Below are 40390 nucleotides of genomic sequence, written 5' to 3'. Positions count from 1 at the left end.
GGGCGAGGGTGGCTTCGGCCTCATTCAGCGTCGCCACAGCTGCAGCGCCATGCAGGCGCTGGGTGTGATCGGTGGCGATGGCGAGGCGCTGACCGCGTTGCAGATCGCGCAGCCGGGCTTCTGCATCGGCCAGAACCGCGCGCAGATGGGCAATCTCGGCGTCATAGGTGGCCAGGGCGCGGGCAGTGGTGGTGGCTTCGGCCTCCAGCTGCGCAATCGCCCCTGCGGCCTCGGTGGCCAGATCATCGCGGCCTTTCGCCAAAGCGTCCAAAGCGCGGGTTTCGAGATCGGCCAGTTGCGCGCTGATGCGGGCAGCGGCTTTGCGCTCGCGCTCGGCATAGGCCATCACCATCGCCACAGCGCGGCGGGCGGTTTCCACACCACCGGCGCAATCGCGCAACTGTTGGCGCAGGATCGGCAGCGCCAGCGTATTGGTCAAAGCGTCGGCCGCATCGGCGTTGCGACCGCGCAGCAGGGTGACAAACAGTTTGAACATTTCAATCTCCCTTGTTATGAACGGTGTTCATGAACTCTGTATGACATGGGTGTGAACGTCGTTCAAGATAATAATGAACACCGTTCACGAAATAATCGAGGGCGAAATGCGCAACAATCGCGAAGAACAGCGTGAGGATCTGAAAAAGCGCCTGATCGACGCCGCCGAGGCCCGAATCGCAGCAGGTGGCCTGAACGGGCTGAAGGCGCGCGATGTGACGGCGGATGCGGGCTGCGCTTTGGGTGCGCTTTATACCGCGTTCGAGGATCTGGATCGCCTGATCCTGCATGTCAATTCGCGCACCCTTGCACGGCTGGGCGCGGCATTGCAGGCAGCCGTGCCGGTGGGGCAGGGGCCGAAAGAAGTCATGGCGGCCCTTGCGCAGGCCTATGTCAGCTTTGCCTTGCAGAACTTCCGGCTCTGGGCCGCGCTGTTCACCCACCGCCTGCCCGAGGGCATCGAGGCCCCGGACTGGCACCGCGCCGAACATGCTGTGCTGATCGCCAATATCATCGCGCCTTTGGCAGAACTGCGTCCGGACCTGCCGCCGCAGGCGCTGCAGCAACGCGCCCGCACCGTATTTGCCGCCGTGCATGGTGTGGTGATGCTGGCGCTGACGGCGCGATTTGTCGCCACGCCGCGTGATCAACTGCCCGGCGAGGTCGCAGCCTTGGTCGAAGCTATGACGCGGGGCCTAGCGGATTAAGGCGGCTCAGGCCCCGCGTTGCAAAATATGCCGCGCGGTGCGCAAAGCCAGCGCCGCCACCGTCAGCGAAGGGTTCGCAGCACCCGAGGTTGGCAGCACCGAGGCATCGACGATGAACAGGTTCTCCAGATCATGGCTGCGGCAGAACGGGTTGACCACGCTTGTGCGCGGGTCTGCGCCCATCCGCGCGGTGCCACATTGGTGGCTGGGGGTGCGCTTCTCAAAGGTCTTGGTCAGCACCAGCGGCCAGCCAGCCTTTTTCAGCACACGCTTCAGCTTCGCGTTCAGCGCCACATGTGCCTGCCAATTCGAGCGTTCCCATTTCAGCACGATCTGACCATCGCGCAAGCTCACCCGGCTGTTCGGGTTCGGCAGATCTTCCGACATCGTCATCAGATGCACTGAATGATCCGCCAGCCAACGTGAGACGGGCAGGGGCAGGCCAGATTCCGCCGCCATGATCTCGCCAGTGATGCGGCCCAGCATCTGCACATTGCCCAACGGTTCGCCATTCGGGCCACCCGTCAGATACCAGTCGTTCATCTGGATGGTCTTCTCATAGACCGAGCGGTTGCGCCGGAACGGGCTGACCCCCAGCACCGCCGTGATGTTGTGGTTCATGAAGTTGCGGCCCACCTGATCCGAGCTGTTTGCAAGCCCACCCGGATGATCGCCGTCCGCCGAGGCCAACAGCAAACAGGCGGATTTCACCGCACCCGCGCACAGACACACAAGCGGCGCCGAAATCCGTATCGTGCCGCCGTCCTGCTCATAGTCGACCGCCGTGATACGGCCAGCCTCGGCGATCAGCCGCGTCACCTTCGCCTTGGTGATCAGCGTCACATTCGGATGTTTCAAGGCTGCGGCAAGTCCGATGGTTTCGGCGTCGCTTTTGCCGCCACGGGTGTTGGGGAAGCCATCAAAGGTCAGTGCCCCGCCTTTCAGCCACAGATCGATATCCACACCCAATGGCAAGGCGCCCGGATGCAAGCCCTGCGCTTTCAAACGGTTACACAGATCGACCATGTCCGGCTCGTGCGGTACCGGCGGAAAAGGGTAGGGGCCGGAATGGTGCGGCTCGGTCGGGTCTTCACCCAAAGCACCGCGCACCTGATACATCTCTTCGGCGGCCTGATAATCCGGCTCAAATTCATCATAGGGCATCGGCCAGCCGGGGGCCGTGCCGCCCATATGCTTCAGGGGCCGGAAATCCTCAGCGCGATAGCGCATCAGCACCGCGCCATAGAATTTCGAATTGCCGCCGGGGTGATAGTAGTTGTTCGGCGTGAATGTGCCGCCATCGGCATCATACCACGTCTCTTTCGGGCTGAAATGCCCCGAGCCAAACACCGCCCAAGGATCGCGGGCCTCCGGGCAATCGGCCAACCAGTCGCCGCGTTCAAGGATCACGATCTGCTTGCCCGAGGGCGCCAAAGCCGCAGCCAAAGTCGCCCCGCCCATGCCAGAGCCAATGATGAGGATATCCGGGGAAGTCATGCGGATGCTTGCCTTTGTTGCGGGATCTGGGGCCAATGCCCGATCCACCGGGACGGCAGGCACTCGATCCGCCCGTATTCTGGCACGGCAGTAAGACAACGGCCCCACCGCAAACCGCCTCCTCGCGGCGAATGTGGCAGAGCCGCCGGGCCGCGTCATCCCAATTCGCAGATGGCGGCGAGGAAAAGCCATGGATTTTCGCTGTGGAAGGCGATTGTTACCGCAAACACACAGGGAAAATGTGCAAGAATGGCGTAACTGCAGCAGTATCCAGATCTTAGATCAAGTTGTGGTGCCGTGCCGGCTCCGTTGCGCAAATCCTGTGATGGATTCGTCTTGTCAAACCAGCGTGATAGCTGGAAGGTCATGAACAGACCGAACACACCGACTTACAAGACGCTGAACTGGCCCGCGTTTAACAAAACGCTCAAGCGTCGCGGGTCGCGGGGCATCTGGTTCGATCCTGACATGGTTTGGGCGGCGCACCTCACCGGCAAGCGTGGGCGACAGCCCAAACATCTGCCGCGTATCGTAGAGGTGATCGAGCTCGACAGCCTGACCTGCGCTTGCGGCGGCTGTTTGCATTGCATCGGCGAAGACATCTCGGAACGGCTGGACATCCGCTTCCATGCCGTCGGCGATCTCGTCGGGGTAGCCGAAGGAGATACTGTTGATCGGCACGCCGCGAATATTGCCGCTGAACTGGCGATGCGTGCCGATCCGCGCCAGCGCACGGGCCATTGATACATGGGATTGTTGGCGCGATCGCCCGCGATGATCAGGCCATCAAGATGGCTGATGATCGGTGCGGTGGATACGAAGGGATCGCTGCCCTCGTGCATCCACACGTCGAGATGCAGATCGGCGGTGATCATGACCATCATGATGGCACCGCGATCGAGTGAATCCTGCCGAAGCGCGCGACAGGCACCGCACGAAGCTTTGGGGGATCAAACATTGCCATCGCGGCCTTTGATACCTGTCCATTCTGATCTTGGCTGCGCCAGTTCAGCTCATCCTTGGCTTGCACGCGGACGCCCTGCGGGTCGAGGGCCGTGCTGGCGCGGTTGCCGCGCTTTCAGTCTTGGTGAACCTGATCAACATCGGTGCGAATTGGTTGGGGGTCGTTATCCTTGACCTCGGGATTGCAGGCTCCGCCTTGGGAACGGCGGCGGCGCAGGTGCTTGAACATGGCAATCGTGGCGATTTTGGCGCGCTCTCGCTTCGCAACCTCGGCAAGCCAGCTACGTGCCTCGGTTTCTGTGATCTGATTTCTGACGGCGTGTTCCATGACGATATCACTCTCGGCGCTAAGCTTTCGAGCTAAGATAACCGCAATGCGCGGGTCGGTGGTGCGCAAAGAGAGCTTGATGTCGACGATTTTTGTGGATTGTCGGCTTATGCGACGGCGCCAATGGAACACTTGGCCGCGTCGGAAGAGGTGGGGTTGGCCGTTCATCTAATATCCGTTCCCAGTTGTACGGACAGACAAATCAGCTGTGCAGGATGGAACATCCTTATGCCACATAGACGAAGCCAAATTTTGGCTTTGTCTATTATTTCAACGACTTGCGTTGAAACTGGCTCCGGCGGTAGGGATCGAACCTACGACCAATTGATTAACAGTCAACTGCTCTACCGCTGAGCTACGCCGGAACACGAGGGGTCTATAGCAAGGGTGTTTGGGGGCGGCCAGGGGGGGCGCGCATAAAAATGCATTGCGGCTCAGATCATTTTGAATTCGGCCTCGGGGCCGGGGGCCTCGGTAGAGGTCACGACATTTCTGTCATGCAGATCAATGAGATGCGCAAGAATGTTGCGGGCGGCTGCGGGCAGCAGGGCGGGTGGGGTGTCGGTGTAAAGCTGCGTGGCAAGCTCGATAGGGCGGGCAGGGCCAGCCGTCAAAGCCGCACAAATGGCGGTTTCGCGGGCGCGGCGATGTGCCGTCAGTTCGGCCAGACGGGTTGCCGGATCGGCAATCCTCTCGCCGTGGCCGGGCAGGAACTGCCGCCATGCACGCGCAGATAACCTTGCCAATGACGCCATATAGGCCGCCATATCGCCATCGGGTGGCGAGATCAGCGTGCTCGCCCAGCCCATCACATGATCGCCGCTGAACAGGTCTTCCCCTAGCGCAAAGCTAAGATGCCCGCCCATATGGCCCGGCGTGTGAATCACCTCGATCTGCAAGCCCGCCAGCGCCAGCACCGCACCGTCGGCCAGCAGAACATCCGGTGCAAAGCCCGCATCAACGCCCTCGCCACCGCCTTGCAGCCCGCCCGCAGCCAGCCGCTGCATCACCGCAGAACGCCCGGCGGTAGCCCTGCCAAAGCCATAGACCTGCGCGCCGGTTGCGGCCTTCAGATCGGCCACCAGCGCGGAATGATCCAGATGCGGATGCGTCACCAGAATGGCGCGCAACGGCGCGTCCTGCACCGCCGCAAGCACGGCTGCCAGATGAGCGGGCAGGGCAGGGCCGGGATCAATCACCACCGCGCCCTCGGGCCCATGTAGCACATAGGTGTTGGTGCCGGTTCCGGTCATCGGGCTGGGGTTATCTGCCCGGATCCGCCAAACCCCTGTTGCAACTTGCATCCCGGCCTTCCCATCCTGCCTCAGCCCGGCTAATCTTGCCGCTATGCAGCGCCACCTCAAGCCCCTTCTGCCCCGCAGCCTGTTCGGGCGCGCAGCGCTTATTCTGGTGCTGCCGGTGGTGGTGGTGCAGCTGATCGTCTCGATTGCCTTCATCCAGCGGCATTTTGACGGCGTCACCCGGCAGATGACCGGCGGCGTCAGCATTGAAATCCGCTATATCCGCGCCCGCATTGATGCGGTCGAGACGCAGGCCCAAGCGCAAGCTTTGGCCTATGATCTGACCCGCGGCCTAGATCTTGGTCTGCAATTTCCGCTGGACGCGGCCGAGGTGCCGAAAGCTGACAGCCGCGCATGGTTCGATTATGCCGGGCGTGCCGTCACCCTGACGCTGCATGAGCGGCTGTCCGGCGTGCGTGCGGTGGATCTGACCAGCAATCCCTTGGCGGTGCAGGTCTATCTCGATACCAACAAGGGCCCGATCCGCTTTGAGGTAAAACGCTCGCGCATTTCGGCCAGCAACCCGCACCAATTGCTGGTCTGGATGGTGTTCACCTCGGCCTTGATGACCTTCATCGCCTATATTTTCCTGCGCAACCAACTCAGCCCGATCACCCGGCTGGCCCGTGCGTCAGAGGCGTTCGGCAAGGGTCAGACCATCGCCTATACCCCGCGTGGAGCCACCGAAGTCCGCGCGGCGGGCAATGCGTTTCTGAACATGCGCGCGCGGATCGAGCGTCAGATCGAAAGTCGCACGCAGATGCTGTCCGGCGTCAGCCATGATCTGCGCACGCCGCTGACCCGGCTGAAACTTGGCCTGTCGTTTCTGCCCGAGGACGACGACACCCGCGCGCTGCAACAGGATGTCGCGGATATGGAGCGGCTGGTCGATGAATTCCTGTCCTTCGCCCGTGGCGATGCAATGGAAGAGCCCGAGCCTGTCGAGCCCACCGCCTTGCTGCAACATGTGGTCGATAACGCGGGCCGCATGGGCCAGCCCGTCACGCTCGGCCCGCACAGTTTACCCCCCGGTGACCCGCAGGATTTCGCCAAACTGCGCCCGCAAGCCATCACCCGCGCGCTGGAGAATCTGATCGGCAATGCGGTGCGCCATGCCAGCCGTGTCGAGGTCAGCCTGCAAGTTTCTGACCGATCCTTGCGCTTTGTCGTCGAGGATGATGGCCCCGGCATCGCCCAAGACCGCCGCGATGAGGCGTTAGAGCCGTTCAAGCGGCTGGATCCGGCACGCAACCCGAACAAGGGCGGTGGGGTAGGGCTTGGCCTGTCGATCGCCTCAGACATCGCCCGCAGCCACGGCGGCGCTTTGCGCTTGGGGGAAAGTGAGCGGCTGGGGGGACTGCGGGCAGAGATTACCGTGGCGCGGTAAGTTCGCACGACGGTCTTTGGTTTTGCCAGATTTGGCAGCAGACAAATCTGGCCGCGCCTGCCTGCCGCTTGGCAGGCGCGATTCCGCGCCAGCCCAGTCAGGCGCGGCCAGATTACCTACGCGACGGTTTGCGGGATACCTCACCTTGCTCAACGGCTTTCAGCCTTATGAGCAACTCACCGAGAAACGCTCCACTGGAGCGTTTCTATTCGGTTCGATCGCAGCGCCAGTCCCTAGTCTTCCGTGCCCGCTGTTCATGCGCCCCCGTTGAAACTTGGCCACCGCCACCTTAACTCAGGCAGGCTGAAACTTTCGCATTCACCAAATTTTCAGCACATACCCCCTAAACCCAAACGCAACCCTTCGCCGATTGCTTCAATGCGCCCGCCCGCCCTTGCACCCCCCGGCGCGCGCCACTAAGACTCTGGAAAGCATACGGCGATAAAACAAGTTCCACGGACCCAACAGGCAGGTTTCCATGCGCGATCCAGTTGACCACTACATGAACACACTCGTCCCGATGGTGGTCGAACAGACCAGCCGCGGTGAACGCGCTTACGATATTTTCAGCCGTATGCTGAAAGAGCGCATCATTTTCCTCGCAGGCCCGGTGCATGACGGCATGTCGTCGCTGATCTGCGCCCAGCTTTTGTTCCTTGAGGCCGAGAATCCCTCGAAGGAAATCGCGATGTATATCAACAGCCCCGGCGGCGTTGTGACCTCCGGTTTGTCGATCTACGACACCATGCAATACATCCGCCCCAAGGTCTCCACCTTGGTGATCGGGCAGGCGGCCTCGATGGGCTCGCTGTTGCTGCAAGCCGGTGAAAAGGGCATGCGCTTCTCGCTGCCGAACAGCCGCGTCATGGTGCACCAGCCCTCGGGCGGCTACCAAGGTCAGGCGACTGACATCATGATTCACGCGCGTGAGACCGAAAAGCTCAAGCGCCGCCTGAACGAGATCTACGTCAAGCACACCGGCAACGACTATGAAACGGTTGAGGCAGCGCTGGAGCGCGACAACTTCAGGTCCGCCGAAGATGCCAAGGCCTGGGGCCTGATTGACGAAATTCTCGAAAGCCGTGGCAAGGTTGACGAAGTGAAATAACATGATCGCCCCCGGCTGTTGCTGGGGGCACTTTCGGCCCGTCCATGCAGGGCAGGGACACTTTCGGCCCCTCCACGCAGGGCGGGGACACTTTCGGATTGTGGAGGTTTGGGCCTTGGCCTACACTTCCTTCAAACGCCCCCCACGGGCGCAGGGCTAGAGGATACCCATGGCGAACAATTCCGGCAGCGACAGCAAGAACACCCTCTACTGTTCCTTCTGCGGCAAAAGCCAGCACGAGGTTCGCAAGCTGATCGCCGGCCCGACCGTTTTCATCTGTGATGAATGTGTCGAGCTGTGTATGGACATCATCCGCGAGGAAACCAAGACCACGGGGCTGAAAACCACCGATGGCGTGCCAACGCCGCGTGATATCTGCAAGGTTCTCGATGATTATGTCATCGGTCAGGTCCACGCCAAACGCGTGCTCTCGGTCGCGGTGCACAACCACTACAAGCGCCTGAACCACGCCAGCAAGACCGACATTGAACTGTCGAAATCCAACATCCTGCTGATCGGCCCAACCGGGTGCGGCAAGACCTTGTTGGCGCAAACCTTGGCGCGGATTCTCGACGTGCCGTTCACCATGGCAGATGCGACGACCCTGACCGAAGCAGGCTATGTCGGTGAAGATGTTGAGAACATCATCCTGAAACTGCTGCAAGCTTCGGAATACAACGTCGAGCGCGCGCAGCGTGGCATCGTTTATATCGACGAAGTCGACAAGATCACCCGCAAGTCCGACAACCCCTCAATCACCCGTGATGTCTCGGGCGAGGGCGTGCAGCAGGCTTTGCTCAAGATCATGGAAGGCACCGTGGCTTCGGTTCCGCCGCAAGGCGGGCGCAAGCATCCGCAGCAGGAATTCCTGCAAGTCGATACCACCAACATCCTGTTCATCTGTGGCGGGGCGTTTTCGGGGCTGGAGAAGATCATCGCACAACGCGGCAAAGGCTCGGCCATCGGCTTTGGCGCTGCGGTGAAAGACCCGGAAGATCGTGGCGCAGGCGAATTGTTCCAAGAACTTGAACCCGAGGATCTGCTGAAATTCGGTCTGATCCCGGAATTCGTCGGCCGTCTGCCAGTGATTGCCACCCTGACCGATCTCGACGAATCTGCGCTGATCACCATCCTGACCGAGCCGAAAAACGCTCTGGTCAAGCAGTACCAGCGCCTGTTCGACATTGAAGGCACCAAACTAACCTTCACGCCGGATGCGCTGACCGCCATCGCCAAACGCGCCATCAAACGCAAAACTGGCGCGCGGGGCTTGCGTTCGATCATGGAAAGCATCTTGCTGAACACCATGTTTGAGCTGCCGGGCATGGATGATGTCGAAGAAGTCGTGGTCAACGAAGAAGCCGTCAACAACGGTGCCGCGCCTTTGCTGGTGCATACCGAGACCAAGAAAAAAGAACCCGCAACCGCCAGCTAAGGCGTTTGCACATCGTGATAAAAGGCGGGCCGAAAGCCCGCCTTTTTCATTGCGCGCCTGCACGGATCCAGCGGTATTTCGCGCCAGACCGCGCAGCCCCCTAGACCTTTCCGCCCCTTTCGGCCATATCACGATGGAACCCCTGCGGAGGCTTTATATGTATTTCCTCAAGCGACTTCTGACCTGGTGGAACAGCCAGACTTTGGGCACCCAGATCTACACCGCCCGCAAGGGTCAAAAGGTGGGCGAGGATGAGCAGGGCAATATCTATTACCAAACCGCCGACACCAAGCGCCGCTGGGTGATCTACAACGGCGAATCCGAGGCAAGCCGGGTGTCGCCCGATTGGCACGGCTGGCTGCATTTCACCTGGAATGATCCGCCGACCAAAACCCCCTTGAAGCACAAGGCATGGGAGCAACCGCATCAGGAAAACCTGACCGGCACGCCCGCCGCCTATGCACCGCCCGGCTCGATCCGCGCCAGCGCCCCGGCGCTGCGCAGCGATTACGAGGCATGGCAGCCCAAATAATGGCCGAGACCTACAATGTCTGAAAATCGCGCAGAAATCTTGGCAGGGGCCGCCGTGCTTGCCGCCGCCATCGGCTTTTTGATCTATGCCACGGGCGGTGGCCAGATGTCGGCAACCGCGGGCAGCTATCCGCTGAAAGCCTCGTTCCGCTCGGTGGACGGCATCACCCCCGGCTCTGATGTGCGGCTTGCCGGCGTCAAGGTCGGCAGCATCACCTCGTTGACGCTGAATCCCGAGACGTTTTTTGCCGATGCCACCATCGCCATCGACAGCAAAATCCAACTGCCCACCGATTCTGCGATTCTGATCTCGTCCGAAGGCTTGCTTGGCGGCAATTTTGTCGAGTTGATGCCGGGCGGCGCGCTGGATGTGCTGGCCCCCGGTGACGAGATTGAAGACACTCAAGGTTCGGTCAGCCTGATCTCACTCCTGATGAAATTCGTCTCGTCGGGCGGATCATCCTCTGACACGCCCGCTGATCCGGCCGCAACCACGCCCGATCCGGCAAATCCATGAAACGTCTGGCGATCTGTCTCAGCCTTCTGGCCAGCATGGTAAGCGCACAGGACGTCGCCGATGCCCCCGGTGCCAAGCTGCGCCTGCTCGACAAGCTGACCGGCAAGGTCACCGATCTTGATCTGTCGAACGGTCAATCGCAAAGCGTCGGCCGCCTCACCGTTCAGTTGGACGGCTGCCGTTACTATCCAGACAGCCCCGCCGCCGAGGCTTTCGCGCATCTGACCATTCTGGATGCGCTGATCCCCGACCCGGTGTTCAACGGCTGGATGACCGCCTCCAGTCCGGCGCTTTCCGCACTGGACAATGCGCGCTATGACGTCTGGGTGCTGCGCTGCGATGTGCCCGATGTGGTGCTGCCCGATGTCGAAGACCCGCCCGAGGATACCCCCGGCGAAGGTCAGGAACCCGAAACCACCGACGGAGACAACGGCTGATAGCCTGCGGGTGCAAAGCGCGCTTGGCCTTGCACCGCTGCCGCCAGACGGCGTTGATACTCTGCACGCGGAATTTCCACCGCGCCTAATGAGGCCAGATGCGGCGTCAGAAACTGCGTGTCAAACAGCTGAAACCCGCCCGCCCGCAGCCGATGCACGAGATAGGCGAGGGCGGTTTTTGAGGCATTGGTCTGGCGTGAGAACATGCTTTCGCCAAAGAACCCGGCCCCCAGCGTCACCCCATACACCCCGCCAATCAGTGCGTCGCCCTGCCAGACCTCCAGACTATGCGCAAACCCCATCTGGTGCAGCGCGGTATAAAGCCCAGTAATCTCGGCATTGATCCACGTCTCAGGCCGATCCGCGCAGCCTGCCACCACCTCTGCGAAAGCTTCATTCACGCTGACGCGGTAGTCAGCGGTCAGAATATGCTTGGCCAGAGACCGCGAGATATGAAACCCGTCGAGCGGAAAAACCCCGCGCCGTTTCGGGTCGACCCAGTGAATTTCCGGGTCATTCCGGCCTTCCGCCATCGGAAAAATCCCCAAGGCATAGGCGCGCAGCAGGATTTCAGGGGTCAGGCTTTGGGGCATTGGTGGGGAGGGGCTTTGCGGCTAAAGTGTTAAAAATCCGTTAACGGGCCATAGTCAAGCTATTGACAAAAAACAATAAAAAATGGTCCCGAGTTGGGACCATAAGAAAGGGCGCCCGAAAGCGCCCCTCACTCTCATTGCCCGAAGGTCGTCTCCAGCCATTTCTCCAGCCAGTGAATACCATATTCCCCGTTCTGAATATCCGGCTCGGCCAGCAGCATATCAAACAGCGGCACCGTGGTCTCGATCCCGTCGATGATCAACTCCCCCAGCGCCCGCTTCAACCGAGCAAGCGCTTCAGGCCGATCCCGGCCATGCACGATCAGCTTCCCGATCAGGCTGTCATAATACGGCGGGATCGAATAGCCGCCATACAGCGCCGAATCCATCCGCACGCCCAAACCACCGGGGGCATGGAACACCTTGACCTTGCCGGGACGCGGCGCGAAATCGGGCAACCGCTCGGCATTAATCCGCACTTCGATGGCGTGGCCGTTGATCTCCAGCTCATCCTGCGTGAAGGACATATCCATCCCCGACGCCACCCGGATCTGCTCGCGCACCAGATCCACCCCGAAGATCGCTTCCGTCACAGGATGTTCCACCTGAAGTCGGGTGTTCATCTCGATGAAGAAGAACTCGCCATCCTCATACAGAAACTCAATCGTCCCGGCGCCAATATAGTTGATCTTGGCGACCGCATCGGCACAGACCTTACCGATCCGCGCCCGCATTTCCGGGGTGATGCAGGGGCCGGGGGCCTCCTCGAACACCTTTTGGTGGCGACGCTGCAAGCTACAATCCCGCTCGCCCAAATGCACGGCGCGACCCTTGCCGTCCCCGAACACCTGAATTTCAATGTGGCGCGGCTTTTGCAGGTATTTCTCGATATAGACTTCATCGTTGCCAAACGCCGCTTTCGATTCCGACCGCGCGGTGCGGAAGGCGATCTCAAGCTCTTCGGCGTTCTTGGCAACCTTCATGCCGCGACCACCACCACCGGCAGTCGCCTTGATGATCACCGGAAAGCCGATGCCAGCCGCCACACCAATCGCGGTCTCAAAATCCGCCACACCACCATCCGAGCCCGGCACCACCGGAATTCCCAGATCTTTTGCGGTGATCTTGGCGGTGATTTTGTCGCCCATGATGCGGATATGCTCGGCTTTCGGGCCGATGAAGGTGATGCCGTGATCCTCCAGCGCTTGCGCAAAGCTGGCGTTTTCGGACAAGAAGCCATAGCCCGGATGCACCGCCTGCGCGCCGGTGATCTCGCAGGCCGAGATGATCGCGGCTTTCGACAGATAGCTATCGGTGGACGAGGCTGGGCCGATACAAACCGACTCGTCCGCCATCCGGACATGCATCGCATCGGCGTCCGCGGTGGAATGCACGGCGACCGATTTGATCCCCATCTCCTGGCAGGCGCGGATCACGCGGAGGGCGATCTCACCCCGGTTGGCGATCAGGATTTTTTCAAACATCGGCTTACTCGATGATCATCAGCGGTGCGCCGTATTCGACGGAGTTGCCATCGGCGACGAGAATGCGTTTCACGGTGCCAGCCTTTTGCGCCGGGATGTGGTTCATGGTTTTCATCGCTTCGATGATCAGCACGGTCTGACCTTCGGTCACCACCGACCCAACGCTGACGAAGGCCGCAGCACCCGGTTCCGCCGAGAGATAGGCGGTGCCCACCATCGGCGAGGTCAACGCGCCGGGATGCTGTGCCGGATCTTCGATGGCGGCAGGCGCTGCGGCCGCCGAAGCAGCGCCAGCGGCAGGGGCAGGCGCATACTGCATCGCCGGTGCGCTTGCGGCCATTTGTACGATGTTGGATTGCTTGACCACGCGCACTTCAAGGCTGTCATCCTCGCCGTATTCGCGCTTCACCGAAAGCTCGGTCAGGTCATTCTTGTTCAAAAGCTCTGCAAGAGCCGAGATAAACGCAACGTCTGCGTCGGAAGATTGTTTGCTCATGCCGTCCTCTTTTGGCGTCATTGCTGCGCGCTGGATGGGCCATATCCGCGCCTTGATCGCACACATATACATAAGCCAGCGCCTAGAAAAAAGGCCCAAGATCGGTTGCGACCGGGTAGAGTCAAAAAAACTGGCCTCACATAAAATTTACCATTTGATAAAAAAATAAAGCTGTGCCAGCCTCAATAAAACAACATAGCCAAGGGAGGCCCCGCCTTGTCCAATAGCCCGTTGACCCCCGGTGTGGTGGCAGAGCGCTTGTCGCCCGCCGCCTATGCCGAGAACTTTTCCGACGTGCAGCCGGTGTTTGATCGGCACGAGGCGCGGGTGGCGGCGGATCGCTGTTACTTCTGCCATGATGCGCCCTGCATGACGGCGTGCCCGACCTCAATCGACATTCCTTTGTTCATTCGACAGATCGCCACCGGCACCCCGGATGCGGCGGCCAAGACGATCTTTGCGCAGAATATTCTGGGCGGCATGTGCGCGCGGGTCTGCCCGACCGAGCAGCTGTGCGAAGAGGTCTGCGTGCGCGAAGTGGCCGAGGGCAAGCCGGTGGAAATCGGGCGGTTGCAGCGCTTTGCCACTGATACGCTGATGGGCAAAGGCGTGCATCCGTTCACGCGGGCAGGCCTGACGGGCAAAAAGGTGGCCGTGGTCGGGGCAGGGCCTGCGGGTCTGGCCTGCGCGCATCGTTTGGCGCTGAAGGGGCATGAGGTCACGGTGTTTGAGCGCCATGCCAAGCCCGGTGGGCTGAATGAGTACGGCATCGCCACCTATAAAACGCCGGAGAATTTCGCCGCGCGTGAGGTCGAATGGCTGCTGAAAATCGGCGGAATCACGGTGAAAACCGGGGTGGAACTGGGCCGCGACATCACTTTGGCCAGGTTGGAGCAGGATTACGACGCGGTGTTTCTGGGCATCGGTCTGGCCGGGGTGAATGCCTTGCGAGCGGCGGGTGAAGACTTGAATGGTGTGCGTAATGCCGTTGATTTCATTGCCGAACTTCGGCAGTCTGACAAGCCCTCGGTCGCGGTGGGCCGCGACGTGGTCGTGATCGGCGGCGGCATGACGGCGGTGGATGCGGCGGTGCAATCCAAGCTCTTGGGTGCCAATTCGGTGACGATGGTCTATCGGCGCGGTAAGGATAAAATGAGCGCCTCGGAATATGAGCAAGACCACGCGACGCAAAGCGGGGTGCGGATTATCTATGGCGCGGCTCCGGTCAAAGTGCTGGGTTCGGCTGCGGTCGAAGGCGTCGAGTTTGCCTACACCCATGACGGCCCGAACGGGCTTGAGTTGGGCGAAACCTTTACGCTGAAGGCTGATCAGGTGTTCAAGGCGATTGGTCAGACGTTGGGGGCGGCCCCGATTGCCAAAGACGGCGCCAAGCTCGTGAAACAGCAGGGCAAGATCTGGGCCGGCGGCGATTGTGCGGCGGGTGGCGAAGATCTGACGGTGACAGCCGTGGCCGAAGGCCGCGATGCGGCGGAAGCCATTCATGCAAGCCTGATGGCGTAAGGGGATTATCATGGCAAATCTGACAACCGACTTTATTGGCATCAAATCCCCCAACCCGTTCTGGCTGGCCTCTGCCCCGCCGACCGACAAAGAAGTCAACGTGCGCCGTGCGTTTGAGGCGGGCTGGGGTGGTGTGGTCTGGAAAACTTTGGGCTCGGAAGGCCCTCCGGTCGTCAACGTCAACGGCCCGCGTTACGGCGCGATCTGGGGCGCGGATCGGCGTTTGCTGGGGTTGAACAACATTGAGCTGATCACGGATCGGCCTTTGGAGGTCAACCTGCGCGAAATCAAAGCGGTGAAGCGCGACTACAAAGACCGCGCGATGATCATCAGCCTGATGGTGCCGTGTGACGAGGATTCGTGGCGCGATATTCTCGGCCATCTCGAAGATACCGAGGCCGATGGAGTCGAGCTGAACTTTGGCTGCCCGCATGGCATGGCCGAGCGCGGCATGGGCGGCGCGGTTGGCCAGGTGCCGGAATACATCGAGATGGTGACGCGCTGGTGCAAAAAGCACACCCGGATGCCGGTGATCGTCAAGCTGACACCCAACATCACCGACATCCGCAAACCCGCCGAGGCTGCCAAGCGCGGCGGTGCGGATGCGGTCAGCCTGATCAACACGATCAACTCGATCACTTCGGTGAATTTGGACAGCTTCGCGCCAGAGCCGACGATTGACGGCAAGGGCACGCATGGCGGCTATTGCGGGCCTGCGGTGAAGCCGATTGCGCTGAACATGGTGGCGGAAATTGCGCGTTCGCGCGAAACCCATGGTCTGCCGATTTCGGGCATCGGTGGCATCACCACTTGGCGCGATGCGGCGGAATTCATGGCCTTGGGCGCGGGCAATGTGCAGGTCTGCACGGCGGCGATGACCTATGGCTTCAAGATCGTGCAGGAAATGATCTCGGGGCTGTCGGAATATATGGACGAGAAGGGCATGGTTTCGACCGCCGAACTTGTCGGGCGCGCGGTTCCGAATGTCACCGATTGGCAGTTCCTCAACCTGAATTATGTCACCAAAGCCCATATTTCGCAGGATGATTGCATCAAATGCGGGCGTTGCTATGCGGCTTGCGAAGATACCAGCCATCAGGCGATTGCGATGTCGGCGGATCGGACCTTCACCGTCAAGGATGACGAGTGCGTGGCCTGCAACCTTTGCGTCAACGTCTGCCCGGTGGAAAACTGCATCACCATGATCGAGCTGCCGACAGGTGCTGTTGACGAACGTACGGGTCGCCCGGTCACCACCTATGCGAACTGGACGACGCATCCGAACAACCCGACCGCCACGGCGGCGGAATAACCAAGCGGCCTCAAGCGCGCTTGTCGACGCTTGGGGCCTTGATCGGATCGGGGTTTGCATGATCCGGCTCGGCCGCTTCGACGGGTGGCGGAGCCGCAGGTTCTGCCCTGACGGCTGAAATCTCGCGCTCTTCTTGATAGACGCGTTCGGCGTGGTCGGCACGCTCTTGCTCGGGATCGGCTTGCGTCGGCGTTTCGGTTGGCGGTGGGTCTGCGGTTGCCAGCGGTTTTGCAACGGCCTGCTCGGGTTCGCGCACGGGGGCAGGCTCCGGCTCGGGTTGTGGCAGATCGTCCAGCAACACCGCGCCGTCGTTCGCGAACGGGATGCCATCAAGGCTGATACCGTCCACTTCGGTCTGCGTTTCGATCTGAACTTTTTTCGACTCTGACCCATCCACCTTGCGCGTCAAAGCGGGCGAGACAGGCAGCAGGCCTTTGAAAATCGCCTCACTGACACCGGGGGGCAGGACCGGGCGCAATGTGCCTTCGGTTGGGGGTTCCGCCCGAAGCATTTGCGCTGTGACACGGCTTGCCACGTCGGGCGTCATCAGGGCCGCCGCAGCGCGGGCCACGGGTTTTGCGACCAGCGATTGAAACTGCGGCACGCATGTCGCCGCCAGCGACGAAATCAGTTCCATCCTTGCACCTGTTTTTACACGCGCCCCCAAGGTTGAGACTAGCAGACATCAACCCGCCCCGCTGACGCAAACTGCCAAGATTTCTAGGCACTTGCCACGCTTTCGCCATGATCTGGCTGGGGGAATTCACCAAGCGAACACACCAAACCGCAGATAAATCCCTGCGTGCATCTTCCAATTCCGCAAACTAAACCCAACTGTATAGAAAGCCCGCGATGGCTTCGCATCCGGCATCTCAACAACAAAAGAAATCCCATGCAATATTCGCTTCTTGATCTGTCTCCGGTCCCCGAAGGCCATACCACCGCCGAGGCTTTGGCCAATACGCTGGACCTTGCCCGCCATGCCGAGGCTTGGGGCTATCACCGCTTTTGGCTGGCCGAGCATCACAACATGCCCGGCATCGCCAGCGCGGCAACTTCTATCGTGATCGGCCATGTGGCGGCGGGCACCAAGACCATTCGCGTCGGGGCAGGGGGGATCATGCTGCCCAACCACGCGCCCTTGGTGATTGCCGAGCAGTTCGGCACGCTTGCGACGCTGTTCCCAGACCGGATTGATCTGGGCCTTGGCCGTGCCCCCGGCACCGATCAGGGCACGGCGCGGGCGCTGCGCCGCAACATGCAAGCTTCGGATCAATTCCCCGAGGATGTGCTGGAGCTGATCAACTACCTTGACGCGCCGCACCCTGACGCCCGCATCCGCGCCGTGCCAGGCGAGGGCACCGAAGTGCCGGTGTGGATCTTGGGATCCAGTCTCTATGGCGCGCAACTGGCGGCCTATCTGGGGCTGCCCTATGCTTTCGCCAGCCATTTCGCCCCGGCGATGCTGGAACAGGCGATTGAGACCTACCGCGCGACCTTCCGGCCCTCACAATGGCACGACAGGCCGTATTTCATGTTGTTGGCCGGGGTCGCTGCGGCTGAAACCGATGCCGAGGCGGAATATCTGAGATCATCGCAAGTGCTGGCGTTTTCACGGCTGCGCACGGGTCAGCCCGGAAAACTGCCGCGCCCGGTGCATGATCTGTCCGAAATCTCACCGCAGATGCGGGCAGAGGTGGAACGGTCGCTGTCTTGTGCGGCGGTCGGATCGCCTGCGACTCTGCGCGGTCAACTTGCCAAGCTGATTGAAACCTACGCCCCAGATGAGATCATGCTGACCTGCATGATCCACGATCATCAAGCCCGGTTGCGCTCGTTCGAGATTGCGGCACAGGTGATGCGCGGGCTGTAACGCGGCTGGCGGGCTGGCGATCAGATCGCCAGTTGCTGCCCCAGCTCCACCACCCGGTTCGACGGCAGACAGTAGAACGCCGTCGCATCCGAGGCTGATTTGGTCATCGAGATGAACACGCGTTCCTGCCAGAACGGCAGGCCATGGTTGCGGGCGGAACGGAAGCTGCGGCGGTTCAGGAAGAACGAGGTGGTCATGATGTCGAACTTCTCACCCCGACGCCGCGCCAAAGCTAAGGCGCGCGGCACGTTCGGGGTTTCCATATAGCCAAACATCAGCCGCACGCGCAGGAATTTATCCGACAACCGCTCCAACGTGATGCGGTTTTCGTCATTGACCATCGGTGTCGTCGCCACCCCAACTGTAACAATGAAGTTCTGGCTGTGCAAAACCCGGTTGTGTTTGAGGTTGTGCAGCAGGGCCGAGGGCGCAGTGTCGGGGTCTTGCGTCAGGAACACCGCCGTGCCCGGCACTTCGATGGGATGCGACTTTGCCAGCATCTTGATCAGTTGCGTCAGTTCCACCGCAGAATCATGGGCTTTGCGCTGCACATGGGCGGTGCCGCGCACCCATGTCCAGACCAGGAAGCACGAAGCGATGGCCATCAGCACCGGCACATAGCCGCCATCGGGCAGTTTGATCAGGTTGGCGGTCAAGAACATCAGCTCGATCGCGAAGATGGGCAGCAGCACGGCCGCCACCAGCCAAAGTGGCCATTTCCATGCCTTGTAGAACACGATCGACGCCAGGATCGTGGTGATCACCATATCCCCGGTCACCGCGATTCCGTAAGCCGAAGCCAGCCGCGACGAGCTGCCAAACGCCACCACAAGGCACAACACACCGACCATCAGGATCAGGTTGACCTTGGGCAGATAGATCTGGCCCAACTGGGTTTCCGATGTATGGCGGATCTCAAGCCGGGGCAGCAGGCCCATTTGCACGGCTTGGTGCATCATCGAAAATGCCCCCGAAATCACTGCTTGGCTGGCGATGATCGTGGCGCACACCGACAGCAGCACCAAAGGCAGCAGCAGGGCGGGCGGTGCCATCAGGAAGAACGGGTTATGCGAGGTTTCGGGATGTGCCAAGACCAAGGCACCTTGACCCAGATAGGACAAAGTCAGGGCCGGAAAGATCAACAATGCCCAAGCCAGCCGGATCGGTTTGCGGCCAAAATGCCCCATATCGGCATAGAGTGCTTCGCCCCCGGTCACAGCCAGAAACACCGAACCCAGCACGAAAAACGATGCCTTGCCGTTGGCGATCAGAAATCCGCCGGCATAGGTCGGGTTGAAGGCGTTCAAAATACTCAGATCATCGCTCAGATGGTAAATGCCCATTACAGCCATCACCACGAACCACACCACCATGATCGGGCCAAACAGGATCGAGACCCGCTCGGTGCCCTGGCTTTGGAACAAGAACAGCCCCAGAATGATTCCCAGCGTCAGCGGCAACACGAATGGCCCCAGCGAAGGCGCGACAAGGTTCAGCCCTTCCACCGCCGAAAGCACCGACATGGCGGGCGTGATCATGGCATCGCCGAAGAACAGCGAAATCCCCACCACACCAATCGCCAGTAACCAACCGGGGCGTTTGCTCAGGGCGCGTTGCACCAAAGCCACCAGCGACAGGGTGCCGCCTTCGCCTTTGTTGTCGGCCCGCATGATCAGGAAGACATATTTCAGCGTCACAATCAGGATCAGCGTCCAGATCAGCAGCGAAATCACCCCAATCACATCGTCGCGAGACAGTCCATCATAGCTGGCGGCGTGCAGCGATTCCCGCATAGCATAAAGCGGGCTGGTGCCGATATCGCCGTAGACCACACCAATGCAACCAAGCACCAGTTTCCCCATGTTTTTGGGGGTTTGATGCTCGGGGTGCGGGGGGACCGGCGTCGGGTTGGCAGCCTGATCGGTAGCTTCGTTGGTTTGGTTCATGACCTTCGACCGGAAACTCTTGCAGGGGTGCTGACTATACTGACCTTGCCCAAAGGTCCAGCGCTCTGCGCTTGACGTGGGGTCGCGGGGTCAGCCCGGTGTCAGGGCGAGCAGTTTTGTGAACAGGGTTTGCAGAAAATCCCCGGCCTCGGTGAACGGATCATGCCCCGGCCCCAGCACCGCGCGCACCTGCACGTCAAAGTCCGCGTAATGCTGCGTCATTGCCCAGATTGAAAAGATCAGATGTACGGGGGGCAGCTTTGCGATGCGGCCCTGATCCATCCAGACCTGCAGCACCGCAGCCTTTTCATCGACAAGGGTTTTCAGATCACCTTCGATCACATCGCGCATCCGCGGCGCGCCTTGCAGCATCTCATTGGCGAACAACCGGCTTTCGCGGGGAAAATCGCGCGACAACTCCAGCTTGCGATGCACATAGGCCATGATTTCGGTGACAGGATCGCCGTCTGGGTTCATCGCGCGCAAAGGGTCCAGCCAAGTGCGCAGCAGCTGGTTCAAAAGCGCGGTGTGGACGGCTTCCTTCGAGGGGAAATAATACAAAAGGTTGGGCTTTGACAGCCCGGCAACCTCGGCAATCTGATCCAGCGTTGCCCCGCGAAAGCCCTGCTGCGAGAACACATCCAGCGCCGCATCCAGAATCGTGGTGGAGTTGCGCGCCTGTATCCGGGTTCGGGGTTTGGTCATTGCATGGGCCGCCATTTGCACCTTGGGGGGCTAGGGTGGCGTATTCTTCGGCAGATTGTAAACCCCATTCGGCAAAGGCTTGACGCAAGCACGATAACCCCTAGCCTTGCAAAGCCAAACCTGACTGCTGAAGGAGACCCCATGCGCGCGCCTTGTACCGCCACCCAACTGGTTGATGATGACCGCGTGCGCGTCACCCGCTTTGACTTCGCGCCGGGGGCGGAAACCGGCTGGCATCGTCACAGCATGGATTATGTGATCACGGCTGTGACCGATTGCCATATGTTGCTGGAAGACCCCGGCGGCGGCACGCGGCAAGTGCTGGTCCCCGCAGGCACCGCTTACCGCCGCGCCGAAGGGGTGGAGCATAACGTGATCAATGCTGGCGATCAGGTGATGAGCTTTGTCGAGGTCGAGCTGAAGTAACCCGCGATCACCCGGCCAGTATCGCCTGCATCGCGGCGACCACCAGCGCGTGATCTTCGGCTTGCGGCAGGCCCGAGACGGTGGCGCAGGCCACAACCCCCACACCCGTCACCTGCACCGGCACAGCGCCGCCGTGATCGGCATAATCGGCCTCGGCCAGCCCATTGCGGGCCAGCGTGTGACCATTCTCGCGATTGCGCGCGCCCACCAGAAATGACGGCAGTTGAAACAGCAGCGCGGTATTGCTTTTGCGTAGCGCCCATAGATCATTCAGCGGGGCCGATCCCGGCAAGGCCGCATGAAAGAACACCCGATCGGCGCTGCGTATCGTGATCACCACCGGGGCGCTTCCCGCCAGTTCCACCAGCTTTTGCCCCAAAGCCCAAGCCTCTGCCTCGGCAAAGCGCGGAAATTGCAGGCTGGCATATTCGGCCTCAAGGGCGGCTGGGGTGGCGGTTGTCATCTCAGGCTCCGGTCAGAATTGATCTTGGATGCGGTCGGGCAAGCGATAGGTCTTGCGGTTATGCAAGCGGGCGTGCCGCCAGATGCCAGCCTCTGTATCCTGCTCCCAACTGTCAATGATCCGCTTGCGCTGCCAGCCAAAGCTGAAATCACTGTCCAGCGGCGGCCCGGCATCGACGAAGCTTTGCAGGAAATCCGTCATATCTTGCGCGCCTTTCAACCAGCCCGCGCCCGCCACCTCGGCCCCCTTGGCGGCCCCCGGCTGCATCATCGCCTGACGGCTGGTCTGGCGGTCGCGCAGCATGGCATGATCGACAAAGCGCAGATGAAACAGAAATAGCGCTGCGTCGAGGTTCAGCGTTGGATAATCCGAATAATGCCCGCCAATGCTCCAGTTGATCGGCCGCGCCGTGATGCAAGGCTTGCAGTAGCTGGCATTGATCCGACCAAACCGCCGCTGTGCCAGCACGGGGCGGGTGGGGTCCAGCGCGTCAGGCTCCAGATCAATTCGGTGCAGCAATTCCACGGCAAAGGGTGAGATCACCCCAACCTCACGCGCCCGCCCGATATGCCCCAGCAAATCGCCGCCCTGTGCGGGGTCGGCCAGCAAAATTTCATCAACATCGTTGAACACCACGATGCCAAAGCGTTGCAGCAGGGCATTGGTGAACAAGGAAATCATCCGCCATCGCGCCACATCCCAACCCGGCCCCGGTGTCACGCTGGGCAGCCGAATGATCTGACACCCCTCGGCTTCCCGCGGGATCACCCGGTGCAGACCGTCCACCAGAATGAACAACTGCGCTTTCGGCACAAATTGCGCGTAATACTTGATCCAGATCGGCAGGAACACCGGCTCGTCACTGACCATGGTGGCAAAGGCAATATCGCTGGCGGCAGGGTCCATAAGGTTACTGCCTCGCATCCGAGCGGGTCACGTCAGGGCCGAACGTGGCCTTGGGCGCACAAAGCCAATGCAGCCCCGCGGCAGGGATTTTGCAAGAAAGGGCCAGCGTATCAGTCAAGCTAACGGAGGCAGTTTCGCCGACTTGTCCGTGCATCACGCCACACCGTTTCCGAAAGGGATACATTCACCCCGATATGTGCGAGAATTCTGAAGACGGCAAGAAAAACCCGTCAAATCGCACCAATGCCGCGCAGGATCATCGCCTTGACACTGTCTTTCGCCTCGCGCCACTGCAGATCTGTCAGCGGCCCCCCGTTCAATGTCTCAATCTGATGGCCGAAATCGGCATAATGCTGGGTTGCGGCCCAGAGCATATACAAAAGGTGATCCGGGTTCACCGGGGCCATCTGCCCGGCATCAATCCAGCCCTTTATCAGTGCCACCCGCCCCGCCGTCCAGTCGCGCAGCGTGGTCTCAAGATAGTCCTGAATGACCGGCGCGCCGTGCATCACTTCCGACGCCCAGACCTTCGATCCATCGGGATGCCTGCGCGAAATCTCCATCTTGGCGTCAATATAAGCGCCAATCCCCTCGACCGGGCCGGGGGCATTGTCCATGCTTTCCGCAGCGTGCAACCAGATGTCGAAAATATTCGACACAACCTTGCGGTAAAGTTCCTCTTTGGTGGCGAAGTAATAGTGCAGGTTCGCCTTCGGCAGCCCCGCCACATCAGCGATCAGCTGCATGGTGGCCCCACCAAAGCCCGCTTCGGCAAAGACTTTTTCGGCCGCCTGTAAAATAAGCGCTTCGTTCTGCTGGCGGATCTCATTGCGCCGTTGCGGGCGAAGCGTGTCAGGGGCGGGTTCACTCATAGGGCTTGGCCTTCAGATTTTAGTTGACCGCTTGGTCAGGTTCTATAGCCTTCAAGCTGACCATACGGTCAGGAAAAGATTCGCAGCAAGCGACAATCTGGGGCAAAGTCCCCGCAGGGAGTTTTCGTGATGACGGCAGCGGGTGCAAATCTGCGGATCAATTCCGCACGCCTTTGGGACAGCCTTGATCAGATGGCGCAAATCGGGCCGGGGATCGCGGGCGGCAACAACCGTCAAACCCTGACCGATGCCGACAGCGCAGGCCGTCACCTGTTTGCGGGGTGGTGCAAGGCTGCTGGCATGACGATGGGTGTCGATACGATGGGCAACATGTTCGCCACCCGCAGCGGCACCGACCCTAAGGCGCTGCCGGTCTACATGGGCTCGCATCTTGATACCCAACCCACCGGGGGCCGCTATGATGGCGTGCTGGGGGTCTTGGGTGCCTTGGAAGTGGTGCGCACGATGAACGATATGAACGTGCAAACCCGGCATCCGATCGTGGTGACCAACTGGACCAACGAGGAAGGTGCACGCTTTGCCCCGGCGATGCTGGCTTCGGGCGTGTTTGCGGGCCTGCACACGCAGGATTATGCCTACAACCGCACCGATATGGACGGCCTGCGCTTTGGCGACGAGTTGGCCCGCATCGGCTGGGTCGGCGATGAGGTTGTCGGTGCGCGCAAAATGCACGCCATGTTGGAGTTGCACATCGAGCAGGGGCCTATTCTAGAGGCCGAGGGCAAGGAGATCGGTGTCGTCACCCACGGCCAGGGCCTGTGGTGGCTGGAAATCACCCTGACCGGCCGCGATGCCCATACCGGCTCCACCCCGATGGCGATGCGGGTGAACGCAGGCTTGGGGATGGCGCGCATCACCGAGCGCGTGCATCAGATCGCCATGGGCCACCAGCCGGGTGCCGTGGGTGCTGTGGGGCAGGTCAAAGTGTTCCCGAACTCCCGCAACGTGATCCCCGGCAAAGTGATCTTCACCGTCGACATCCGCTCTCCCGATCAAACCAAACTCGACCTGATGCGCGGCGAGGTCGAACGCGCCGCCCATGCCGTCGCCGCCGAATTGGGCCTAGGCTGCTCGATTGAGGCGGTCGGCCATTTCGACCCGGTGACTTTCGACGCAAACCTCGTGAACATCGTCCGCCAATCCGCTGAAAAGCTAGGCTATTCCCACATGGACATCATCTCCGGCGCAGGCCACGACGCCTGCTGGATCAACCGAGTTGCCCCCACCGTGATGGTGATGTGCCCCTGCGAGGGCGGCCTTTCCCACAACGAAGCCGAGAAGATTTCCCCGGAATGGGCAGCGGCAGGGACGGATGTTCTGCTGCACGCCGTGCTGGAAGTGGCGGGGGTAGTGGCGTGAGTATGGACATTATGTGCAAGTGGAAGCCTGTATGCCTGTTTTTAGCGGCAGTGGCGCTAATGGGCTGCGTGCCACCAACCGCCAAAGAAGCAGTGCTACCTGCCAATATGGAATATAACCCAAAGCTTTCGGCAAAAGCTAATGCTGTGATCAAGAAACAGGGCCTGAATCCTGCTGATATTATCAAAACCGATGATAGTTGTTATTTCGAGGTTTCCGAGGGCAGCTTTGAAGCAATTATCGTGCCGCTCTACGATTACGAAAATGATCGGCCAGTTTGCGATTGAGATCGCTTGAAAGCAAAAGACAGAGGAATAGATCATGACCACAGTCATTAAAAACGGCACCATCGTCACCGCTGATCTGACCTACAAGGCCGATGTCCTGATCGACCAAGGCAAGATCACCCAGATCGGCCCGAACCTGCACGGCGACCGCTCCCTTGATGCCACCGGCTGCTATGTGATGCCCGGCGGGATTGATCCGCATACGCATCTCGAGATGCCGTTCATGGGCACCTACTCGGCGGATGATTTCGAATCCGGCACCCGGGCGGCCCTCGCAGGTGGCACCACGATGGTGGTGGATTTCGTGTTGCCGGGTCAGGGGCAGGGGCTGATGGATGCAGCTCAAATGTGGCACAACAAATCTGGCCGCGCGAATTGCGACTATTCCTACCATATGGCGATCACTTGGTGGGGCCAAAAGGTGTGGGAGGATATGGAGTTTTCCGTCAAGGCGGGTATGACCTCTTTCAAGCATTTCATGGCCTACAAGGGCGCATTGATGGTCAACGATGATGAAATGTATCAATCTTTCAAAAGGGTTGGCGATCTGGGCGGCTTGGCTATGGTCCATGCCGAAAACGGCGATGTGGTGGCCGAACTGACCGCCAATCTGCTGGCCGAGGGCAACACCGGCCCCGAAGCCCACGCCTATTCCCGCCCGCCGCAGGTCGAGGGTGAGGCCACCAACCGCGCCATCATGATCGCCGATATGGCCGGGGTCCCGCTGTATGTGGTGCATACAAGCTGCGAGGACAGCCACGAAGCCATCCGCCGTGCCCGGATGCAGGGCAAACGGGTCTGGGGAGAGCCGCTGATCCAGCACCTCACGCTGGACGAATCCGAGTACTTTAACCCCGACTGGGACCACGCCGCCCGCCGGGTGATGTCGCCCCCCTTCCGCAACAAATCGCACCAAGACAGCCTCTGGGCTGGCCTGCAATCCGGCAGCCTTTCCGTGGTCGCCACCGACCATTGCGCCTTTACCACCGAACAGAAACGCTTCGGTGTCGGCAATTTCTCAAAAATCCCGAATGGCACTGGCGGGCTGGAGGATCGGATGCCGATGCTGTGGACTTACGGCGTGGCCACGGGCCGCCTGACGCCGAATGAATTCGTCGCCGTCACCTCGACCAATATCGCCAAAATCCTGAACTGCTACCCGCAAAAAGGCGCGGTTTTGGTCGGCGCGGATGCTGATCTGGTGGTGTGGGACCCTGAAAAGTCGAAAACCATCGGCGCGGCCTCGCAGCAATCCGCGATTGATTACAACGTGTTCGAGGGCAAAGCTGTCAAGGGCCTGCCACGCTACACCCTGTCGCGCGGCGTGGTCTCGGTCGATGATGGCGAGATCAAAACCCGTGAAGGCCACGGAAAATTCATCGCCCGCGACCCCCGCCCCGCCGTGAACCGCGCGCTGAGTGCATGGAAAGACCTGACCGCGCCGCGCCCGGTCGCCCGGTCGGGTGTGCCTGTGACGGGGGTGTAAGTGGGACGTTCAGGCGGGTTGTCATGGATAGATCAGCGCTTTTTCAAAGGTGCAGCGCTTGTTGTTGCGGTTCAGGCATTGGGCTGGCTTGGGTTTGGAATGATGATGTGGACCGGCGAAACTACTCAGCCGTTTTTTCAAACTCTTGCGTTTGGGGTTTATTGGGCTGTTCCGTTCGCTTTCGTAGCGTCTATTTTGGCCTTTGGACCCGCAGTTGCACTTTGGATCGGCTTACATAGGGTATTTCGGTGCTGCGGTTTTACTCAACGCAGTGCGGCCCTACTCACCGCGCCAATAGTCGCTTTCACAGGCTCAATTTCCTGTCTTATGTCGATTATATTATTGATAAATAAGGAGGAAACGTTAGATTTTAACCTACTGGACATAGCAGTTTTTTTCTCGATTCCCGGACTCTTGGTAGCCGAAATCTATGCACATCTGGCTTGGCCACTGAGTGTGACCAGCGAAGGGAACCGCCTGTGAAAGATACTATAAACCCCTCCGCAGTCATCGAAGCCAAAAACCTACAACTGGTGTTCAACACCAATGACGGCCCCGTGCAGGCGTTGAAGGACGTGAATCTGACCATCAACAAGGGCGACTTCGTTTCCTTCATCGGCCCAAGTGGCTGCGGCAAAACCACATTCCTGCGGGCGATTGCGGCTTTGGAGACGCCAACAGGTGGCACTCTGACCGTCAATGGCCTGACGCCGGACGAAGCCCGCCGCAAGCGCGCCTATGGTTATGTGTTTCAGGCGGCGGGGCTTTATCCTTGGCGCACGATTGCGGGGAATATCCGGCTGCCGCTGGAAATCATGGGGTTCTCAAAAGCCGAGCAGAACCAGCGGGTTGAGCAGGTGTTGGAACTGGTGGAGCTTTCGGGCTTCGGCAAGAAATTCCCATGGCAACTTTCCGGTGGCATGCAGCAGCGTGCCAGCATCGCCCGCGCGCTGGCGTTTGATGCCGATATCCTGCTGATGGACGAACCCTTCGGCGCGCTGGATGAGATTGTGCGGGATCGTCTGAACGAAGAGGTCTTGAAACTCTGGGCGCGCACCGGGAAAACCATTGGTTTTGTGACACATTCCATCCCCGAAGCGGTGTATCTGTCGACCAAGATCGTGGTGATGTCGCCCCGTCCGGGCCGGATTACCGATGTGATCGACAGCCCTTTGCCGAAAGAACGCCCGTTGGATATTCGCGACAGCAAGGAGTTCATCGAGATTTCGCACCGGGTGCGCGAGGGTCTGAGGGCGGGGCATTCCGATGAATAAGTGCTGTAATCAACCGGTGCTCAGCCGACGCTTTACGCCTGCAGACGCAGGGGGCAGGCGATGAACCTTGTCACCCTCGCGTGGCTGGCCGCCTCAACCGCCGTGTTTGTCGCAGCCAACGGCGTGCTGAAAACCTACGCGCAACAGGGTGGCATCTGGGTGCTGGCGGGCGCGCTGGCGCTGTTCTGCGTGGGCAACACGCTGATGGTGCAGGTGATGCGCGGCAACGGGCTTGGCGTGGCGATTGCCTTGTCGGTGGTGTTCCAACTGGTGGCGATCACCGCGATGGCGATGGTGGTGTTTGGCGAAAAACCCAGCCCGCTGCAACTGGCGGGCATGGCCTTGGGGGTGGTGGCCGTGCTGATGATCGCTTGGCCGGAGGGGCAGGCATGAGGTGGCCCAAGCCTCATAGCATAGAAGCGGCTTTGCCAGGGGCCTTGTTTATTATGGCCTTTATTGCAGTAAATCTGCTGGCGTTCGGGGGCGATTATTCATGGAAAATGATTCTGCTGTTGGCAATTCCATTCCTTTTCCTATTTGCTTGGAGCAAAATAAGAGTTTGGGCATTTGGAACTGTTCCGGCGAAAACGGCCTGCCTATATCCGCGCGATGAGGTTGGGGATTGTCGGAGGCGCTACAAGGATTTGATGCTTGGCCTCTCAATGTTTTGGCTTCATGCGGTGATCATGGTGTTGTTCTGCAACTGGGTCCTAGAGGGTGTGTTAGGTGAAGACTATGTATTCTTTGAATTTCACCCCAGCCTTCAAAAACGTGGCAGTCAATCTGAATATTCGCTGTTCCAGGCCGTAATGTATATTGAGGGGGCGATTGCTCTCTCTGGTCTCCTGTGGCTGCCGATGTATGCGTTTTTCGAGCGGCTGGAGATGCAGAAAAGTATTAGGTCATTGGGGGACATCTTAAAGTCGGGTGAGACAAATGCGTAAGTTTCTTCCCATCCTGACCGTTCTGTTGATCATCGTCGCCGTCTGGTATGCGGCAGCGGTGTGGATGAACGCGCCCTGGGCCTATGATCAGGCGGCGCGGGCGGATCAGGCGGCTCCAAGCGTGATGCAGCTGCCGGGGCTGACGTTGAACCAGGATCGCCCGGTTTTGCCCAGCCCGCATCAGGTGATCGGCGAGTTGGTCAAATCGACCCTCGGCCTGCCGCCGAGTTCAAAGAAATCGCTGGTCTATCATGCCTGGGTGACGATCTCGGGCACGCTGTTGGGCTTTGCGGTGGGTACCACCTTGGGCGTGCTGCTGGCGGTGGGCATTGTCTATAACCGCGCGATGGAGATGAGCGTCTTGCCTTGGGCGATTGCCAGCCAGATGGTGCCGATCATTGCCTTGGCCCCGATGCTGGCGGTGGTGATGAACGCGGTGGGGGCGACGCCGTTGATGACCAAGGCGGTGATTTCGGCTTACCTGAGCTTCTTCCCGGTGGTGGTGGGTATGGTGAAGGGCCTGCGCAGCCCGGATGCGATGCAGTTGGATTTGCTGCAAACCTATGCCGCCCCCGGTGGTTCGGTGTTCTGGAAACTGCGGTTGCCGTCCTCGATGCCGTATTTCTTCGCATCGGTGAAAGTGGCGATTGCGGCGAGCCTTGTCGGCGCGATTGTGGCTGAGTTGAACCAACAGGCCGGGCTTGGTGCGCGGTTGTTGCAGGGGTCGTATTACGGCCAGACCACGCAGATCTGGGCGGCTTTGTTCCTGTCGGCGATACTGGCTGCGGTGCTGGTGATGCTGGCAGGACGGATTGAGGGCAGGGTGCTTGCGCGGATGGGGATGCGGCGATGAGTGGCTTTATTGATCCCCGGCTGTGGTGCTTGCTGGCGTTCTGGGCCGGGGCTTGGCAGCTGAATTCCGAACTCTCAAAACACCGCGCGGCTTGGGTGCGCTATGCGGTGCCCTTGCTGTTTGGCGTCACCGTGCTGGTGCTGTGGCAGGTCGGCGTGACGGCTTACGGCGTTAACAAGATCATCCTGCCACCGCCCAGCGATGTGCTGGAGCGGATGAGCAACAGTGTGCCAATCCTCTGGGCTGATCTGGTGCAGACCTTCTTCAAGGGCGCGCTCGGCGGCTATGCGATCGGCTGTGCGGCGGCGATCCTGACCGCGATTGCGATTGACCGCTCGCCTTTCCTGCAAGCCGGGTTGCTGCCGGTGGGCAATTTCGTCGCGGCTTTGCCGATTGTCGGCATCGCGCCGATTCTGGTGATGTGGTTCGGCTTTGACTGGCAGTCGAAAGCCGCCGTGGTCGTAGTGATGGTGTTCTTCCCGGTGCTGGTGAACACGATTGCCGGATTGGCCGCGACCGAAGTGATGCAGCGCGATCTGATGGCAACCTATTCGGCCAGCTACTGGCAGACTTTGTTCAAACTGCGCCTGCCTGCGGCGATGCCGTTCATCTTCAACGGGCTGAAAATTGCGACAACTCTGGCGCTGATCGGCGCGATTGTTGCTGAATTTTTCGGCAGCCCTATCGTGGGCATGGGATTCCGCATCGTGGCCGAGGTTGGGCGCTCGAATCCCGACATGGTTTGGGCCGAGATTGCGGTGGCGGCATTGGCGGGATCGGCGTTTTACGGGCTGGTCGCGCTGATCGAGAAGCGGGTGACGTTCTGGCATCCGTCACAAAGAAACTGAGACTAGAGAAAAACGAAACTGGCCCAAAACCGGGCTTCAACTTGGAGGTTGAGAATGAAAAAGCTACTGACGTCGGCGCTGTTTTTGGCATTTGCCGGCAGCGCACAGGCAGCCGATGATGTGACGCTGCAACTGAAATGGGTCACCCAAGGCCAGTTCGCAGGCTATTATGTCGCGGCGGCGAAAGGCTATTACGAAGAAGAAGGCCTGAACGTCACCATTCTGCCCGGTGGCCCGGATGTGGCACCGACGCAAGTGATCGCCGGTGGTGGCGCGGATGTGGTGATCGACTGGATGCCTTCGGCCCTCGCCGCGCGCGAGAAAGGTCTGGCTTTGGTCAACATCGCCCAGCCGTTCAAATCTTCGGGCATGATGCTGACCTGTCTCAAAGAATCCGGCGTCGCCACCCCGGCGGACTTTGCCGATAAAACCTTGGGCGTGTGGTTTGGCGGCAACGAATATCCGTTCCTGAACTGGATGAACAAGCTGGCGTTGAAGACTGACGGTTCGGCAGGTGGTGTCACTGTGCTGAAGCAGGGCTTCAACGTCGATCCCTTGCTGCAAAAGCAGGCGGCCTGCATCTCGACCATGACCTATAACGAATACTGGCAGGTGATTGATGCCGGAGTGAAGCCGGAAGACCTGGTGACCTTCAAATATGAAGACGAAGGTGTCGCCACTTTGGAAGACGGGCTTTACGTCATGGAAGACAAACTGGCGGACCCGGCGTTTAAAGACAAGATGGTGCGTTTCGTGCGCGCCTCGATGAAGGGCTGGAAATATGCCGAGGCGAATGCGGATGAAGCGGCGCAGATCGTGATCGACAATGATGCGACCGGCGCGCAGACCATCGAGCACCAAAAGCGCATGGTGGCCGAGATTGGCAAACTGACCGCAGGCAGCAACGGCGCGCTGGATGAAGCCGACTACAAACGCACCGTGGCGGCGCTGATGTCGGGGGGCTCTGACCCGGTGATCACCAAAGAGCCGGAAGGCGCTTGGAGCCATGTGGTGACGGACAAAGCCCTGCAATAAGCTGCGGGTTTTAGCGATTAAACGGGCGCGGGGTCTCCTCGCGCCCGTTTTGTTTTAACCTTTTGCGGCTTTACTGGGGGGAAGCAAAGGGGGCGATGTGAAGGGTATTTGGGCAGGCGTGGCTTTGGCCGTGGTGCTGGGGCTGTTCTATCTGACATGGCAAGCGGGCCGCGATACGCGCAGCGGCTATCTTTACAACATGCCAGATGCGCAGGCCGAGGCGGGCTATTGTCTGGCCGTAGTTGCGCGCGTGCGTGAGATCACGCGCGGGCAGGGCGAGGCCCGGCTTGAGGCCTTTGTTGATCAGCAGATGACGTTCTGGCGCGGTCGGGTGGCGGGGCAGACCACACAAGGCCGGGTGGCTTTGGCGCGGGATGCCACCGCACCGGGGGTGAATGAGGGCGCGCATCTGCATCTGGCGATACAGGATTGTGGTTTGCGCGCGGTGCGGTTTTACGGCCAAAGCTTTGCCGCGATGGAGTAGGCTGCCGAGCAGGGCTGGGCGATGGCGCTGAACCAGACGATTTACTGCAGAAATAAATCGTGGGCACCCTGCACATTGTAAAGTTTTCAATTTCTTGTAAATCTTGTGGCATCCTTGGGAGTTGTGCCATGCCGATCTCTGCCCTGACCGGAACCCGCCTGCGTGAGCGGCGCGTGGCTTTGGGCCAGAGGCAGGCCGATCTGGCCGAGACGGTGGGCATCTCTGCCTCTTATCTCAACCTGATCGAGCACAACCGCCGCCGCATTGCCGATCCCTTGTTGGCGCGGCTGGCCGATGCCTTGGGGCAACCGGTGGAGGCCTTTCAAGAGGGCATCGGCGGCACCGTGCTGGACGATCTGCGCGCGGCGGCGGCGCGGCTGCCGGGGGCGGAGATTGATCGCAGCGAAGATTTCGCGGGCCGCTTTCCGGGTTGGGCGGCCACGGTGATCGGGCTGCATCAGCGCGTGGTCGGGTTGGAGCGGGCTTTGGAGGCGATGAACGACCGGATGAGCCAAGACCCGCATCTGTCGGCAAGCCTGCATGAAGTGCTCTCCGCCGTGGCTTCGGTGCGCTCAACCGCGGCGATTCTGGCGGATACCGAAGATATCGAGCCGGAATGGCAGGCGCGTTTTCTGGGCAACCTGCAAGAAGACAGCAAGCGGCTGGCCTTGGGGGCAGAGGCTTTGGTGCGCTATCTGGATACCGCCGGGCAAGAGCAAGAGCAGGGGCTTGCCTCGCCGCAGGAAGAGCTGGAGGCGTGGCTGGCCGCAAGTGATTGGCAAGCATCGGATGCGCGCGGCTTGGCCTCGGGCGCGGCCCGGCACATGGCCGAGGCTTGGCTTGCGCAAGCGGCGCGTGACGCGGCGGCGCTGCCTGCGCCGGGCTTTGCCAAAGCACTGGCCGAACTTGGCCCCGATCCGGCAGCGCTTGCGGCACGGTTTGGCGCAGATGTGCTGGCGGTGTTCCGGCGGCTTGCCTTGCAACCCGGGCTGCAAGCGGGGCTGGTGGTCTGCGATGCCTCTGGCACGCTGACGTTTCGCAAACCGATCTCGGGCTTTGCTCTGCCGCGTTTTGGGGCGGCTTGCCCGCTGTGGCCGCTGTTTGCGGCTTTGTCACGACCGATGACACCGATTGAAATGGTGATCGAAACCGCAGGCCCCACGCCTGCGCGCTTTCGGGTGCGGGCGTTTTGCCAGCCGCGCTTTCCGCAGGGGTTTCGCGGGCCGGAATTGCGCGAGGCAGCGATGTTGATCTTGCCCGAGATGGGCCGGGGGCAAGAGGCTTTGGCGATTGGCTCGACCTGCCGGATTTGCCAGCGCACGGCCTGTCCGGCACGGCGTGAGCCTTCGATTTTGCAGGCCTAAGATTTGGCGGTTGGGCAGGGAGCCTCCGGCGGGGATATTTAAGCCAAAGTGAAATGCCAAGGCGATGGCTTCCTTTTGACACCGGGCGGCTTTGCCCTGATAGTCGGCTTCCGGGGGGAATTTATGCATCAGGTTTTGCTGATCGAAGATGAGGCCAACATCGCCGAGGCGTTGCGCTTTATCTTGTCGCGTGATGGCTGGGCGGTTTCGGTGATCGCGGATGGGGCGCAGGCCTTGGCCGAAGTGGCGCGGCTGCGGCCTGATCTGGTGATTTTGGACTCGATGCTGCCGGGCATGAGCGGGTTGGAGATTTTGACCGCGCTGCGCGGCGATCCGGCCAATGCGGCGCTGCCGATCCTGATGTTGACCGCCAAGGGCCAGCTGCGCGACCGCGAAGCCGCCGAGCGGGCAGGCGTGTCGGCCTTCATGAGCAAGCCGTTTGATAACTCGGAAATCCGCGCGATGGTGCGGGATCTGTTGGGGGCCTGATGCGCCGCCCGCGCGCGCCCTTGTTTCTTGCCCGCGCGGTCTACCGCCAGCGCCGGTTGCGCGATGCGGCGCGGCTGTTGCCGCTGGTAGGGCTGTTCCTGCTGTTGCTGCCCTTGATGTGGAGTGATGCCGTCGGCGCTGGGCGCACGGCGGTCTATGTGTTTGGCGTCTGGGCCTTGCTGATCGGGCTTGCCGCCTATGTCGCTCCGGGTCTCGCGCAACCCGAGGCGGACAGTTCGGGCGAGGATGCCTGATGCCGTTCAATGTGCTGGTGCTGACCTGTCTGGCCTATGTGGCGTTCCTGTTTCTGGTCGCCTTCGTGGTCGAGCGTCGCGCCTTGCGCGGCGAGATGCGGTTCCTGCGCTCGCCCTTCGTCTACACGCTGTCGCTGTCGATTTATTGCACCGCCTGGACCTTCTACGGTGCCGTCGGTTCCGCTGCGCGATCGGGGTTGGAGTTTCTGACCATCTACCTTGGCCCGACCTTGGTGTTTGTCGGCTGGTGGTGGGTGCTGCGCAAACTGGTGCGGATCGGGCGCAGGCAACGGGTCACCTCGATTGCCGATCTGATCTCAAGCCGCTACGGCAAATCGAACCTGCTGGGTGTGCTGGTGACGGTGATCGCGGTGGTGGCCACCACGCCTTACATAGCCCTGCAACTGCAATCGGTGACACTGTCGTTTTCGGTGTTTGCGCAGGAAACCCCTGAAACCTGGGCGATGCCCGACCGTGATTCAACGGCGATCTGGGTGGCCGCTGGCCTCGCGCTGTTCACCATTCTGTTCGGCACCCGCAATCTGGATGCCAAAGAGCAGCATCACGGCATCGTCATGGCGATTGCAGTCGAGGCAGTGGTCAAGCTGGTGGCCCTGCTCGCCGTCGGTATCTTTGTGGTCTGGGGGCTGGGCGGTGGCCCCAGTGCGATGATCAGCCGGATTGAAACCTACAGTGATCCGAACTGGGCGATCCAGCCGGGGCGCTGGGGCGGGTTGATCTTTCTGTCCGCCGCTGCCGTGATTACTTTGCCGCGGATGTTTCAGGTGCTGGTGGTAGAGAATGTCGAGGAAGGCCATCTGTCGCGCGCCTCTTGGGCGTTTCCGGCCTATCTGTTTCTGATCAGCCTGTTCATCCTGCCCATCGCGGTGGTCGGGCTGGACCGGATGCCCGCAGGCTCCAACCCCGATATGATGGTGCTGACCTTGCCGCTGCATGAAGGGCAGGGCGGGCTGGCGCTGCTGGCCTTCCTGGGCGGGTTTTCTTCGGCCACCTCGATGGTGATCGTCGAGACCATTGCGCTGGCGACGATGGTATCAAACCACATCCTGATGCCCGCCTGGCTGTGGTTGCGGCCGCAAGCCGCACTTTCGGGCGATTTGCGCGGCGCGATTTTGCTGGCGCGGCGGTTCTCGATCATCATGGTGCTGGCGCTGGGGCTGGAATATTTCCGGCTGTCCGGTGGATCGGCGGCACTGGCGGCCATCGGCCAGATCGCTTTTGTCGGCGTGGCGCAGGTGCTGCCCGCCATGCTGGGCGGGATTTTCTGGCGCGGGGGCACCAAGCTGGGGGCAACTTTGGGCCTTGGCATTGGCTTTGCCACTTGGGGGTTCACGCTGTTCCTGCCCTCGTTCGGGGCGGGGGCGGCAATCTCGGCAGAGGTGTTGCAGCACGGCTTGTTCGGGGTGTCCTGGCTGCGCCCGCAGGCTCTGTTTGGCACCGAGGGGATGGACCCGCTGAACCACGCGATCTTCTGGTCGCTGACCCTGAACATCGCGGGCTATGCGGCAGGCTCGCTGCTGTCCTTCCCCGATCCGGTCGAGCGCATTCAGGGTGCGGCCTTCGTCAACGCCTTTGATGATGAATTGCAGGCCGAACGGCTGGGCTGGACCCACGGTCAGGCCGAACCCGAGGCGCTGATGAACATGGCGCAGCGCATTCTGGGCGACGAAGCCGCGATTTCGTTCTTTGAGGCCGAAGCCCGCGCGCAGGGCAAAGCGGGCTTTCTGCCCGATCTCACCCCGCGCTTTCTGGCGGGGCTGGAACGTAATCTCGCAGGCTCGGTCGGGGCCGCCACTGCGCATGCGATGATCAGCCAGTTGTTTGGTCGCGCCACGGTGACGGTGGAAGATCTGATGGCGGTGGCCAATGAAACCGCGCAGATCATGGAATATTCGGCGCGTCTGGAAGAACAACAGGGTGAACTTTCCCGCACCGCCCGTCAGTTGCGCGAGGTGAATGAAAAGCTGACCCAGCTTTCGGTGCAGAAAGACGCGTTTCTCAGCCAGATCAGCCATGAATTGCGCACGCCGATGACCTCGATCCGGGCATTTTCCGAGATTCTGGCCGAGGGGGATCTGCCGCGCCCGCGCGTCGCGGAATATGGCCAGATCATCCATGCCGAGGCAAAACGGCTGACCCGGCTGCTGGATGATCTGCTGGATCTGTCGGTGCTGGAAAATGGCGCGGTGCAACTGGATCTGAGCCTGTCTCACCTTGGCAAAATGCTCGACCGCGCCTTGGCGGCCGCCAGCCAAACCCGGCCCGAGCGCGATTTCGACATTCAGCGCGACTATACCTCGGAAGAGATTTTCCTGCGCACCGATGCCGACCGTCTGGTGCAGGTCTTCATCAATCTGATCTCGAATGCGCGGAAATATTGCGATGCCGAAAATCCCATGCTGCGGATTGCGGTGCGGCAAAAGGGCGGGCGGGTGGTGATTGATTTCATCGACAACGGTGGCGGCATTGCCAAGGACGCGCAGGGTCTGATCTTTGAGAAATTCGCGCGGCTGACCGATGCGGCACGCGCTGGCGGGGCGGGCTTGGGGCTTGCGATCTGCCGCGAGGTGATGGCCAATCTGGGCGGCACGGTGACCTATCTGCCGGGGCAAAGGGGGGCGGCGTTTCGCGTGACGGTGCCGCTGCGGATGGAAAAACCTGTGTGATGTAAACGCTTTGTTATCCCCCGCGCGGCTAGGCTGCGGGCAGGGCGATCCGGTAAGGGGAACGAAGTGGCAGAAGCTTTGCAAGATGGCGTCATTCGCCGCAGAATCGCAGCAGCCAAGGCGCAGATGGCCGAAGGCAGCCCGGGGGCAGATCGCGGCTGGCGGCTGGCTTTGGCCCGTGCCGCCCGCGACACGCTGGCATTGCCGCTTGAGGTCAGCAGTCTGGCGCTGCATCGCCGCTCTTTGGCCGAAGTGCTGGAACTGCCGCCGAACCATGCGCTGATTGCCGTGCTGCAAGGCCCGGCCGATGGCATGGGCCTGATGATCCTGTCGCCCCCCGTGCTGGCCGCGATGATAGAGGCGCAGACGCTGGGCAAAGTCGCCGCCACGCTGCTGACCAGCCGCAAGCCCACCCGGACCGATGCCGCAATGGTGGCGCCGACGCTGGATGCAGCGCTTGAAGGGCTGGAGCAGGTGTTGGCGCAAGAAGCCGATCTGCACTGGGCGGGTGGCTTTCGCTACGCCAGCTTTCTCGATGATCCGCGCCCGTTGGGCCTGCTGCTGGAGGACATCGACTACCGCGTGCTGACTGCCGAGCTGTCTTTGGGGCTTGGTGCGCGGCAAGGTGCTGTCATTCTGGCGCTGCCCGCCGATGGCAAAGGCGCGATGCCCGCAGCGGCGGTATCAGTGCCGGATCTGGCGGCGCAATCCGGTCAGGCTTTTGCGCAGGCTCTGGCCGCACAGGTGGAAGAAACCGGCTGTGTGCTTGATGCCGTGGTCAGCCGGGTCTCCTTGCCGCTGGCCCGCGTGCTGGCGTTGAAAGTCGGCGAAATTATCCCGCTGTCGCGTGCCTCGATTGACCGGATTCACTTTGAAGGCCTGGATGGCCGCAGGCTGGCCGAAGGCCGTCTGGGGCAGAATCGCGGGATGCGGGCGATCCGGCTGACCAGCGGCGACGTGCAGGTGCGCAAGGCATCGGCTGTCGAGACGACCGCAGGTGCAGAACCCCTGCGCCAGACCGGCTGAGCGTCAGCAGGAGGCAGCACAGGCGATTTCCGAAACGGAAATCGTGCACGGAATTTTTCGGAAAATTCCGGCTGGCGGCAAAGGTTAAGCCTTTGTGAATGATGATCTTCAAGTCTTTGATTTATCTTGAGATTGTCCCGTGTCCACGCGTGGACACACCCCAAAACTCAGTCCTTACCCGCGCGCTTCCGACGCCAGCGCCTCAATCTGGCCGCGCAACGGCTCCAGATTATAGCCGTATTTTGCCGGAGTGCGGATCAGCTCATCGGTCGGTTTTTGCCCGGCATTCATCAACGCCCAAACCACCGAACAGCGGTTCCCCGAGGCACAATACGCAAACACCGGCCCCGTAGCCTCAGCCATTACTTTGGATTGCAGCCGAACGTTTTCCATCGTCAACGCCCCGCCAATCACCGGGTTGGCGACGAATTTCAGCCCCAAAGCCTCGGCTGCCGCTTTCATATGCGGGGTGTGCAGATGGGCGGGGATCTCGCCGTCAGGGCGGTTGTCGATCACGGTGGTAAAGCCCGCCGCCTTGATCGCGGGCAGGTCGGTAAGCTCGATCTGCGGCGAGACGGAATAGGTCGGGGTCAGGGCGCGAATGTCCATTTTGCTCCTCGGGCTGGCGGCTGCCCGCGCGAAACGGCGGCGCAGGCTGGGTGCGGCGATCATACCGCCGAGCATCGCCAATAGGAAGACCAGACCGCCCGTGCCCCCAAAGCTGAGCGAGGCCAGTGCTGGGCCGGGGCAAAGCCCCACCAGCGCCCAGCCCATGCCGAACAGCGCCGAGCCTGCAATCAGGTTGCGGTCGAACACGCGTGGCGGCGCTGCGGGCAGATCGAGGCCCAGATACGAGCGCTCCATCCGCGCAGCAATCCGCCACGCAACCGCCATCGGCAAGATCGCCCCACCCATCACGAAAGCCAGCGTCGGATCCCACGCGCCGAACACGTCCAGCCAGCCCTGCACCTTGGTCGTGTCGGTCATGCCCGAAATCCGCAGGCCCGCGCCGAACAACCCACCCGCCAGCAGGGCAAATCCATAGCGTTGCATCAGATCACCCCGATCAGGTGACGCAGCAGCGCCATCGTCAGCCCGCCCGCCAGCACATAGATCAGCGTCGCCACGATGCCGCGCAGCGACATCCGCGAGATACCGCAGACCCCATGCCCCGAGGTGCAGCCATTGGCCAACCGGGTGCCGACCCCAACCAACAGTCCCGCCAGCACGATCACCAGCCAGTTTTGGGTCAGATGCGTCTCACCGCCGATCAGCAGCCACAAAAGGTAGGGCACGCCGATCAGTCCCGCCAGAAACACCAGCCGCTCGGCCCAGTTTGACCAGTCAGAGCGATCCACCAGCTCGCCGATAATCCCGGAAGCGCCCATCACGCGGCCATTGTAGAGCAGATACACCGCTGCAGCGCCGCCGATCATCAGCCCGCCGACAAATCCCCAGACCCAATCCATCATCTTCCCGTCACCGCCCGCTCACAGCCCATTCAAAGGCACTTTCAGATAGGACAGGCCGTTATCCTCAGGCTCGGGCATCTGGCCCGCACGCATGTTGATTTGCAGCGAGGGCAAGATCAGGCGGGGCATGGCGAGGGTCGCGTCGCGCTTTTCACGCAGCGCAACAAATTCGCTGCGGTCGCGCCCGGCGCCGACATGCACGTTCAGGGCTTTTTGCGCGCCAACGGTTGATTCCCACGCGAATTCCTCGCGGCCCGGTGCCTTGTAATCGTGGCCGACGAAAATCCGGGTGGCATCGGGCAGGGCGAGTATGCGCTGCACCGAGTCGAACATCACCTCGGCCGAACCACCGGGGAAATCGCAGCGGGCGGTGCCGAAATCGGGCATGAACAGGGTATCGCCGACGAAAGCGGCATCGCCTGCCACATAGGTCAGGCAGGCGGGGGTATGGCCGGGCGTGTGCATCACATCGACACGCAGTTGGCCGATCATCAAACTGTCGCCCTCGCGAAACAGCCGATCAAACTGGCTGCCGTCACGGGCAAAGCGGGTGCCTTCGTTAAACACCTTGCCGAAGGTTTCCTGCACCACGGTGATCTGATCGCCAATGCCGATCTGGCCACCAAGCGCCTCTTGTAGATAGGGGGCGGCTGACAGATGGTCGGCATGGACATGGGTTTCCAGAACCCATTGCAGATCAAGGCCTTCAGCGCGGATATGGGCGATCACCGCATCGGCAGAGCGGGTATCCGTGCGCCCCGAGGCATAGTCGAAATCCAGCACAGAATCGATCACCGCACAGGCACGGCCAGCCGGTTCGCACAACAGATAGGTGATGGTGTTGGTGGCTTCGTCGAAAAAAGCGTGGACTGCGGGTTTCATAGCGGTCTCCTCGGGCTTTCGCTTGGCCAAGATAGGTCGTGGCAAGATATATCTCAATATCTGAATGTTATTTTTGAGGCGGTCAGTTGATATGCATCAACAAGGCGAGCCATTTTTGGTGTAGGGTGGTTGCAGTCAGGAAAGGACAGCATATGACCTCGACCGCCAATCACAAGGCGCAGTTGCAGCACCGTTTGGCCGATCTGAAGAGCCGTTTGAGTGGAATAACCACCGAGCTTGTGGCCGAGCATTCCCCCGATTGGGAAGATCTTGCCACCGAGCGCGAAGGCGATGAGGTGCTGGAAGGCATGGGCAACGCTGG

Annotated in this window: 43 protein-coding genes, 1 tRNA gene and 2 pseudogenes; 29 read left to right on the top strand and 17 right to left on the bottom strand. The window is 60.8% G+C overall.

Features of this window, described 5'->3' with window-relative positions:
* Positions 1-496: PspA/IM30 family protein (locus U1A24_RS05590; protein WP_322320987.1), on the bottom strand; the 496-nt coding region annotated here is incomplete at its 3' end.
* A 106-nt stretch (positions 497-602) separates the two neighbouring features.
* Between U1A24_RS05590 and U1A24_RS05585 the strand changes: the two genes are divergently transcribed.
* Entirely contained in the window at positions 603-1202 is a 600-nt protein-coding gene (locus U1A24_RS05585) for a TetR/AcrR family transcriptional regulator (protein ID WP_322320986.1), read from the top strand.
* Positions 1203-1208: 6 nt separating this feature from the next.
* Here the strand turns inward: U1A24_RS05585 and U1A24_RS05580 are convergent, their stop codons facing one another.
* On the bottom strand, positions 1209-2699 hold the full coding sequence (locus U1A24_RS05580; RefSeq protein WP_322320985.1) for a GMC family oxidoreductase: 1491 nt from the start codon (positions 2697-2699) through the stop codon (positions 1209-1211).
* A gap of 366 nt (positions 2700-3065) precedes the next feature.
* Here U1A24_RS05580 and U1A24_RS05575 point away from each other — a divergent pair.
* Positions 3066-3218, top strand: a pseudogene (locus U1A24_RS05575) (IS5/IS1182 family transposase); the annotation flags it as partial.
* Between the two features lie 559 nt (positions 3219-3777).
* Here U1A24_RS05575 and U1A24_RS05570 read toward each other — a convergent pair.
* From U1A24_RS05570 to U1A24_RS05560, 3 genes are all read right to left on the bottom strand, one after another.
* Positions 3778-4158 (bottom strand): DUF6538 domain-containing protein, encoded by a 381-nt coding sequence (locus tag U1A24_RS05570; RefSeq protein ID WP_322320984.1) that lies wholly within the window; start codon positions 4156-4158, stop codon positions 3778-3780.
* A 122-nt stretch (positions 4159-4280) separates the two neighbouring features.
* Positions 4281-4355, bottom strand: a tRNA-Asn gene (locus tag U1A24_RS05565).
* Between the two features lie 69 nt (positions 4356-4424).
* The gene (locus tag U1A24_RS05560) at positions 4425-5294 is read right to left on the bottom strand and encodes an MBL fold metallo-hydrolase (RefSeq protein ID WP_322320983.1); all 870 of its coding nucleotides are present in this window, start codon (positions 5292-5294) and stop codon (positions 4425-4427) included.
* A 43-nt stretch (positions 5295-5337) separates the two neighbouring features.
* On the opposite strand from U1A24_RS05560, the gene U1A24_RS05555 reads away from it, so the two are divergent.
* The 6 genes from U1A24_RS05555 (at position 5338) to U1A24_RS05530 (ending at position 10706) form a co-directional block, all read left to right on the top strand.
* Entirely contained in the window at positions 5338-6678 is a 1341-nt protein-coding gene (locus U1A24_RS05555; RefSeq protein ID WP_322320982.1) for an ATP-binding protein, read from the top strand.
* A 478-nt stretch (positions 6679-7156) separates the two neighbouring features.
* Positions 7157-7786, top strand: coding sequence for an ATP-dependent Clp protease proteolytic subunit (locus U1A24_RS05550; protein ID WP_322320981.1), 630 nt, complete (start codon positions 7157-7159; stop codon positions 7784-7786).
* 169 nt (positions 7787-7955) lie between these two features.
* Complete coding sequence (clpX, locus tag U1A24_RS05545) at positions 7956-9221, top strand: ATP-dependent Clp protease ATP-binding subunit ClpX (protein WP_322320980.1); 1266 nt, start codon at positions 7956-7958, stop codon at positions 9219-9221.
* Positions 9222-9378: 157 nt separating this feature from the next.
* On the top strand, positions 9379-9753 hold the full coding sequence (locus U1A24_RS05540) for an NADH:ubiquinone oxidoreductase subunit NDUFA12 (protein ID WP_322320979.1): 375 nt from the start codon (positions 9379-9381) through the stop codon (positions 9751-9753).
* A 15-nt stretch (positions 9754-9768) separates the two neighbouring features.
* Positions 9769-10269 carry an outer membrane lipid asymmetry maintenance protein MlaD gene (gene mlaD / locus U1A24_RS05535; protein ID WP_322320978.1) on the top strand — a complete coding sequence of 167 codons (501 nt, stop codon included), beginning with the start codon at positions 9769-9771 and terminating at the stop codon, positions 10267-10269.
* Positions 10266-10706: a DUF2155 domain-containing protein gene (locus U1A24_RS05530; protein ID WP_322320977.1), complete on the top strand. Its 441-nt coding sequence runs from the start codon at positions 10266-10268 to the stop codon at positions 10704-10706. The genes mlaD and U1A24_RS05530 overlap by 4 nt, the downstream gene beginning before the upstream one ends.
* On the opposite strand, the gene aat is transcribed toward U1A24_RS05530, so the two are convergent.
* From aat to accB, 3 genes are all read right to left on the bottom strand, one after another.
* A complete protein-coding gene (gene aat, locus U1A24_RS05525) occupies positions 10670-11299 on the bottom strand; it encodes a leucyl/phenylalanyl-tRNA--protein transferase (RefSeq protein WP_322320976.1) in 630 nt (209 codons plus the stop codon). The two genes, U1A24_RS05530 and aat, sit on opposite strands and share 37 nt — an antisense overlap.
* A gap of 134 nt (positions 11300-11433) precedes the next feature.
* A complete protein-coding gene (gene accC / locus U1A24_RS05520; protein ID WP_322320975.1) occupies positions 11434-12783 on the bottom strand; it encodes an acetyl-CoA carboxylase biotin carboxylase subunit in 1350 nt (449 codons plus the stop codon).
* A gap of 4 nt (positions 12784-12787) precedes the next feature.
* On the bottom strand, positions 12788-13279 hold the full coding sequence (gene accB / locus U1A24_RS05515) for an acetyl-CoA carboxylase biotin carboxyl carrier protein (protein ID WP_322320974.1): 492 nt from the start codon (positions 13277-13279) through the stop codon (positions 12788-12790).
* A 216-nt stretch (positions 13280-13495) separates the two neighbouring features.
* Here accB and U1A24_RS05510 point away from each other — a divergent pair, with 216 nt between their 5' ends.
* Positions 13496-14800: an NAD(P)-dependent oxidoreductase gene (locus tag U1A24_RS05510; RefSeq protein ID WP_322320973.1), complete on the top strand. Its 1305-nt coding sequence runs from the start codon at positions 13496-13498 to the stop codon at positions 14798-14800.
* Between the two features lie 10 nt (positions 14801-14810).
* Positions 14811-16112, top strand: a complete 1302-nt coding sequence (gene preA, locus U1A24_RS05505; protein ID WP_322320972.1) for an NAD-dependent dihydropyrimidine dehydrogenase subunit PreA — start codon at positions 14811-14813, stop codon at positions 16110-16112.
* A 10-nt stretch (positions 16113-16122) separates the two neighbouring features.
* Here the strand turns inward: preA and U1A24_RS05500 are convergent, their stop codons facing one another.
* Complete coding sequence (locus U1A24_RS05500) at positions 16123-16749, bottom strand: hypothetical protein (protein ID WP_322320971.1); 627 nt, start codon at positions 16747-16749, stop codon at positions 16123-16125.
* A 255-nt stretch (positions 16750-17004) separates the two neighbouring features.
* Between U1A24_RS05500 and U1A24_RS05495 the strand changes: the two genes are divergently transcribed.
* Positions 17005-17985 carry an LLM class flavin-dependent oxidoreductase gene (locus U1A24_RS05495; protein WP_322320970.1) on the top strand — a complete coding sequence of 327 codons (981 nt, stop codon included), beginning with the start codon at positions 17005-17007 and terminating at the stop codon, positions 17983-17985.
* A gap of 20 nt (positions 17986-18005) precedes the next feature.
* Here U1A24_RS05495 and U1A24_RS05490 read toward each other — a convergent pair whose 3' ends face one another.
* Positions 18006-19931: a potassium transporter Kup gene (locus U1A24_RS05490; protein ID WP_322320969.1), complete on the bottom strand. Its 1926-nt coding sequence runs from the start codon at positions 19929-19931 to the stop codon at positions 18006-18008.
* Positions 19932-20021: 90 nt separating this feature from the next.
* Positions 20022-20636 carry a TetR family transcriptional regulator C-terminal domain-containing protein gene (locus tag U1A24_RS05485; protein WP_322320968.1) on the bottom strand — a complete coding sequence of 205 codons (615 nt, stop codon included), beginning with the start codon at positions 20634-20636 and terminating at the stop codon, positions 20022-20024.
* A gap of 141 nt (positions 20637-20777) precedes the next feature.
* On the opposite strand from U1A24_RS05485, the gene U1A24_RS05480 reads away from it, so the two are divergent.
* Complete coding sequence (locus tag U1A24_RS05480) at positions 20778-21062, top strand: cupin domain-containing protein (RefSeq protein ID WP_322320967.1); 285 nt, start codon at positions 20778-20780, stop codon at positions 21060-21062.
* 7 nt (positions 21063-21069) lie between these two features.
* Here U1A24_RS05480 and U1A24_RS05475 read toward each other — a convergent pair whose 3' ends face one another.
* From U1A24_RS05475 to U1A24_RS05465, 3 genes are all read right to left on the bottom strand, one after another.
* A complete protein-coding gene (locus U1A24_RS05475) occupies positions 21070-21525 on the bottom strand; it encodes a heme-degrading domain-containing protein (RefSeq protein ID WP_322320966.1) in 456 nt (151 codons plus the stop codon).
* Between the two features lie 12 nt (positions 21526-21537).
* Entirely contained in the window at positions 21538-22431 is an 894-nt protein-coding gene (locus U1A24_RS05470) for a hypothetical protein (RefSeq protein WP_322320965.1), read from the bottom strand.
* 230 nt (positions 22432-22661) lie between these two features.
* Positions 22662-23303 carry a TetR/AcrR family transcriptional regulator gene (locus tag U1A24_RS05465; RefSeq protein WP_322320964.1) on the bottom strand — a complete coding sequence of 214 codons (642 nt, stop codon included), beginning with the start codon at positions 23301-23303 and terminating at the stop codon, positions 22662-22664.
* Between the two features lie 129 nt (positions 23304-23432).
* On the opposite strand from U1A24_RS05465, the gene U1A24_RS05460 reads away from it, so the two are divergent.
* The 16 genes from U1A24_RS05460 to U1A24_RS05385 all read left to right on the top strand — a co-directional run bounded on the left by U1A24_RS05460 (position 23433) and on the right by U1A24_RS05385 (position 37714).
* Positions 23433-24683, top strand: a complete 1251-nt coding sequence (locus tag U1A24_RS05460) for a Zn-dependent hydrolase (RefSeq protein WP_322320963.1) — start codon at positions 23433-23435, stop codon at positions 24681-24683.
* Positions 24680-24970 (top strand): hypothetical protein, encoded by a 291-nt coding sequence (locus U1A24_RS05455; RefSeq protein ID WP_322320962.1) that lies wholly within the window; start codon positions 24680-24682, stop codon positions 24968-24970. Before U1A24_RS05460 ends, U1A24_RS05455 begins: the two co-directional genes overlap by 4 nt.
* 34 nt (positions 24971-25004) lie before the next feature.
* The gene (gene hydA / locus U1A24_RS05450; protein ID WP_322320961.1) at positions 25005-26456 is read left to right on the top strand and encodes a dihydropyrimidinase; all 1452 of its coding nucleotides are present in this window, start codon (positions 25005-25007) and stop codon (positions 26454-26456) included.
* Positions 26457-26939, top strand: coding sequence for a hypothetical protein (locus U1A24_RS05445; RefSeq protein WP_322320960.1), 483 nt, complete (start codon positions 26457-26459; stop codon positions 26937-26939).
* On the top strand, positions 26936-27730 hold the full coding sequence (locus U1A24_RS05440; protein WP_322320959.1) for an ABC transporter ATP-binding protein: 795 nt from the start codon (positions 26936-26938) through the stop codon (positions 27728-27730). The genes U1A24_RS05445 and U1A24_RS05440 overlap by 4 nt, the downstream gene beginning before the upstream one ends.
* Positions 27731-27790: 60 nt before the next feature.
* Positions 27791-28123 (top strand): hypothetical protein, encoded by a 333-nt coding sequence (locus tag U1A24_RS05435; protein ID WP_322320958.1) that lies wholly within the window; start codon positions 27791-27793, stop codon positions 28121-28123.
* A complete protein-coding gene (locus U1A24_RS05430; RefSeq protein WP_322320957.1) occupies positions 28120-28674 on the top strand; it encodes a hypothetical protein in 555 nt (184 codons plus the stop codon). The genes U1A24_RS05435 and U1A24_RS05430 overlap by 4 nt, the downstream gene beginning before the upstream one ends.
* Positions 28667-29527, top strand: a complete 861-nt coding sequence (locus tag U1A24_RS05425; protein ID WP_322320956.1) for an ABC transporter permease — start codon at positions 28667-28669, stop codon at positions 29525-29527. Before U1A24_RS05430 ends, U1A24_RS05425 begins: the two co-directional genes overlap by 8 nt.
* Positions 29524-30375: an ABC transporter permease gene (locus U1A24_RS05420; protein ID WP_322320955.1), complete on the top strand. Its 852-nt coding sequence runs from the start codon at positions 29524-29526 to the stop codon at positions 30373-30375. The genes U1A24_RS05425 and U1A24_RS05420 overlap by 4 nt, the downstream gene beginning before the upstream one ends.
* Before the next feature lie 54 nt (positions 30376-30429).
* Entirely contained in the window at positions 30430-31410 is a 981-nt protein-coding gene (locus U1A24_RS05415) for an ABC transporter substrate-binding protein (RefSeq protein ID WP_322320954.1), read from the top strand.
* A 97-nt stretch (positions 31411-31507) separates the two neighbouring features.
* Positions 31508-31894, top strand: a complete 387-nt coding sequence (locus tag U1A24_RS05410) for a hypothetical protein (protein WP_322320953.1) — start codon at positions 31508-31510, stop codon at positions 31892-31894.
* Between the two features lie 128 nt (positions 31895-32022).
* Positions 32023-33258 carry a short-chain fatty acyl-CoA regulator family protein gene (locus tag U1A24_RS05405; protein ID WP_322320952.1) on the top strand — a complete coding sequence of 412 codons (1236 nt, stop codon included), beginning with the start codon at positions 32023-32025 and terminating at the stop codon, positions 33256-33258.
* 123 nt (positions 33259-33381) lie between these two features.
* Positions 33382-33747 (top strand): response regulator, encoded by a 366-nt coding sequence (locus U1A24_RS05400; protein ID WP_322320951.1) that lies wholly within the window; start codon positions 33382-33384, stop codon positions 33745-33747.
* Positions 33747-34001, top strand: coding sequence for a hypothetical protein (locus U1A24_RS05395; protein ID WP_322320950.1), 255 nt, complete (start codon positions 33747-33749; stop codon positions 33999-34001). The genes U1A24_RS05400 and U1A24_RS05395 overlap by 1 nt, the downstream gene beginning before the upstream one ends.
* Positions 34001-36688, top strand: coding sequence for an ATP-binding protein (locus tag U1A24_RS05390; protein ID WP_322320949.1), 2688 nt, complete (start codon positions 34001-34003; stop codon positions 36686-36688). The genes U1A24_RS05395 and U1A24_RS05390 overlap by 1 nt, the downstream gene beginning before the upstream one ends.
* Before the next feature lie 66 nt (positions 36689-36754).
* Positions 36755-37714, top strand: coding sequence for a flagellar motor switch protein FliM (locus tag U1A24_RS05385; RefSeq protein ID WP_322320948.1), 960 nt, complete (start codon positions 36755-36757; stop codon positions 37712-37714).
* A gap of 174 nt (positions 37715-37888) precedes the next feature.
* Here U1A24_RS05385 and U1A24_RS21660 read toward each other — a convergent pair whose 3' ends face one another.
* From U1A24_RS21660 to U1A24_RS05365, 3 genes are read right to left on the bottom strand one after another with little or no spacing between them, the layout of a single operon-like run.
* Positions 37889-38767, bottom strand: coding sequence for a DUF6691 family protein (locus U1A24_RS21660; RefSeq protein WP_416173459.1), 879 nt, complete (start codon positions 38765-38767; stop codon positions 37889-37891).
* On the bottom strand, positions 38767-39183 hold the full coding sequence (locus U1A24_RS05370; RefSeq protein ID WP_416173460.1) for a YeeE/YedE family protein: 417 nt from the start codon (positions 39181-39183) through the stop codon (positions 38767-38769). Before U1A24_RS05370 ends, U1A24_RS21660 begins: the two co-directional genes overlap by 1 nt.
* A gap of 21 nt (positions 39184-39204) precedes the next feature.
* Positions 39205-40068, bottom strand: a complete 864-nt coding sequence (locus U1A24_RS05365) for an MBL fold metallo-hydrolase (RefSeq protein WP_322320946.1) — start codon at positions 40066-40068, stop codon at positions 39205-39207.
* A gap of 152 nt (positions 40069-40220) precedes the next feature.
* On the opposite strand from U1A24_RS05365, the pseudogene U1A24_RS21655 reads away from it, so the two are divergent.
* Positions 40221-40390 (top strand): annotated as a pseudogene (locus U1A24_RS21655) (TraR/DksA family transcriptional regulator); the annotation flags it as partial.

Source organism: Cypionkella sp. (assembly GCF_034376685.1).
Taxonomy (GTDB): Bacteria; Pseudomonadota; Alphaproteobacteria; order Rhodobacterales; family Rhodobacteraceae; genus Cypionkella.
The sequence above is the reverse complement of the archived record's forward strand: the minus strand, read 5'-3'. Positions and strand labels throughout refer to the sequence as shown.

Coding starts and splice junctions, on each gene's coding strand:
- U1A24_RS05470 (WP_322320965.1), bottom strand. CDS start 22,431: ATGGACCCTGCCGCCAGCGATATTGCCTTTGCCACCATGGTCAGTGAC.
- U1A24_RS05485 (WP_322320968.1), bottom strand. CDS start 20,636: ATGACCAAACCCCGAACCCGGATACAGGCGCGCAACTCCACCACGATT.
- U1A24_RS05425 (WP_322320956.1), top strand. CDS start 28,667: ATGCGTAAGTTTCTTCCCATCCTGACCGTTCTGTTGATCATCGTCGCC.
- U1A24_RS05500 (WP_322320971.1), bottom strand. CDS start 16,749: ATGGAACTGATTTCGTCGCTGGCGGCGACATGCGTGCCGCAGTTTCAA.
- U1A24_RS05405 (WP_322320952.1), top strand. CDS start 32,023: ATGCCGATCTCTGCCCTGACCGGAACCCGCCTGCGTGAGCGGCGCGTG.
- U1A24_RS05400 (WP_322320951.1), top strand. CDS start 33,382: ATGCATCAGGTTTTGCTGATCGAAGATGAGGCCAACATCGCCGAGGCG.
- U1A24_RS05390 (WP_322320949.1), top strand. CDS start 34,001: ATGCCGTTCAATGTGCTGGTGCTGACCTGTCTGGCCTATGTGGCGTTC.
- U1A24_RS05370 (WP_416173460.1), bottom strand. CDS start 39,183: ATGGATTGGGTCTGGGGATTTGTCGGCGGGCTGATGATCGGCGGCGCT.
- U1A24_RS21660 (WP_416173459.1), bottom strand. CDS start 38,767: ATGCAACGCTATGGATTTGCCCTGCTGGCGGGTGGGTTGTTCGGCGCG.
- U1A24_RS05555 (WP_322320982.1), top strand. CDS start 5,338: ATGCAGCGCCACCTCAAGCCCCTTCTGCCCCGCAGCCTGTTCGGGCGC.
- U1A24_RS05585 (WP_322320986.1), top strand. CDS start 603: ATGCGCAACAATCGCGAAGAACAGCGTGAGGATCTGAAAAAGCGCCTG.
- U1A24_RS05570 (WP_322320984.1), bottom strand. CDS start 4,158: ATGAACGGCCAACCCCACCTCTTCCGACGCGGCCAAGTGTTCCATTGG.
- U1A24_RS05420 (WP_322320955.1), top strand. CDS start 29,524: ATGAGTGGCTTTATTGATCCCCGGCTGTGGTGCTTGCTGGCGTTCTGG.
- U1A24_RS05560 (WP_322320983.1), bottom strand. CDS start 5,294: ATGCAAGTTGCAACAGGGGTTTGGCGGATCCGGGCAGATAACCCCAGC.
- U1A24_RS05540 (WP_322320979.1), top strand. CDS start 9,379: ATGTATTTCCTCAAGCGACTTCTGACCTGGTGGAACAGCCAGACTTTG.
- U1A24_RS05580 (WP_322320985.1), bottom strand. CDS start 2,699: ATGACTTCCCCGGATATCCTCATCATTGGCTCTGGCATGGGCGGGGCG.
- U1A24_RS05465 (WP_322320964.1), bottom strand. CDS start 23,303: ATGAGTGAACCCGCCCCTGACACGCTTCGCCCGCAACGGCGCAATGAG.
- U1A24_RS05395 (WP_322320950.1), top strand. CDS start 33,747: ATGCGCCGCCCGCGCGCGCCCTTGTTTCTTGCCCGCGCGGTCTACCGC.
- U1A24_RS05475 (WP_322320966.1), bottom strand. CDS start 21,525: ATGACAACCGCCACCCCAGCCGCCCTTGAGGCCGAATATGCCAGCCTG.
- U1A24_RS05365 (WP_322320946.1), bottom strand. CDS start 40,068: ATGAAACCCGCAGTCCACGCTTTTTTCGACGAAGCCACCAACACCATC.
- U1A24_RS05550 (WP_322320981.1), top strand. CDS start 7,157: ATGCGCGATCCAGTTGACCACTACATGAACACACTCGTCCCGATGGTG.
- mlaD (WP_322320978.1), top strand. CDS start 9,769: ATGTCTGAAAATCGCGCAGAAATCTTGGCAGGGGCCGCCGTGCTTGCC.
- clpX (WP_322320980.1), top strand. CDS start 7,956: ATGGCGAACAATTCCGGCAGCGACAGCAAGAACACCCTCTACTGTTCC.
- U1A24_RS05430 (WP_322320957.1), top strand. CDS start 28,120: ATGAGGTGGCCCAAGCCTCATAGCATAGAAGCGGCTTTGCCAGGGGCC.
- U1A24_RS05490 (WP_322320969.1), bottom strand. CDS start 19,931: ATGAACCAAACCAACGAAGCTACCGATCAGGCTGCCAACCCGACGCCG.
- hydA (WP_322320961.1), top strand. CDS start 25,005: ATGACCACAGTCATTAAAAACGGCACCATCGTCACCGCTGATCTGACC.
- U1A24_RS05530 (WP_322320977.1), top strand. CDS start 10,266: ATGAAACGTCTGGCGATCTGTCTCAGCCTTCTGGCCAGCATGGTAAGC.
- U1A24_RS05480 (WP_322320967.1), top strand. CDS start 20,778: ATGCGCGCGCCTTGTACCGCCACCCAACTGGTTGATGATGACCGCGTG.
- U1A24_RS05495 (WP_322320970.1), top strand. CDS start 17,005: ATGCAATATTCGCTTCTTGATCTGTCTCCGGTCCCCGAAGGCCATACC.
- U1A24_RS05415 (WP_322320954.1), top strand. CDS start 30,430: ATGAAAAAGCTACTGACGTCGGCGCTGTTTTTGGCATTTGCCGGCAGC.
- U1A24_RS05435 (WP_322320958.1), top strand. CDS start 27,791: ATGAACCTTGTCACCCTCGCGTGGCTGGCCGCCTCAACCGCCGTGTTT.
- U1A24_RS05460 (WP_322320963.1), top strand. CDS start 23,433: ATGACGGCAGCGGGTGCAAATCTGCGGATCAATTCCGCACGCCTTTGG.
- preA (WP_322320972.1), top strand. CDS start 14,811: ATGGCAAATCTGACAACCGACTTTATTGGCATCAAATCCCCCAACCCG.
- accB (WP_322320974.1), bottom strand. CDS start 13,279: ATGAGCAAACAATCTTCCGACGCAGACGTTGCGTTTATCTCGGCTCTT.
- aat (WP_322320976.1), bottom strand. CDS start 11,299: ATGCCCCAAAGCCTGACCCCTGAAATCCTGCTGCGCGCCTATGCCTTG.
- accC (WP_322320975.1), bottom strand. CDS start 12,783: ATGTTTGAAAAAATCCTGATCGCCAACCGGGGTGAGATCGCCCTCCGC.